This is a genomic window from Verticiella alkaliphila, assembly GCF_018904615.1.
GTDB lineage: Bacteria > Pseudomonadota > Gammaproteobacteria > Burkholderiales > Burkholderiaceae_B > Verticiella > Verticiella alkaliphila.
In genome coordinates, this window is the sequence record NZ_JADCNH010000009.1 from 55,941 (window position 1) to 112,614 (window position 56,674).

Annotated in this window: 48 protein-coding genes and 3 pseudogenes (2 of these 51 only partly in view); 24 read left to right on the forward strand and 27 right to left on the reverse strand. The window is 68.0% G+C overall.

Features of this window, described 5'->3' with window-relative positions; genetic code table 11:
- Window positions 1-108: the beginning of a LysR family transcriptional regulator gene (locus tag IMZ29_RS08605; protein ID WP_216182818.1), read on the reverse strand. The gene continues 810 nt to the left of window position 1, outside the view; only the first 108 of its 918 coding nucleotides appear in the window; it begins with the start codon at window positions 106-108; its stop codon lies beyond the left edge, outside the window.
- A 91-nt stretch (window positions 109-199) separates the two neighbouring features.
- Between IMZ29_RS08605 and IMZ29_RS08610 the strand changes: the two genes are divergently transcribed.
- Window positions 200-2,353, forward strand: a complete 2,154-nt coding sequence (locus IMZ29_RS08610) for a thiamine pyrophosphate-dependent enzyme (RefSeq protein ID WP_216182820.1) — start codon at window positions 200-202, stop codon at window positions 2,351-2,353.
- Between the two features lie 14 nt (window positions 2,354-2,367).
- Window positions 2,368-3,975 (forward strand): indolepyruvate oxidoreductase subunit beta family protein, encoded by a 1,608-nt coding sequence (locus tag IMZ29_RS08615; RefSeq protein WP_216182822.1) that lies wholly within the window; start codon window positions 2,368-2,370, stop codon window positions 3,973-3,975.
- Window positions 3,976-4,108: 133 nt separating this feature from the next.
- Here the strand turns inward: IMZ29_RS08615 and IMZ29_RS08620 are convergent, their stop codons facing one another.
- Both IMZ29_RS08620 and hrpA read right to left on the reverse strand, forming a co-directional pair.
- On the reverse strand, window positions 4,109-4,339 hold the full coding sequence (locus IMZ29_RS08620; RefSeq protein WP_216182824.1) for a hypothetical protein: 231 nt from the start codon (window positions 4,337-4,339) through the stop codon (window positions 4,109-4,111).
- 2 nt (window positions 4,340-4,341) lie between these two features.
- The gene (gene hrpA / locus IMZ29_RS08625; RefSeq protein ID WP_371820179.1) at window positions 4,342-8,241 is read right to left on the reverse strand and encodes an ATP-dependent RNA helicase HrpA; all 3,900 of its coding nucleotides are present in this window, start codon (window positions 8,239-8,241) and stop codon (window positions 4,342-4,344) included.
- Window positions 8,242-8,364: 123 nt separating this feature from the next.
- On the opposite strand from hrpA, the pseudogene argA reads away from it, so the two are divergent.
- From argA to IMZ29_RS08640, 3 genes and pseudogenes are all read left to right on the forward strand, one after another.
- Window positions 8,365-9,788, forward strand: a pseudogene (gene argA / locus IMZ29_RS08630) (amino-acid N-acetyltransferase).
- A 109-nt stretch (window positions 9,789-9,897) separates the two neighbouring features.
- Window positions 9,898-10,308 (forward strand): DUF3830 family protein, encoded by a 411-nt coding sequence (locus tag IMZ29_RS08635; protein ID WP_216182826.1) that lies wholly within the window; start codon window positions 9,898-9,900, stop codon window positions 10,306-10,308.
- An 84-nt stretch (window positions 10,309-10,392) separates the two neighbouring features.
- On the forward strand, window positions 10,393-11,016 hold the full coding sequence (locus IMZ29_RS08640; protein WP_216182828.1) for a hypothetical protein: 624 nt from the start codon (window positions 10,393-10,395) through the stop codon (window positions 11,014-11,016).
- Window positions 11,017-11,048: 32 nt separating this feature from the next.
- On the opposite strand, the gene uca is transcribed toward IMZ29_RS08640, so the two are convergent.
- The 3 genes from uca to IMZ29_RS08655 form a co-directional block, all read right to left on the reverse strand.
- Window positions 11,049-14,663 (reverse strand): urea carboxylase, encoded by a 3,615-nt coding sequence (gene uca / locus IMZ29_RS08645; protein ID WP_216182829.1) that lies wholly within the window; start codon window positions 14,661-14,663, stop codon window positions 11,049-11,051.
- A 5-nt stretch (window positions 14,664-14,668) separates the two neighbouring features.
- Window positions 14,669-16,507 carry an allophanate hydrolase gene (gene atzF, locus IMZ29_RS08650; protein ID WP_216182831.1) on the reverse strand — a complete coding sequence of 613 codons (1,839 nt, stop codon included), beginning with the start codon at window positions 16,505-16,507 and terminating at the stop codon, window positions 14,669-14,671.
- Between the two features lie 205 nt (window positions 16,508-16,712).
- Window positions 16,713-17,483, reverse strand: coding sequence for a GNAT family N-acetyltransferase (locus tag IMZ29_RS08655; protein WP_216182915.1), 771 nt, complete (start codon window positions 17,481-17,483; stop codon window positions 16,713-16,715).
- A 379-nt stretch (window positions 17,484-17,862) separates the two neighbouring features.
- On the opposite strand from IMZ29_RS08655, the gene IMZ29_RS08660 reads away from it, so the two are divergent.
- Complete coding sequence (locus IMZ29_RS08660) at window positions 17,863-18,567, forward strand: Bug family tripartite tricarboxylate transporter substrate binding protein (protein WP_253206982.1); 705 nt, start codon at window positions 17,863-17,865, stop codon at window positions 18,565-18,567.
- A 4-nt stretch (window positions 18,568-18,571) separates the two neighbouring features.
- Here the strand turns inward: IMZ29_RS08660 and IMZ29_RS08665 are convergent, their stop codons facing one another.
- From IMZ29_RS08665 to IMZ29_RS08700, 8 genes and pseudogenes are all read right to left on the reverse strand, one after another.
- Window positions 18,572-19,213: an LOG family protein gene (locus IMZ29_RS08665; protein ID WP_253206973.1), complete on the reverse strand. Its 642-nt coding sequence runs from the start codon at window positions 19,211-19,213 to the stop codon at window positions 18,572-18,574.
- Entirely contained in the window at window positions 19,210-20,145 is a 936-nt protein-coding gene (locus IMZ29_RS08670; protein WP_216182833.1) for an ABC transporter permease, read from the reverse strand. Before IMZ29_RS08670 ends, IMZ29_RS08665 begins: the two co-directional genes overlap by 4 nt.
- 162 nt (window positions 20,146-20,307) lie before the next feature.
- On the reverse strand, window positions 20,308-21,135 hold the full coding sequence (locus tag IMZ29_RS08675; protein ID WP_216182835.1) for an ABC transporter ATP-binding protein: 828 nt from the start codon (window positions 21,133-21,135) through the stop codon (window positions 20,308-20,310).
- A complete protein-coding gene (gene atzD / locus IMZ29_RS08680) occupies window positions 21,132-22,292 on the reverse strand; it encodes a cyanuric acid amidohydrolase (protein WP_216182837.1) in 1,161 nt (386 codons plus the stop codon). The genes IMZ29_RS08675 and atzD overlap by 4 nt, the downstream gene beginning before the upstream one ends.
- The gene (locus IMZ29_RS08685; protein ID WP_216182839.1) at window positions 22,289-23,743 is read right to left on the reverse strand and encodes a dihydroorotase; all 1,455 of its coding nucleotides are present in this window, start codon (window positions 23,741-23,743) and stop codon (window positions 22,289-22,291) included. The genes atzD and IMZ29_RS08685 overlap by 4 nt, the downstream gene beginning before the upstream one ends.
- A gap of 20 nt (window positions 23,744-23,763) precedes the next feature.
- Window positions 23,764-24,459: pseudogene (locus tag IMZ29_RS08690) on the reverse strand (SDR family NAD(P)-dependent oxidoreductase); the annotation flags it as partial.
- A gap of 108 nt (window positions 24,460-24,567) precedes the next feature.
- A complete protein-coding gene (locus IMZ29_RS08695; RefSeq protein ID WP_216182843.1) occupies window positions 24,568-25,608 on the reverse strand; it encodes an ABC transporter substrate-binding protein in 1,041 nt (346 codons plus the stop codon).
- On the reverse strand, window positions 25,605-26,450 hold the full coding sequence (locus tag IMZ29_RS08700; protein ID WP_216182845.1) for a cysteine hydrolase family protein: 846 nt from the start codon (window positions 26,448-26,450) through the stop codon (window positions 25,605-25,607). The genes IMZ29_RS08695 and IMZ29_RS08700 overlap by 4 nt, the downstream gene beginning before the upstream one ends.
- Before the next feature lie 145 nt (window positions 26,451-26,595).
- On the opposite strand from IMZ29_RS08700, the gene IMZ29_RS08705 reads away from it, so the two are divergent.
- The 3 genes from IMZ29_RS08705 (at window position 26,596) to IMZ29_RS08715 (ending at window position 28,319) form a co-directional block, all read left to right on the forward strand.
- On the forward strand, window positions 26,596-27,504 hold the full coding sequence (locus tag IMZ29_RS08705) for a LysR family transcriptional regulator (protein ID WP_216182847.1): 909 nt from the start codon (window positions 26,596-26,598) through the stop codon (window positions 27,502-27,504).
- Between the two features lie 114 nt (window positions 27,505-27,618).
- The gene (locus IMZ29_RS08710) at window positions 27,619-27,915 is read left to right on the forward strand and encodes a type II toxin-antitoxin system MqsR family toxin (protein WP_216182848.1); all 297 of its coding nucleotides are present in this window, start codon (window positions 27,619-27,621) and stop codon (window positions 27,913-27,915) included.
- A gap of 2 nt (window positions 27,916-27,917) precedes the next feature.
- A complete protein-coding gene (locus IMZ29_RS08715; protein ID WP_216182850.1) occupies window positions 27,918-28,319 on the forward strand; it encodes a type II toxin-antitoxin system MqsA family antitoxin in 402 nt (133 codons plus the stop codon).
- A gap of 15 nt (window positions 28,320-28,334) precedes the next feature.
- On the opposite strand, the gene IMZ29_RS08720 is transcribed toward IMZ29_RS08715, so the two are convergent.
- Window positions 28,335-29,945, reverse strand: coding sequence for an amidohydrolase family protein (locus IMZ29_RS08720; protein ID WP_371820181.1), 1,611 nt, complete (start codon window positions 29,943-29,945; stop codon window positions 28,335-28,337).
- Window positions 29,946-30,075: 130 nt separating this feature from the next.
- Window positions 30,076-30,846: pseudogene (locus tag IMZ29_RS22670) on the reverse strand (ABC transporter substrate-binding protein); the annotation flags it as partial.
- 256 nt (window positions 30,847-31,102) lie between these two features.
- Between IMZ29_RS22670 and IMZ29_RS08725 the strand changes: the two are divergent.
- Entirely contained in the window at window positions 31,103-31,375 is a 273-nt protein-coding gene (locus tag IMZ29_RS08725) for an oxidative damage protection protein (RefSeq protein WP_216182852.1), read from the forward strand.
- Between the two features lie 41 nt (window positions 31,376-31,416).
- Window positions 31,417-32,376 carry a LysR family transcriptional regulator gene (locus tag IMZ29_RS08730; protein WP_216182854.1) on the forward strand — a complete coding sequence of 320 codons (960 nt, stop codon included), beginning with the start codon at window positions 31,417-31,419 and terminating at the stop codon, window positions 32,374-32,376.
- Here the strand turns inward: IMZ29_RS08730 and IMZ29_RS08735 are convergent.
- From IMZ29_RS08735 to phoU, 3 genes are all read right to left on the reverse strand, one after another.
- A complete protein-coding gene (locus IMZ29_RS08735; RefSeq protein ID WP_216182856.1) occupies window positions 32,289-33,413 on the reverse strand; it encodes an NAD/NADP octopine/nopaline dehydrogenase family protein in 1,125 nt (374 codons plus the stop codon). The genes IMZ29_RS08730 and IMZ29_RS08735 overlap by 88 nt on opposite strands.
- Before the next feature lie 7 nt (window positions 33,414-33,420).
- Window positions 33,421-34,398, reverse strand: coding sequence for a Bug family tripartite tricarboxylate transporter substrate binding protein (locus IMZ29_RS08740; RefSeq protein WP_216182858.1), 978 nt, complete (start codon window positions 34,396-34,398; stop codon window positions 33,421-33,423).
- A gap of 154 nt (window positions 34,399-34,552) precedes the next feature.
- Entirely contained in the window at window positions 34,553-35,251 is a 699-nt protein-coding gene (gene phoU / locus IMZ29_RS08745) for a phosphate signaling complex protein PhoU (RefSeq protein ID WP_216182860.1), read from the reverse strand.
- A gap of 278 nt (window positions 35,252-35,529) precedes the next feature.
- Here phoU and IMZ29_RS08750 point away from each other — a divergent pair, with 278 nt between their 5' ends.
- From IMZ29_RS08750 to IMZ29_RS08795, 10 genes are all read left to right on the forward strand, one after another.
- Entirely contained in the window at window positions 35,530-36,561 is a 1,032-nt protein-coding gene (locus tag IMZ29_RS08750; protein ID WP_216182862.1) for an ABC transporter ATP-binding protein, read from the forward strand.
- Window positions 36,562-36,816: 255 nt separating this feature from the next.
- Window positions 36,817-37,722, forward strand: a complete 906-nt coding sequence (locus IMZ29_RS08755; RefSeq protein ID WP_216182864.1) for a glutamate/aspartate ABC transporter substrate-binding protein — start codon at window positions 36,817-36,819, stop codon at window positions 37,720-37,722.
- Between the two features lie 161 nt (window positions 37,723-37,883).
- Window positions 37,884-38,630 carry an amino acid ABC transporter permease gene (locus tag IMZ29_RS08760; RefSeq protein WP_216182866.1) on the forward strand — a complete coding sequence of 249 codons (747 nt, stop codon included), beginning with the start codon at window positions 37,884-37,886 and terminating at the stop codon, window positions 38,628-38,630.
- The gene (locus IMZ29_RS08765) at window positions 38,627-39,295 is read left to right on the forward strand and encodes an amino acid ABC transporter permease (protein ID WP_216182868.1); all 669 of its coding nucleotides are present in this window, start codon (window positions 38,627-38,629) and stop codon (window positions 39,293-39,295) included. Before IMZ29_RS08760 ends, IMZ29_RS08765 begins: the two co-directional genes overlap by 4 nt.
- The gene (locus tag IMZ29_RS08770; protein WP_216182871.1) at window positions 39,292-40,026 is read left to right on the forward strand and encodes an amino acid ABC transporter ATP-binding protein; all 735 of its coding nucleotides are present in this window, start codon (window positions 39,292-39,294) and stop codon (window positions 40,024-40,026) included. Before IMZ29_RS08765 ends, IMZ29_RS08770 begins: the two co-directional genes overlap by 4 nt.
- A 135-nt stretch (window positions 40,027-40,161) precedes the next feature.
- On the forward strand, window positions 40,162-41,199 hold the full coding sequence (locus tag IMZ29_RS08775; RefSeq protein WP_216182921.1) for an asparaginase: 1,038 nt from the start codon (window positions 40,162-40,164) through the stop codon (window positions 41,197-41,199).
- A 95-nt stretch (window positions 41,200-41,294) separates the two neighbouring features.
- Complete coding sequence (locus tag IMZ29_RS08780) at window positions 41,295-43,142, forward strand: sensor histidine kinase (RefSeq protein WP_216182873.1); 1,848 nt, start codon at window positions 41,295-41,297, stop codon at window positions 43,140-43,142.
- Window positions 43,135-44,478 (forward strand): two-component response regulator AauR, encoded by a 1,344-nt coding sequence (aauR, locus tag IMZ29_RS08785; RefSeq protein WP_216182874.1) that lies wholly within the window; start codon window positions 43,135-43,137, stop codon window positions 44,476-44,478. Before IMZ29_RS08780 ends, aauR begins: the two co-directional genes overlap by 8 nt.
- A 58-nt stretch (window positions 44,479-44,536) precedes the next feature.
- Window positions 44,537-44,830, forward strand: coding sequence for a helix-turn-helix transcriptional regulator (locus tag IMZ29_RS08790; RefSeq protein WP_216182876.1), 294 nt, complete (start codon window positions 44,537-44,539; stop codon window positions 44,828-44,830).
- A complete protein-coding gene (locus tag IMZ29_RS08795; protein ID WP_216182878.1) occupies window positions 44,830-46,164 on the forward strand; it encodes a type II toxin-antitoxin system HipA family toxin in 1,335 nt (444 codons plus the stop codon). Before IMZ29_RS08790 ends, IMZ29_RS08795 begins: the two co-directional genes overlap by 1 nt.
- Window positions 46,165-46,208: 44 nt before the next feature.
- Here the strand turns inward: IMZ29_RS08795 and rpiA are convergent, their stop codons facing one another.
- On the reverse strand, window positions 46,209-46,877 hold the full coding sequence (gene rpiA, locus IMZ29_RS08800) for a ribose-5-phosphate isomerase RpiA (protein WP_216182880.1): 669 nt from the start codon (window positions 46,875-46,877) through the stop codon (window positions 46,209-46,211).
- A gap of 108 nt (window positions 46,878-46,985) precedes the next feature.
- Here rpiA and IMZ29_RS08805 point away from each other — a divergent pair, with 108 nt between their 5' ends.
- The 3 genes from IMZ29_RS08805 to gudD all read left to right on the forward strand — a co-directional run bounded on the left by IMZ29_RS08805 (window position 46,986) and on the right by gudD (window position 50,441).
- Window positions 46,986-48,050: a LacI family DNA-binding transcriptional regulator gene (locus tag IMZ29_RS08805; protein WP_216182882.1), complete on the forward strand. Its 1,065-nt coding sequence runs from the start codon at window positions 46,986-46,988 to the stop codon at window positions 48,048-48,050.
- An 84-nt stretch (window positions 48,051-48,134) separates the two neighbouring features.
- A complete protein-coding gene (locus IMZ29_RS08810; protein ID WP_253206974.1) occupies window positions 48,135-49,094 on the forward strand; it encodes a Bug family tripartite tricarboxylate transporter substrate binding protein in 960 nt (319 codons plus the stop codon).
- 18 nt (window positions 49,095-49,112) lie between these two features.
- Window positions 49,113-50,441 (forward strand): glucarate dehydratase, encoded by a 1,329-nt coding sequence (gene gudD / locus IMZ29_RS08815; RefSeq protein WP_216182886.1) that lies wholly within the window; start codon window positions 49,113-49,115, stop codon window positions 50,439-50,441.
- A gap of 16 nt (window positions 50,442-50,457) precedes the next feature.
- Here the strand turns inward: gudD and IMZ29_RS08820 are convergent, their stop codons facing one another.
- From IMZ29_RS08820 to IMZ29_RS08850, 7 genes are all read right to left on the reverse strand, one after another.
- A complete protein-coding gene (locus IMZ29_RS08820) occupies window positions 50,458-51,852 on the reverse strand; it encodes a DNA recombination protein RmuC (protein ID WP_371820183.1) in 1,395 nt (464 codons plus the stop codon).
- Between the two features lie 146 nt (window positions 51,853-51,998).
- The gene (locus tag IMZ29_RS08825) at window positions 51,999-52,970 is read right to left on the reverse strand and encodes an NAD(P)-dependent oxidoreductase (protein ID WP_216182890.1); all 972 of its coding nucleotides are present in this window, start codon (window positions 52,968-52,970) and stop codon (window positions 51,999-52,001) included.
- A gap of 18 nt (window positions 52,971-52,988) precedes the next feature.
- Window positions 52,989-53,699, reverse strand: a complete 711-nt coding sequence (msrQ, locus tag IMZ29_RS08830; protein ID WP_216182892.1) for a protein-methionine-sulfoxide reductase heme-binding subunit MsrQ — start codon at window positions 53,697-53,699, stop codon at window positions 52,989-52,991.
- Between the two features lie 8 nt (window positions 53,700-53,707).
- Window positions 53,708-54,673, reverse strand: coding sequence for a protein-methionine-sulfoxide reductase catalytic subunit MsrP (gene msrP, locus IMZ29_RS08835; protein ID WP_216182894.1), 966 nt, complete (start codon window positions 54,671-54,673; stop codon window positions 53,708-53,710).
- 142 nt (window positions 54,674-54,815) lie between these two features.
- Complete coding sequence (locus IMZ29_RS08840; RefSeq protein ID WP_216182896.1) at window positions 54,816-55,619, reverse strand: ABC transporter permease subunit; 804 nt, start codon at window positions 55,617-55,619, stop codon at window positions 54,816-54,818.
- Window positions 55,616-56,524, reverse strand: a complete 909-nt coding sequence (locus IMZ29_RS08845; RefSeq protein WP_371820184.1) for an ABC transporter permease subunit — start codon at window positions 56,522-56,524, stop codon at window positions 55,616-55,618. The genes IMZ29_RS08840 and IMZ29_RS08845 overlap by 4 nt, the downstream gene beginning before the upstream one ends.
- 13 nt (window positions 56,525-56,537) lie before the next feature.
- Window positions 56,538-56,674, reverse strand: partial view of an ABC transporter ATP-binding protein gene (locus IMZ29_RS08850; protein ID WP_216182898.1) — the 3' end only. It continues 988 nt past the right edge of the window; only the last 137 of its 1,125 coding nucleotides appear in the window; the start codon falls outside the window, past its right edge; it ends in the stop codon at window positions 56,538-56,540.

The window sequence follows — 56,674 nt, forward strand, 5'->3', positions numbered from 1 at the left end:
CGCCGGCTGGGTCAGGCCCACGGCTTCCGCTGCCCGGCTCACGCTGCGCAGGCGATAGACCGCGTCGAACACCCGCAGCAGGTTGAGATCGATGTCGTTGATATGCATGGTCTGCATATAGCATAGACGGAATATTGCATTGCCATATATTGGCCTCGCCCGCAGACTGTCGCCCTCAAACGATAAAAAGGAGGGGACGATGGAAGTCTCGTTCAGCAAACAGGTGCAGGCGCTGCGCTACGGCGCGGGCGACGTGTTCCATGGCGAGGGCATCCTCGCCATCACCAAGGCGCTGCTGCAATCCGGCGTGGCCTACGTGGGCGGCTATCAGGGCGCGCCCGTGTCGCACCTGCTGGACGTGATGGTGCAGGCCAAGCCCTACATGGACGAACTCGGCGTGCACGTGGAGGCCTGTTCGAACGAGGCCTCGGCCGCCGCCATGCTGGGTGCCTCGATCCATTACCCCCTGCGCGGGGCCGTTACCTGGAAGTCCATAGTCGGCACCAACGTCGCGGCCGACGCACTCTCCAATCTGTCGTCCCCGGGCGTCAAGGGCGGCGCGCTGATCGTCGTCGGCGAGGATTATGGCGAAGGCGCGAGCGTGATCCAGGAGCGCACGCACGCCTTCGCGTTGAAGTCCTCCATGATCATGCTGGACCCGCGCCCGGATCTGGCCGTCATGGTGCGCATGGTCGAGGAAGGCTTTCGCCTGTCCGAGACCTCCAACATGCCGGCCATCCTGGAGCTGCGCATCCGCGCCTGTCACGTACGCGGCAGCTTCGTGTGCAAGGACAATCTGCCCCCGCCCGTCTCCACCCGCCAGCTGATCGACGAGCCCGCGGGCTTCGACTACGACCGCCTCGCGCACCCGCCCGTCACCTTCCGCCATGAGAAGCTGAAAGTCGAGGAACGCATTCCGGCGGCGCGCCGCTACATCGCCGAACACCAGCTCAACGAGCACTGGGCGGGCGACGGCGGCGACCTGGGCATCATCGTGCAGGGCGGCATCACGAACACGCTCCTGCGCACGCTGCAGCAGTTCGGCCTGGCCGACGCGTTCGGCGAGCCGACGCTGCCCACGCTGGTGCTCAACGTGACCTTTCCGCTGGTGCCGGAGGAGATCGCCGACTTCTGCCTGGGCAAGCGGGCTGTGCTCGTGGTGGAAGAAGGCCAGCCGGAATACATCGAGCAGGAGATTGCCACGCTCTTGCGCCGGCGTGACATCAACACCGCGCTGCACGGCAAGGACGTGTTGCCCGCCGTGGGCGAATGCTCGGTCGAAGGTCTAACGGGCGGCATGACCGCCTTCCTTGCGAAGTATCGTCCGCAGGCCATGCCGGAGTCCGTCGCCGCCTGGCGCGATGGCCTGGCGAGCGCACGCAAGCTCGCGGCCGACACGCTCGAAGCCCCGCTGCCGGCGCGCCCGCCGGGCTTTTGCGTGGGCTGTCCGGAACGGCCCGTGTTCGCCGCGCTCAAACTCGCGCAGCAGAACGTCGGGCCCGTGCACGTCGCGGCGGACATCGGCTGCCACGCCCTGGGCACTTTCGAGCCGTTCTCGTCCGGGCACTCGATCCTGGGCTATGGCATGAGTCTGGCGAGCCGCGCGGGCGTGTCTCCCATGATGCAACGCCGCGTGCTGTCCATCATGGGCGATGGCGGCTTCTGGCACAACGGCCTGCTCACCGGCGTGCAGTCCGCCCTCTTCAACGAAGACGACGCCGTGCTGCTCATCTTCAAGAACGGCTACACCTCGGCCACCGGCACGCAGGAGATCATCTCCACGCCGGACGAGGAGATCCGTCTGGCCGCGGACGACAAGCAGCAAAGCCTGGTGCACAAGAACCAGACCATTGAAGGGACATTGAAGGGCATGGGCGTGCAGTGGATGCGCACGGTGCACACGTATCACGTGGACCGCATGCGCCAGACGCTGCAGGAGGCCTTCACCACGAACTTCTCCGGCCTGAAGGTGATCATCGCCGAAGGCGAATGCCAGCTCGAGCGCCAGCGGCGCTTGAAGCCCTGGGTGGCGGGTCTGCTCAAGAAGGGCAAGCGCGTCGTGCGCGTGAAGTATGGCGTGGACGAGGACGTGTGCAATGGCGACCACGCCTGTATCCGGCTTTCCGGCTGCCCCACCCTCACGCTGAAGGACAACCCGGACCCGCTCAAGGTGGACCCGGTCGCCACCGTGATCGACGGCTGCGTGGGCTGCGGCCTGTGCGGCGCGAACGCCCACGCGGCCACGCTGTGCCCGTCCTTCTATCGTGCCGAAGTCATCCAGAACCCGCGCTGGCACGAACGCCTGCTGCACAGCGTGCGCCAGGCCATCGTGCGCCGCCTGCAAACCGCCTGACCGAGGACGCTGACATGAACACTTCCGTCTCCACCCTGCGTCCCACCACCCTGCTTCTGTGCGCCCTGGGCGGCGAAGGCGGCGGCGTGCTGGCCGAATGGCTCATCGACACGGCCATCGCCACGGGCTACCCCGCGCAGAGCACGTCCGTGCCGGGCGTGGCCCAGCGCACGGGCGCCACCACGTACTACGTCGAAGTCTTCCCCGTGCACCAGGACAAGCTCGCCGGCAAGCGCCCGGTGTTCAGCCTGAACCCCGTGCCCGGCACCCTGGACATGCTGGTCTCGTCCGAGTTGCTCGAAACCGCGCGCCAGGTCGGCAATGGCTTTGCCTCGCCGGATCGCACGCTGCTGATCTCATCGTCGTCGCGCGCGCTGACCACCGCCGAGCGCATGGTGATGGGCGACGGCCGCGTCGACGATGCGCGCCTGATGGACGTCATCCGCCGGCTTTCGCGCGAACACCACGTCTTCGACATGGCCCAGGTCGCCCAGCGCAGCGGCACGGTCATCAGCGCCGTGATGTTCGGCGCGATTGCCGCGAGCGGCGTGCTGCCCTTCTCGCGCGAGGCCTGTGAAGCCACGATCCGCCAGGGCGGCCGCGGCGTCGAGGCCAGCCTGCGCGGCTTCGGGCAGGCCTACGACATCGTGGCCGGCTCGCGCGCCCAGGGCAGCCTCGTCGAACACATCCTTGCCGATGACACCGATGACGTGCCACCCCCCGCCCTCTTGCCGCCCGAGGCATCCGCCTTCCCCCCGTCCACGCACGCCATGCTGGGGGCCGGCTACGCCCGCGTCTGCGATTACCAGAACACCGCCTACGGCCAGTTGTACCTGGCACGCCTCGGTCGCATCCTGGAAGCCGAGCGTGCCGCCGATCCGGCCGGCGCCCACGGTTTTGCCACCACACGCGAAGCCGCCCGCTATCTGGCCTTGTGGATGGCCTTCGACGACGTGGTGCGCGTGGCGCATCTCAAGAGCCGCGCCGGCCGTGCGCGCCGCGTGCGCGACGAAGTGCGGGCGGGCGAGGACGACATCGTGCGCGTGTATGACCACTTCAAGCCCGGCATTCCTGAGTTCGCAGGGCTGCTGCCGGCAGGACTGGCGCAGCGCCTCCTGCGCTGGGATCGCCAGCGTCAGGCCAAAGGCCGGGATCCGTGGTCCATGCCGCTCAAGATTGGCGCGCACAGCGTGCGCGGCCTGCTCGCCTTGCGCATGCTGGCTGCGACGCGCGGTCTGCGCCGATTCGGCAGCCGCTACGCGCAGGAGCAGCAGATGATCGAACGCTGGGTCGATGCCGTCGTCGCCACGACGCGTCAGCACTGGCGCACGGGCAACGAAGTGGCGCTGGTCGGCCGCCTCATCAAGGGCTACGGCACCACCAACGACCGCGCCAAGGACAACCTGCTGCATGTGCTCGAGCACCTGGTGCCGGCGCCCTTCCCCACGCCCGACGATCGCGCGCAGGCGATTGCGGACGCGCGCAATGCCGCGCTCACCGATGAGGCCGGCAAGGCGCTGGACGCCACGCTGATGCGTCACGGCGCGCCTGCACGCCCCATGAAGGAAGTGCCGGTGCGCTGGGTGAAGCGACAGCCGGCCCAGGAGAAAAAGGCGGCGTGATGCCCGACGCGCAAGGGCGCGCGTGACCAGGGGTCACCCGGTCGCGCGCGCCCTTGTGTGCACCGTCAAACGACCTGCACCCACGTGAAAACGCGGCTCGGACGAGCCGCGTTTTCACAAGGGGCGGACGCGCTCAGGCCAACCCGATAAAGCTCAGGATGGCAACGACGATGACGACCAGGCCGACGATGTAGACGATCGAGTTCATGGAGTGGGTTCCTTGTGCTTGTTGAAAAAAGGCCGAATCGTGCCAGGCGCTGGTGGCGTCGAAAGTCGATGCCACCAGCGATGGAACGGTTGGGTAGCACATAACGGGCCCGGCCCCGCACAGGTTCAATAGCGCCGCTGTGATGCGCGCTGTCACGGCTATCGCTGCAACGCCTGCCAGGCCTTGTCCAGCCGCTTGACCGACACCGGCATGGGCGTGCGCAGCTCCTGCGCAAAAAGCGCCACGCGCAGCTCCTCGAGCAGCCAGCGAAAGTCTGCCAGCGCTGCATCGGGCACACCCTTGCGGGCCGCGATCTCGCGTTGGAACTTCGTGGCAAGCGGTGCCATCTCGGCCATCAGACGGGCATCGCGCGCCGGGTCGGCACGCAGCTTGTCGATGCGCGCGATGATGCCTTTCAGGTAACGTGGGTAGTGCGCGAGCTGCGCGTGGGGCGTCTCGCGCAGAAAGCGCTTGCCCATGAGTCCGCGCAACTGCTGCTCGATGTCGGCGTGCGTGGCCGGGTGCGGCCGCGCCTGCACGAGCTTGCGCGTGACCGCATTCCACTCGGTGAGCACCGTCTGCGCGAGCCGAGACACTTCCTGAGCCAGCAGACCCAGTCGCCCACGGCCCTCTTCCGCCCGCCTGGCGAAGGCATCTGCCGTGGTGGGCAGCGGCTCCATCAGGCAGGCAGCGTCCACGGCCGCATCGATGATCTGGTCGCGCAGCTCTTCCTGCGTGCCCAGCGGCATGAAGAGCATGCTCATCTGGGTGAGACCGGGCAGGTTCTTCTCCAGGAACTTGACCTGGTCCTTCAGCGCGAGACGGAAGAGCCGCAGCAGGCCGCCCCGATGCCGGCGTGCGGCCTCGCCCGGATCATCGAAGACGTCCAGATCGCAATGCGTGCCGCGATCCACCAGCGCCGGGTAGCCGAACACGGTCTGACCGCCGCGCTTGATCTCCAGCAGCTCGGGCAGCTCGCCAAAGCTCCAGCTGGTGATGTTCTCGTGCGCGAGCGCCTTGGCAGCACCCCGATCCTTGGCCGCCACCTGCTGGAACGTGGCCTGGGCCTCGCGGCCGTGCTCGGCGCGCAGTTGGGCGAGGTTGCGGCCCATGGAGAGCATGCGGCCATGCTCGTCCACCAGCCGGAAGTTCATGAAGAGATGGGCGGGCAGCGTCTCGGGCTTGAAGTCTGCCGGCGCGACCCGGATCTGCGTCTGCTGCCGGATGTCGTCGATCAGGGTATCGATCAGGCCTCGCGTCGGCTCACGCGCCGTCTCAAAATGCCGGTCGTGAAACCCGGCCGCGTAATCGGGCAGCGGCACGCAGTGCCGGCGCAGCTTCTGCGGCAAGGATTTCAGGAGCAGGTGCACCTTTTCCTTGAGCATCCCTGGCACCAGCCATTCCGCGCGGGCCGGGTCGATCTGGTTAAGGGCGTACAACGGCACGGTGAGCGTCACCCCGTCGCGCGGCGAACCCGGCTCGAAGTGGTAGTCCAGCGTCATGGAGACGCCCTGCCACTGCATGGACTTGGGGAACACGTCCGTGGTGACGCCGGCAGCCTCATGCCGCATCAGCTCATCGCGGGAGAGGTAGAGCAGGCGGGACGCCTTTCGGGATCGGTCATCGCTGCCCTGCGCGGGCACGGCGGCCGGCTCGCCCGCTGCGGCCTCGCCGCGACGTCCGGGTCCCTGTGCGCGTTCGCTGCGCGCCTCCGTGGCCTTCGCGTACCACTTCTCCAGCGTCGCCACGCTGAACACGTCCGCCGGCACGTGGCCGTCGTAGAAGGCGTACATCAGCTCTTCGTCAACCAGAATGTCGGGCCGGCGCGTTTTGTGCTCGAGCTTCTCGATGTCCGCGATGAGCTTGCGGTTGTGCGCGACGAAGGGCAGGCGCGTGTCGAGGTCCCCGGGCACGAGCGCATCGCGGATGAAGATCTCGCGGGCGCGCACCGGATCCAGGCGCCCGTACTGCACGCGGCGGCCGGTGTAGATCGTAAGGCCGTAGAGCGTGCCGCGCTCGCTCGCCACGACGTTGCCGGTCTTCTTCTCCCAGCGCGGATCCGACCAGTTGCGTTGCAACAGATGGCCCGCCACCCGCTCGATCCACGTCGGCTCGATCTTTGCCACGCAGCGCGCATAGAGCCGCGTCGTCTCGACGAGTTCGCCTGCCACCACCCAGCGCCCGGCCTTCTTGACCAGCCGCGAGCCCGGGTGGATGAAGAAGCGGATCCCTCGCGCACCCAGGTAGTGCGGCGCATCCTCGGCCTTGGTGCCGATGTTGCCGAGCAGGCCCGAGAGCAGCGCCAGATGGATCTGCTCGACGGAGCCCGGCGCTTCGTTCACGCGCCAGCCGGCGCTGCCCACGACAGAAGCGAGCTGGCTGTGCACGTCGTGCCATTCGCGCAGGCGCAACGGCGACAGGAAGCGCTCGCGCAATTGTGCCCACAATTTTCGCTGGGACTGCTTGTGCGCGACCTGCTCGTGATACCAGGTCCAGAGCTTCAGGAACGACAGGAACTCCGAGCGCTCGTCGGCAAAGGCCGCATGCGCGGCGTCGGCGGCCTCCTGGGCCTGCATGGGCCGGTCGCGCGGATCCTGTACGGACAGCGCCGCCGCGATGATGAGGATCTCCGAGAGGCAGTGCTGATCGCGCGCGGCGAGGATCATGCGCGCGATGCGCGGATCCACCGGCAGGCGGGCCAGCTCCCGGCCCACGGGCGTGAGCGCGTTCGCGCCATCGATGGCGCCCAGCTCATGCAGCAGGTGGTAGCCGTCGGCAATCGCGCGCCCGGGCGGCGCCTCCACGAAGGGAAACTCTTCGATGTCATTGAGCCGCAGCGACTTCATCCGCAGGATGACGGACGCGAGCGACGAGCGCAGGATCTCGGGATCCGTGAATTCCGAACGCGCGAGGAAGTCGGCTTCCGAATACAGCCGGATGCACACGCCTGGCCCCAAGCGCCCGCAGCGGCCCGCGCGCTGGTTGGCCGAGGCCCGGCTGATCGGCTCGACGCGCAGCTGCTCCACCTTGTTGCGCCACGAGTACCGCTTGACTCGCGCGACGCCGGTGTCCACCACGAAGCGGATGCCCGGCACAGTGAGCGAGGTCTCGGCCACGTTGGTGGCCAACACGACGCGCCGGCCACTGCCCTTCGGGTGGAAGACGGCTTCCTGCTCGGCCTGAGACAGACGGGCGTAGAGCGGCAGGATCTCCGTGCCCGGCGGATGGTGTTTGCGCAGGGCCTCGGCGGCCTCGCGGATCTCGCGCTCGCCGGGCAGGAAGACCAGGACGTCGCCGGGGCCGTGACGCGCGCACTCGTTCACCGCATCGCAGATCGCGTCGGTCAGATCGCGCTCGTCGTCGCGCTCATTGCGTTCGCGGCCCGATTTGACAGGCTCGGCACCGTCCGGCGGCGCATCCGGCTCGATGGGGCGATAGCGCATCTCCACCGGGTACAGCCGACCCGAAACCTCGATGACAGGCGCAGGCGCGGATGCCGTCCCGAAATGCCGGGAGAAGCGCTCGGCATCGATTGTGGCCGAGGTGATGATGAGCTTCAGATCCGGCCGCCGCGGGAGCAGCTGCTTCAGATAGCCCAGGAGGAAATCGATGTTCAGGCTGCGCTCATGGGCCTCGTCGATGATGATGGTGTCGTATGCACGCAACATCGGATCGCGCTGCGATTCCGCGAGCAGGATGCCGTCGGTCATGAGCTTGACCGAGGCGCCCGGGTGGGTGCGATCATTGAACCGCACCTGGTAGCCCACTACCTCGCCAAAGGGCGTGTTCAGCTCCTGGGCCACGCGCTTGGCCACCGAGGTCGCCGCCAGGCGGCGCGGCTGCGTGTGGCCGATCATGCCGCGCTCACCGCGCCCGAGGGTGAGGCAGATCTTAGGCAACTGGGTGGTCTTGCCCGAGCCCGTCTCGCCGCTCACGATGACGACTTGGTGCGCGGCGATGGCGCGTGCAATCTCCTCGCGACGGGCGCTGACAGGCAGCTCGTCGGGGAAGGTGATGGGCGGATAGGGGTTGCGCGTGCGCGCGGGGCTCGGTTTCACGCAGAAAGAAAGAGGCAGCGTCTGGCTAACCCACCATTATAGGAAACCCCGCAGCGCGTAAAATGCGCTTCGCGCGCGCCCGCGCCGCCGGCTCGCGCCCTCACAACCCCTTGCGCCTCCGACATGACCGACACGCCTCACCCTGAAGAGCCCCCCGACGCCCCCGCAGTCGCTGCCGACACCCCTGCCACGCCCGAATCGTCCGACGCGGCTGATACCCCCGAACTCGAGCTGGCCGTCACCTCCCCTGCGCAATTCGTGCGCTGGTTCCGGGAAGTGGCACCGTATGTGCACGCCTTTGGCGGCAAGACCTTCGTCATCGCCTTTGGCGGCGAACTCGTCCAGGCGGGTGCCCTCAATAGCCTGGTGCAGGATCTGTCACTCCTGAGCGCGCTGGGTATCCGGCTCGTGCTCGTGCACGGCTCGCGCCCGCAGGTCAACGAGCAGCTGCGCCTGAAAGGCATCACTCAGCAGTTCGACCGCGGGCTTCGCGTGACCGACGCCGCCGCGCTCGAATGCGCGAAGGAAGCCGCCGGCGAGATCATGCTGGACATCGAGGCCGCCTTCAGCCAGGGGTTGCCGAATACTCCTATGTCGCACGCCCGCATTCGCGTGCTCACCGGCAACTTCGTCACCGCCCGCCCCGTGGGCGTGATCGACGGGGTGGATTACCGGCACACCGGCACCGTGCGCAAGATCGACACGGAAGCGCTGCGCTTTGCCGTCGATCACGGCTCGGTGGTGCTCATGTCGCCGCTGGGCTTCTCGCCGACGGGCGAAGCCTTCAACCTCGCCATGGAAGAGCTCGCCACGCGCGTGGCCGTGTCCCTGCGCGCGGAGAAGCTCATCTTCCTGACGGAGACGGCCGGCGTGCGCGACGACGACGGCAGCATCGACACCGAACTCGCCCGGGTGGATGCCGATCGCCTGCTGCAGCAGGACGTGCTGGACGAGGATACGGCCTACTTCCTGCAGCACGCCTCGCGGGCGGTCAAGCAGGGCGTGGCGCGTGCCCATCTGCTGCCCTTCTCGCTCGACGGCAGCATCCTGCTCGAGATCTTCACCCACGATGGCGTGGGCACGATGGTGGTCGAGGACACCCTGGATGACCTGCGACCCGCCGCCGTGGACGATGTCGGCGCCATCCTGCAGCTCATCGAGCCCCTGGAGCAGGACGGCACGCTGGTACCGCGCGGACGCCATGCGATCGAGCGTGACGTCGAGAAATTCTGGGTGGCCGAGCACGACGGCATCATCTACGGCTGCGCCTCGTTGCACATCTGGCCCGACGAGCGCATGGCCGAGATGGGTTGCTTCACCATTCATCCGGACTGGGCCGGCGAAGGCGAAGGCGAGAAGCTCCTGCGCCATATCGAGGCGCGTGCCCGCGCGAGCGCGTGCGCAAGCTCTTCGTGCTCACGACCCGCACCGCGCACTGGTTCATCAAGCGCGGCTTCGTGCAAGGCGCGATCAGCGATCTGCCGCGCGAGAAGCAGGCCGTGGTCAACCGTGCGCGCAACAGCATGGTGTTCATCAAGCGGCTGTGAGCAAGGTTGCGTTGCCCCGGCGGCAACGCAACCGTGGCGCAAAGCCACCAGACCGGGGCGGCGGACGATGGGACACTGTCGTTTTCGTCTGCCCTGCCCCGCCATCCTCATGCCTCGCATTCGCATCACGGCCGCCGGCCACACCTTCATCGCCGAAACGCATCCCGACGCGCCCGAGACGGTCGCCGCCTTCCTGCGGCTGCTGCCCTACCGCGAGCGGCTCATCCACGTGCGCTGGAGCGGTGAAGGCTGCTGGATTCCGATGGGTGAATTCGACCTGGGCGTCGAGTACGAGAACCACACCAGTCATCCGTCCGTGGGCGACGTGCTCTTCTACCCGGGCGGCTACAGCGAGACGGAGATCATCCTCGCCTACGGTGCCTGCTCGTTCTCGAGCAAGATGGGCCAGCTCGCCGGCAACCACTTCCTCACCATCGTCGAGGGCAAGGAGCACCTGCGCGCGCTCGGCACGAAGGTGTTGTGGGAAGGTGCACAGGACGTCTGCTTCGAAGCGATCTGAGGCCGGTTGCCCTGAGCGCGGGCAACCCCGACAATAGGCCCCGCCTGACCTGGCGCCGCCGGGGGCGAACCGCCGTGACTGTCGATGTCCATTGAAGATGAAATCGGGGCTGTGAGCCTGCGCGTGGAGGCGCCGGCGCTGTCCTCGCAAGCCTACATGGATCTGCAGCAACAGATCTGGTCCGTGCTCAAGCCGCGCTCGCGCGGGCGCTTCTGGCGCAACATGCTGCTGGCCGTGGTGATCGGTATCGGACTGGGTCTCGTGCCCGCCTGGCTCGGCATGCAAGCTGAACTCTGGATCGCGTTCACGCGCCTGGGCTTCGAGGCCTACCTGGAAGACTCCAGCTTCCTCCTGCTCATGCTCCTGACCGCGCTCGTCCCCGCCGCGCTCGCCTGGGGCTGGTACGTCTTTCGTCAGGTGCAGGCCTTGCACGTCATCCATGCAAGTTCGGGGGAGCTCTTCGCCGCGCACGAGGTGCTGTTCGGCGAGCAGGCCCTGCTCTGGCGCAACGCGCACCGCACCACCGTCATCCGCTGGGCATCCTTCACCGCCCTGCGCCGGGGCCACCAGCAGTGGCTGCTGATGGCCGATCACGCGAGCGCGCTCTGGTTTCCGGACGAGGCCGTGGCCGCGGGGCCGGGCGAAGCGGAACTGCTGGCCCAGATCGAGCGCTACACCGGCCTGAAGCCGAGCCAGAAGACGCGTTGAAAGACGGCGGGCGCATGGCCCGCCCCTTTCCATCACACCAGATGCAGCAGCCGGTCGCCCACGTTGACCGGCGTGCCCACCCGGCAGCGCACGCTACCCACCGTGCCCGCGCGCGGTGCGCATACCGAGAGCTCCATCTTCATCGCCTCGACGACCACGATGGGCTGACCGGCAGCCACCGCCTCGCCGGGCTGCACGAGCACCTTCCAGACGTTGCCGCACATCTCGGCCACGACCGGATCGCCATCGGCGTCCTCGTCCTCGGCGTCGACGGCCTCTGCCACCGCAGAGACATTGGCCTCGCTGGCCTGCCAGTGCGCCACTTCCGTCGTGAAGGCCGCCTGCTGCGCGGTCTTGAAGGCGGCGATGTCCTCGGCGTTGGCCTCCAGGAAATCCAGGTAGGCGCCGAAATCGAAGGTCTCCTCCTCGATGCGCACCGTCGCCCGGCCCTCGCGAAAGTCCGCACGCAGGACGTCCAGCTCGTCCTCGGTCACAGGGTAGAACCGCACCTGGTCGAAGAAGCGCAGCAGCCAAGGCTCGCCCGGCGTGAAGACGGGGTTCACGGTATGGCTGTTCCAGATCGGCACGGTGCGGCCAACGAGCTGGTAGCCCCCAGGCGAATCCATGCCGTAGATGCACATGTACACCCCGCCGATGCCCACGGTGCCCTCGGCCGTGAAGGTGCGGGCCGGGTTGTACTTGGACGTGAGCAGGCGGTGGCGCGGATCCAGCGGCACCGCGCAGGGCGCGCCCAGATAGACGTCGCCCAGGCCCATGACGAGATAGCTCGCGGCGTACACCACGTCGCGCACGGCCTCGCGGCTGGGCAGGCCATTGATGCGCTGGATGAAGTCCACATTGTTGGGCAACCAGGGCGCCTCGGCGCGCACCGTCTCGCGGTAGCGCTGCACGGCGCCCAGCGTGGCGGAATCCTCGAAGGCCATGGGCAGGTACATGACCCGCGTCGGGATCTTCAGCCCGCGCACGTCAGGCAGCGCGGATTCGATCTCCAGCAGACGCGCCACGAGCGCCGCCTGCGTGATGCGCCGCCCGTCGTAGCGCACCTGCAGGGAGCGCACGCCCGGCGAGAGCTCCTCCACACCCGGGATGGCGGCCGCAGTCACGGCCTGCATGATCAGGTGCACGCGCAGGCGCAAGGCGATGTCCAGCACGTTCTCGCCATATTCCAGCAGCAGATAGCCGTCGCCCGCCTGCCGATAGGCGAGCGCCGGATGGTGGCCTTCGGCGGGTCGCGAGGCCACCAGGGTAGCGGATTCGCCGTCTACCGGGTCGAGCGACGGGGCCGGCAGGATGGGCGCACTGACGGGCGCGAGCGAAGCAATCGCGGCGTCCTGCGCTTGCTGGGCGGCCAGGGCCTGCTCCCAGGCGATCGGCGCGAAGCGGATCCGGTCGCCCGGGCGGAACTGGCCGACCTTCCAGAGCTCGGCCTTGGCGATCGTCACCGGGCAGACGAAGCCGCCCAGGCTGGGGCCATCGCAGGTCAGGATCACTGGCGAATCGCCCGTGAAGTTGATCGCGCCGATGGCGTACTCGCAGTCGTGCACGTTGGACGGGTGCAGTCCCGCCTCGCCGCCGTCCGAGCGCGTCCAGGTCGGCTTGGGCCCGACCAGGCGCACGCCGAGGCGGTTGGAGTTGTAGTGCACTTCCCATTCGGCCGCGAGGAACTCGCGGATCGCGTCCTCCGTGAAGAAATCCGGCGCGCCATGCGGGCCATACAGCACGCCCACGTGCCAGGTCTGGCCGTAGGTGGGGATGAGGGCGGGATCGACCGCGGCCGGCTCGGCCACGGGCGCAGGCGTCGTGCACGCCGGCAACGCGGGATTCGAGATGGCCAGCATGTCGCCATGGCGCAGCGTGCGCCCGCCATGCCCGCCGAACTGTCCGAGCACGAACGTGGCCCGGCTGCCCAGGTACTCCGGGACGTCTAGGCCCTCGCGCACCGCCAGGTACGTGCGGCAGCCCGCCGTCGCCTTGCCCACGTCCAGCACCTGACCGGCGCGCACGGTCACAGGCGCCCATAGCGCCACCGGCTCGCCATCCAGCAACGCGGGCGTCTGCGCGCCGGTGAGTGCGATCACCGCATCACTGTGAAAACGCAGGCGCGGACCGACCAGCGTGCATTCCAGCCCGGCCGCCGACGCATCGTTGCCCACGATGCGGTTGGCCAGACGGAACGCGTAGTCGTCCATCGGGCCCGAGGGCGGCACGCCGATGTGCCAGTAGCCCATGCGCCCCGGGGCGTCCTGCACCGTGGTGTACGTGCCGGGTTCGAGCACCTCGATGGCGCGCGGCTGGTAGGCAAAGCTGTCCAGCAGGCGCGTGAACATCGTGCCTTCGACGAAGGCCGGCGCCTGCACCACGGCGCGCAGGTAATCCAGGTTGGTCGCGATGCCGTGCAGGCGCGTCGCCGCCAGCGCCTGCGCGAGCTTCTCGCGCGCGGCTTCGCGCGTGGGCGCATGCACGATCAGCTTGGCGAGCAGCGGGTCGTAGAAGGCGGAGACCGTGGTGCCCGTGCGCACCCAGCCGTCGATGCGCACGTCCTGCGGAAAGTGCACTTCGCTGAGCGTGCCGGGCGAGGGCTGGAAGTTGCGTACCGGATCCTCGGCGTACAGGCGCACCTCCATGGCCGCACCCTGGGGTGGGGCTTCCAGGGCGGCCCAATCCAGCGGTGCACCCGCCGCCACGCGCAGCATGCATTCGATGAGATCCACGCCCTTGACCATCTCGGTGACGGGATGCTCGACCTGCAGGCGCGTATTCACTTCGAGGAAGTAGAAGGCGTCGGCCTGGGCGTCGTAGATGAACTCGACCGTACCCGCCGAGCGGTAGTCGACCGATTCGCCCAGCTTGACTGCGGCGGCCAGCATGGCCTGGCGCGTGGCCTCGGGCAGGTGCGGCGCGGGCGTTTCTTCGATCACCTTCTGATTGCGGCGCTGGATGGAACAATCCCGCTCGCCCAGCGCGGCAACGCGGCCCGTGCCGTCGCCGAAAATCTGGACTTCCACGTGACGCGCGCGATCGATGCAGCGCTCGATGAAGGCCCCGCCGTCCTTGAAGAACTGCTCGCCCAGGCGTTGCACGCCCTCGAACGCGGCGCGCAGCGCAGCCGCATCGGCGCAGCGCGACAGGCCAATCCCGCCCCCGCCGGCCGTGCTCTTGACCATCACCGGGTATCCAATGCGCTCAGCCTCGGCCAGCGCCTCGTCCACACTGGCGAGCAGCCCCGTGCCGGGCGTCATGGGCACACCGGCCTCGGCAGCCAGCTCGCGGGCGCGATGCTTCAGGCCGAACTCACGGATCTGCAACGCCGTCGGCCCGATGAAGGCGATGCCAGCGGCTTCGCAGGCATCGGCAAACTCGGCGCTCTCCGACAGGAAGCCATAGCCGGGGTAGATGGCCTGCGCGCCCGTTTCACGGGCCGCGGCAAGGATGCGCTCGATGACGAGATAGCTCTCGTTGGGCTTCTCGCCCCCCAGAGCAACGGCGGTGTCCGCCAGGCGCACGTGCGCCGCATCGCGATCCGGATCGGCATACACCGCCACGCTGCGGATGCCCAGACGCTTCAGGGTGCGGATCGCCCGCACGGCGATCTCGCCGCGATTGGCGATGAGGACGGTATCGAACATCAGACTCACTCCTTGCCGGCCGGGCGCGTGGCGCCCAGGTTCTCGAGAAAGGCGCGCCAGCCGCCGAACTCGGTGATGTCCCGCGCACCCGTCAGGCCGCGCGGCTCGCAGATGAAACCCTTGACCTCGCGGCCATCCTCCAGCGTGAGCGTGCCGATCCCCAGGGGCGCGGGAATCTCCGCGACGAAGCCACCGAAGGCGGATTCGGCGATGTCCCACAACTCCACGACGATGGGTTGGCCGCTGTCGCCCCGCACGAGACCCGGCTTGGGCGGCGCCGTGTTGGCCAGTGCATACAAGCGATAATCCGCCGCCGTGCGCGTGCGCTCGACGAAGGCCGCGCCACGGGAGGTCAATTGATGGTTCAAAGGCATGCCGGTCAGGTGAGCCCCCACCACCGCCACGCGCACCACGCCCGGCGCCGGCGGTGCGGGCAGCAGGCTATCTGCCTGGCTCGGGAATGCAGCGCCCGTGGCACCGAGCGGCAAGGCCTGCGCCGCCTGCCAGCGCTGGCCGATGGCGGCGATGGCTTCGTCATGCCAGGCCGGGGCGATGAGCGTGATGCCCACCGGCAGGCCATCGTCACGAAAGCCCGCCGGCAGCGCCAGGGCGCAGAGATCCGCGAGATTCGTGAAGTTGGTGTAGATGCCCAGACGCGCGTTCAGGCGCACGGGATCGGCCTCGACCTCGGCAATGGTGTAGATCGATGGGGTGCTCGGCACCATCAAGGCATCGACGCCCGCCAGCGCGGCCTGGATGCGGGCCGCGAGCGCGGCACGGGCATACTCCGCACGGAAGGTGTCGACGGCGGAATAGGCCGTGGCGCCTTCGACGATGCGTCGCACCACGGGGTGCAGGGAGTCCGGATCGCGCGCGAGTTGCTCGGCGACGGCCGCCAGACGCTCGGCCACCCAGGGCCCTTCATAGAGCAAGGCAGCCAGCTCGGCGAACGGCGCGAAGTCGATCTCGACGACGTCGGCCCCGAGGTCGATCCAGGCGTGCCGGGCTCTCTCGAAGGCCGCCTGGGCCTGCGCATCGCCAAAGAATTCGCACTGCGCAGGCACCGCCAGGCGCAGCGCCGGCGACGGTGCGACCGGTGCATCCGGCGGGCATGCCCGCGAATACGGATCGGCCGCATCGGTGCCGCTGGCCACCCGCGCCACCCGGGCGGCATCATCCACGGTCAGGGCAAAGATCGACACGCAATCCAGCGTGCGGCAGGCAGGTACGACACCCGCTGTCGAGAACCGGCCTTTCGTGGGCTTCAAGCCCACGATGTTGTTGAAGGCGGCCGGCACGCGCCCGGAGCCGGCGGTGTCTGTTCCGAGCGAGAACGGCACCAGGCCGCGCGCCACGGCCGACGCAGAGCCCGAACTCGAGCCGCCGCTCACATAGGCCGGATCAAAGGTATTCGGGACCGCTCCGTAGGGCGAGCGCACCCCCACCAGGCCGGTGGCGAACTGATCCAGATTGGTCTTGCCCACCACGATCGCGCCGGCCGCCCGCAGGCGTGCCACGATGCCGGCATCGGCCTCGGCCACATAGGCAAAGCCCGGGCACGCCGCCGTGGTCGGCCAGCCGGCCACGTCGATGTTGTCCTTGACCGCGAAGGGCACGCCGTAGAGCGGCAGACGCGACAGATCGCCGCCCACGGCCGCGCGACGCTCGGCCAGCGCCGCGAGCTGGCGATCCAGACGTTCGCGATCCAGCCGCGCGATCCAGGCGACGTCACCCGGGTCGATCTCGAGAAAAGGCGCGAGCAATCGCGCCGGTTCGGCTCCCGCCGCGTAGGCGTCACGCCAGGCGGCCAGGCTCGGGCCGGATGAAGTCGATAGATGCAGCACTTGGATCCCCGCTTGTATACAACATGAGGATCCATTGCACGATCAATGCCAAATCACGCGGATTCAACAACGGCGCGGCTGTGCGGGCACCCGACGCCATGGCGGCCGATGCGCACGCACGGCAAGCGCGCGTGGCCGCACCGTCGGCGTGCGTGCCTCGCCTGCTGGCGGTGCACGGCAAGGGCCGTGACGGTGCGGGCGGAAGTCACCGCCGTTCGCAGGCCTGCCGCAGCGCGCCCAGCGACTGCACCTGCCGGCCTTGGGCATCGAAGTTGTCCGGCGCCAGCCAGGCCTGGAACGCCGCCTTGAGCGCCGGCCATTCCGCATCGATGATCGAGAACCACGCCGTGTCCCGGGAGCGCTGCTTGTAGATCGTCGCCTGCCGGAAGAGGCCCTCGAACGTGAAGCCCAGCCGCTGCGCAGCCTGGCGCGACGGCGCGTTGAGGCTGTCGCACTTCCACTCGTACCGGCGATAGCCCAGTTCGTCGAACACATACTGCATCAGGAGAAACTGCGCCTCGGTCGCGGCAGGCTTGCGCTGCATCCGGGGCGAGTAGGCAACCCATCCCACCTCGATCGCGCCGTTCGCAGGATCGGCCCGCATGAGAGCGACGGTGCCGACCGGCGCGTTCCGGTCGGCATCCACGACGGCATAGTGCTTCGGATCCGCGCTGCGAGCGGCGCTCTGCGCATGCTGGAGGTAAGCCCGCGCCTCGGCGAAGGGCCCGGCTGGCAGGTAGGTCCAGTCGCGTCCATCCGGCGCGCTCGCATACGCCTCGTACAGCGCCTGCGCGTGGCGCTCGGCGTCGAGCGGTTCCAGTCGACAGAAGCGGCCCATCAGCACACGGTCGGCAGGCAGGGCACGTGCGGTCCAGCCAACCATCGGCCTGCCAATCGGCTGGCCGTAGGCGTTCAGATGCCCAGATTCTGCGCCATCTGAGTTAAAACGAACTTCAAGTTCATTTTTATTGATCATATCCAATGATATTTGCAGTCCACACGAGAATTTGGCGCCCGGAGTAGTAATATCCGAATCGATCGTCCATGAAAACAGCGCATCAGCGCCATATCGACGGAGACAACATGACAACCCCCACACGTATTCTGGCCGCATTCGGCCTCTGTGCGGCCTTGGTCGCGCCCTGGGCCCACGCAGCCTACCCTGAAGAAGGCCGTGCCATCCGCATTGTCATCGGCTTCACGGCCGGCGGCGCCACGGATGGCCAGGTCCGGGCCGTGGCACAACGGCTCTCTGGGGTGTTGAAGACCCCGGTCATCGTGGAGAATCGCCCCGGCGCGAGCACCATGTCGCGACGACCACGGTCATCCGCGCGCAACCCGATGGCTACACACTGCTGTACAGCCCGTCCTCCACGGTGGCCCAGAATCCGCATACGCTGCTGCAGGCAGACTACGACCCGTTCAAGGATCTCACGCCCATCACGCTCGCCGCGCGCGGGCCGCTGGTGCTGGTGGCCCACGAGAGCACCGGCGCGAAGACGGTGGCTCAGCTGGTCGACTACGTGAAGGCCAATCCGGGCAAGTTGAGCTATGCCTCCTTCGGCACCGGCACGTCCTCGCACATCATCGGCGAGATGTTCGCGCGCAAGAACGGGCTGGACATCACGCACGTGCCGTACAAGGGCGGCGCGGACGCCGCGCGCGATCTGCTCTCGGGCCGGGTCACCTACATGTTCGATGCGGCGCCCAATGCCATCACCGCGCAGCAGACGGGGCGTGCCAACCTGCTCGCCGTGCCCTCGGCCGAGCGCAGCACCACCCTGCCGGATGTCCCGACGCTGACCGAAGCGGGCGTGGAAGGCCTGGCCCTGCCCAGCTGGATGGCCTTCTACGGCCCCCCCGGCCTGCCGCAGGACGTGGTGCAGACGCTGAACCGCGCGATCGGCGAATCCCTGCAGGCAGAGGAAGTGGCCAAATTCTTCCAGATGGGGGCGTACACAGTGTCGCCCTCCACCCCCGAGGCGCTGACGCAGATCACGCGCGAGACCTACGACCTCTGGGGCAAGGTGATCCAGGACGCGGGCATCGAGAAGCAGTGAGGGCTCAGGAACCCGGCTGACCGATCCATTTGTCCACGACCGGCGGCTGCCAGGCGGCCAGCCGGTCGATCAGGACTTCGGGATCTGACTCGATCACGGCCATCTGCGCGTGTTCCACGCGCATGAAACCTTCCTGTACCGCGTGGGCCAGCAGCGCGCGCATCGGGTCATAGAAGCCCCGCACGTTGAGCGCGCCGCAGGCCTTGGCGCGGCGTTCGCCCGCGTGGTCGTTGAGCTGTGTGAGCGTGGCCGCCTCGAACCACTCCTCCAGCGTGCCGAGCCCGCCGGGCAACGCCACGAAGGCGTCCGCAAGCGCAGCCATGCGCGCCTTGCGCTCGCGCATGTGGGGCACCACTTCGTGGCGTGACAGGCCCGCATGCAGATGGCCGCGCCCGAAGAGGCGCTCGTTGATGATGCCCACCACCTCACCGCCTGCCGCGAGCGCGGCATCAGCCACGATGCCCATGAGGCCCTTGGTCGTGCCGCCATAGACCAGCGTGATGCCGCGGCGGGCCAGGGCGTCGCCGAAGGCCCGCGCGGCCTCGGCGTACTCGGGCGACACCCCGAAGTTCGAGCCGCAGAAGACGGCGATGGCACGCAGCCCCACGGGTGCGGCGGGGTTGGCGACGGGAGAGGTCTCGGTCATGCGGCAGCTTCCTTCTTGCGTTGCGCCCAGCCAGTCAGGCGCATTTCCGCGAACGAGCATATCGCATACAGCACCACGCCCATCACCGCGAGGATGATGAGGCCAGCGAACACCAGGGTGACGTCGAAATTGCCGCTCGCGATCATCATGACGTTGCCGATGCCCAGGTTGGCCGCCACGGACTCGGACAGCACGGTACCCACGAAGGCGAGCGTGATGGCGACCTTCAACGAAGCGAAGAGATACGGCAGCGCGCGCGGCAGGCTCACGTTCCAGAGGATGTCCCGCTTCTTGGCGCCCAGCACGCGCAGCACGTCCTCCAGCTCCGGCTCGGTGTTGGCCAGACCCGTGGCGACGTTCACGACGACCGGGAAGATGCTGATGACCATCGAGGTGAGGATGGCCGGCACCGTGCCGGCGCCGAACCACACGACGAAGATCGGCACCACCGCCACCTTCGGTATGCTGGAGAAACCCACGAGCAACGGGTACGCCACGTCATAGGCGAGCCGGGACGAGCCGACGATGACGCCCAGGAGGATGCCCACCAGCACGCCCAGCGCAAAGCCGGCTGTCGTGGTGTAGAGCGTCTGCACGGCATGCGGCCAAAGCAGCGGTCCGCGCTCGATGAGCGTGGCGGCGATCTGCGAGGGCCGCGGCAGGATGAGATCCGACACGCCGGTGGCCAGGCAGGCGAGCTCCCAGATGGCGAAGAAGGCGACGAGCACGCCGACGGACAGCAGGCGCTGCCGCGACTTGGGCGAGAGCTTGCGCGCCGGCGGCTCGGGGGGCGCCGGCGGCAGCGGTGCTGCCCGACGCACAGGTTCGGCAACGGGCGCGGCCTCGGGCGGCGCGGCGCTTGGCACGGCTTGCAGCGCAGGCCCGGACCGGGTCGGTTCGTCGGCAGGCAGGCGGGAGACAGAAGCAGTCATGCAGAGATCTCCGGCATGGCGGGCCATGAGGGCCCGCCTGCGAAAAAAGAAGTGCTGCGTCGACGCCAGCGGGCATCGCGCAGACAGACAGCCCGACAGCACGCGCTGTCGAGCGGGCACGGGCAGCGCAGACGCCGTCGTGGCGCACCAACGTCCCGGCGCTCATGCAGCGTTGCTGACCGTCAACGCCGCGCCGCCGTCGACGCGCGCCTCGGCGATGCGCCGACGCATGGCCTGCACGAGCGCGGCGAACTCGGGGTCGTAGCTCATCTCCACGGTGCGTGGGCGCGCGAAGGGCACTTCGCGGTCCTCCAGGATGCGGCCCGGGCGCGCGGTCATGACGCAGATGCGGTTGGCGAGGTAGGCCGCCTCGCGCAGGTCATGGGTCACGAGCAGCACGGTGGGCCGGGTCTCGATCCAGAGCGTCTGCAGGATCTCCCAGAGCTCTTCGCGCGTGAACGAATCCAGTGCGCCGAACGGTTCGTCGAGCAACAGCAGCCGCGGCTCGTGGATCAGGGCCCGGCACAGCGAGGCGCGCTGCAGCATGCCGCCGGAGAGCTCCCAGGGCCGCTTGTCGCCAAAGCCTGCCAGCCCGACCTTGGCGAGCATGGCGTCGGCACGATCCGCAAACTCGCCCTTCTTCTTGCGGCGGTACTCGCTGCGGAACGGCTCGACGATCTTCAACGGCATCATCACGTTCTCGCGGATCGTGAGCCAGGGCATCATCGTCGGATTCTGGAAAGCCAGGCCGATGCCGACCTTGTTCGCGCGTACCTCGCGCCCTGCGAGAAAGACGCCACCGGAGCTCGCCTGCAGGAGCCCAGAGACGAGTTTCAGGATCGTGGACTTGCCGCAGCCCGAGGGCCCCACGAGCGCGATGAAGTCGCCCTCGTCGATGCGCAGGTTGGTCTGATCGAGCGCCAACGTGCCGGACTGGTTTGCGCCGTAGCGCACGATGACGTCGGACAGTTCGATGAAAGGCTGGCTCATGACGACACCTCACGCGAAGAAGACGATGCCACCCGGAGAATGGCGGCCACGGGGCCGCCGCCAGGAGGGCCCTGGTGCTCGGCGCCGCCCGATACGTACAGCGCTGTTCGCCCGGTTACGCTGGCCAACACGGCCCCCACGGCGGCGCGAGCGTGTCGCGTGGCGTTGATGTCCGAGTCGTTGAGCATGGTGTGGCGCGCCTCGCGTACGGTGCCGCGCGGATCGGCCTCTGCCTTGGCAAGCAGATTGACCAGGCGCTCGGCCAGCACAGGGGCATCGCGATCCGGATCCAGGCCGAAGCGCTCGCGCAGCAGCGTGCGCACCGAAGCCGCGTCCACCGCGTCCTGCATCACCGTGTGGCCAATGAGGTAAGGCGAACTCGCGCCTTCGGCTTCGCCCAGCACGATGATCACGTTGTTGAGCAACTCGATGCCGCTCGAGGCGGAGGCGCGCGCCGACCAGGCGGTGCCGTCCGTCAACACGCGCGCATCGAGATCGCCTTCGTCGGTGAGCTCGCCCAGCGCCAGCGCAATGCCCAGGGCCGATGCGCCGCGCGAGTAGCCCATGGATTCGTAAGTATCCCGGGTGACCGGGACTTGGTCTCGGGCCAGGGCCTCGTTCACCCGCGCCGTGGTGAGCAGCGGGCACTTCACCTGCACGAAGTGCACGTCGGTGGCATCGCGGATACCGGCGTCATCCATCGCCGCGCGCACCGCATCCGCAGTCGCCGCGATCTGCGCACGCCGGCCGATGGCTTCCGGGGCGAAGTCCGGCGTCTGCGCCACGCCCAGCACCAGGCGCTTGCCCAGCCCTGTCGCCAGCGCGGCGGCACGCCGCGTGAAGACGGTGAAGTGCGGCGAGAGTACGCCTTCCGTGCCGCCCGACATCACCAGGGCCACGCGCGCTTCGGCCTCGGCCGGCGTGCAGCCCAGGTGAGGCGCGAGAAAGTTCGCCCACACCGTGCTCGCATATTCGCGGGTGTAGTCGTTCACGCAGCCGTTGCCCTCGGTCTTGCCCATCACGGCCACGATGTCGGCGGGCTTCACGCGGCCCTCGTCGATCAGGGCCTGGACGCCGGAGAGATCACCCGGGCCCTGGCAGGCCACGGTGAACACATCGACGCACTGCGCTGCGCCGATGGGAGCGAGCGTGCTCATGATGGGCTCCGGGTGATGTCGGCCTCGCGCGCGGCGGCGCCCGGTTCGGTGACGGCCGTGATGAAAGTCTCCGGATGGCGCACCTGGGCTTCTGGCATGGCCTGGATGCCCTTGATCGTCTTGCCCCAGCCGGCGGCATCCTCGACCAGCTCGCCATCGCGCATCACGAAGCGGCCGCGCACCAGCGTGTGCAGCGGATAGCCTTGCACGGCACGGTTGTGCCAGGGCGAGATCTTGCTGATCGAACGCAGGCGGTTCTCCGACAGCGTGCCCGTGCGGTCCATGTCGACGATCACGATGTCGGCATGCGCGCCGGGCGTGATGACGCCCTTCACTCCGGCCAGACCCCAGGCCTTGGCCGGCGCTTCCGCGCTCCAGCGCACGTAGTCCATGAGGCTGGCGCGGCCGCGATTGACTTCGGTGAGCATCAAGGCCATCTGGGTCTCGACGCCGGGAAAGCCGCAATCGCATTCCCAGATGCTCTCGCGGGTCTTCTCCTCGGGTGCATGGGGGGCGTGGTCCGTCGCGATCATGTCGATCACGCCTTCGCGCAGCGCATCCCAGAGCGGCTGGTTGTGGCGCGCCTCGCGCACGGGCGGGTTCACGCGCAGGATGCCGCCCAGGCGCAGCATGTCGTTGGTGTTGAGCAGCAGGTACTGCGGGCAGGTCTCGGCCGTGATGTCCACGCCGCGTGCCTTGGCGTCGCGCAGCACGTAGAGCGAATCGGCAGCACTGTGGTGGGCGATGTGCACGCGCGCGCCCGTCCATTCGGCCAGTGTGGCCACGCGGCCGATCGCCTCGATCTCGGCCACGGCCGGCCGCGCAGCCAGGTGCGCCAGCGGATCGATGCGCCCGGCATCGCGCAGGCGCTTCTGGCGGCGCGCCATGATGGACGAGTTCTCGGCATGCACCACCGTGCGCACGCCCAAGGGGGCAAGCTTCTCGAAGCCTTCGAGCAGCGCGCCATCCGTAGGCGCCGGCAGGTTGCCGAAGGTGTTGCCCACGAAGGCCTTGAAGCTCGTGGCGCCTGCGTCCAGCAGGTCTTCCAGGTGATCTACCGACTCGTCGCCGAACAAGGCGTGGATGCCGAAGTCCACATAGGACGACTCGGCCGCGCGCAGCTTCATCTGCAGCGCTTCGATCGTGCCCGTGGGCGGGCTGGTGTTGGGCATGTCGAACACCGTGGTCACCCCACCGCAGGCCGCCGCGGCCGAGCCGCTCTTCCACGTCTCCTTGTGCGGATAGCCGGGATCGCGAAAGTGCACGTGGCTGTCGATGGCGCCCGGCAGCACGTAGAGACCGGTGGCGTCCACCGTCTCGCGCGCGGGCGGCATGGTGTCGTCCTGGCCCACGGCCACGACGATGCCGCCGTCGATGGCCACCGAGGCCGAAATGATGCGTTGGGACGAGACGACCTTGCCGCCTCGGATGACCATGTCTACGGTTTTCATTGGCTTGTCTCCGGATGGCGTCAAAGGGCGGCCCAGCCGCCATCCACGGGCAGATCGACGCCCGTGATCTGGCGCGAGACGTCGCTCGCGAGGAAGAGGCAGGCGTTGGCCACGTCCACGTCCGTGGACACGCGCCGCAGCGCATAGTCGGCCGCGTGACGCGTCATGGCTTCGTCCAGCGAGATGCCCTGCGTGCGGGCCATGTTGGCGCACACCTTCTCGCGAAAGCGCGGGCCATCGACCATGCCGGGGGCCACGCAATTGACGTTGATGTTGTGCGGGCCGGCTTCGAGCGCGAAGCTCTTGGTGATGCCGCGCAGGCCCCACTTGGAGGCCGAGTACGCCATGCGGCCGGCGCGACCGCGCATGCCGAAGGTGCCGCCCACGTTGACGACCTTGCCGCCGCCCTGGGCGATCATGCCGGGCAACACGGCGCGCATGGTGTTGAAGCAGCCCGTCATGTTGAGCTGCACGATCTCGTTGAACTCGTCCGTGGTGGTCTCCCAGCCCGTCTTGCCGATGGGGCCGGAGCCCCCGGCCACGTTGACGAGGACGTCCACCCGGCCGAAGGTGGCAATGGCCTCGCGGGCCAGCGCCTCGGCCTGCGCCGAGTCGGTCATGTCGCAGGCCACGACGAGCGTGCCCACGCCCAGCTCCCGGGCTTCGGCGGCCACCGGTTCGATGGCCGCCACATCGCGCCCGGCGAGCACCAGGCGGGCGCCTCGCGGGCGAAGGCCAGCGTCACGGCGCGGCCCATGCCCTTGGCAGGACCGGTGATGACGACGACCTTGTCTTGCAGTTGCAGATCCATGCTCACCTCCCGATCACAGCTTGCTCGCGCGATCGGCGCGGGCGGGCAGGAAGCTGCTGTCGAACACGTCCTTCACCGCCGGCGTGCGCGGCAGATTGCCGGCCTGCACGTCCACGGCGATGGTGCGGGCCAGGCGCTCGGGATCCACGTCACCAAAGCCGATCGTGGCGATCTCCGGGTGGTTCATCTCCACCTTGAGCGTGGCAAGCAGGCGCTCCTTTTCCACCGTGCGGTTGAGCAGCGGTTCACGCTTCATGACGAAGTCCATGGCCGCCTCGGGATCGGCCACGGTCTCGTTGAGTGCCTTGTTCACCGCCCGCAGGAAGCCACGCACAGCCTCCGGGTTCTTCTGCACGAAGTCGCGCGAGAACACGATGGCGTTGGAGTACAGATCCAGGCCATGATCACCGTAGTTGATGAAGCGCAGATCCTTGGCCGGATCCAGGCCCACCAGGCGAGCGGAGAACCAGATGGTGTTGATGTAGCCGAAGACGCCATCGACCTGGTTGCGCAGCAGCATCTGCTCGCGCAGGTTGGGCGCCATGTTCGAGGTCTTGACCTGGGCAGGGTCCACGCCGGCTGCCTTGGCGAAGGCCGGGAAGAGCTTGAGCGCGCCATCGTTGGCCGGGCCGCCCACGGTCTTGCCGGCGAGATCGCCCGGCGTCTTGATGGGGCTGTCGCTCTTCACGGCGATGGTGAAGGGCGGCGTGTTGTACATCATGTAGACGCCCACGGGCGCGCTCTCCGGGCGGCGCGCGGCCAGTTCGACGAGCGCGTTGATGTCGCCGAAGCCGGCGTCATAGGAGCCGCTCGCCACCTTGATGACCGATGCCGCAGAGCCTTCGCCCTGGTCGATCGTGACGTTCAGGCCCTCGTCCTTGAAGTAGCCCTTGTCCTGGGCAATGAAGAACCAGGCCTGCGGGCCCTGGAACTTCCAGTTCAGGACAAACTTGATGTCGGTGGCGGCCACGGCGCTGGACATGGCGCCCAGGGAGCAACCCACGGCCACGCCAAGCGCGGCGCCACGGGCGAGAAGGCGGGAAAGGAAGGTCATGCGGACTCCTTGAGGAACGAGGGATGGGCCGGCGCGGGAGCGGCGGCCAGGGCGGGCAGCAGCGCAGTGCTGCCGATGACGAACCCGTGCAGCTGCTGCACGAGGAAATGGATGGCGCGGGTGACGTACTCGGGCGACGGTGTGCCACACGCATCGGCGAGCAACAGGCAGTCGTAGCCCAGGAAGCCGGCGTCCTGCAGCGTGGAGAACACGCAGCGGTCGGTATTGATGCCCGCGAAGACGAGCGTGGTGATCCCGCGCTGGCGCAGCACGCTGTCGAGCTCGCTGTCGGGAAAGCCACTCAGGCGATGCTTGTGCACGACGAGATCGCCGGCGTCCATGGGAAGCTCGTCGATCACCGCTGCGCCCCAATCACCCTCAACGAGCGCGCGGCTGTCGCGTGCCGGCAGTGGCTCGCCATAACCGATGTCCTCGGCCGAGCGCTTGCCCTTGAAGCGGATCGTCGGGCTCAGGTTGGCGAGATCCGGACGGATACCCCAGTTGACCCAGACGACGGGTGCGCCGCTGGCACGCCAGGCGGGCAGGACGTCCTGCAGCACCGGGATCGGCGCGCGCATCGGGCTCACGTCGATGCCCTTGGCGCCAAACCAGCCATCGCAATGGCAGAAGTCGTTCTGCATGTCGATGACGACGAGCGCAGTGCGCGCAAGGTCCAAGCTCAGGTCATCGGGATCGGCATGCACCAGGATCGGGCGCGGTGGCGGTGCATGGCGCACCAGGCTGATGCCTTGCGACGTGCGCTGCCACGACGGCAACGCGCCCGCGGCGCCAGGCGCAGCGGCGGCAACGGTGGGATCGGCGGGGATGTGGGCGGCATTCATACCCACAATTCATGCAGGACGCATGCCAGTTGGTGTCTGCGAAGCCTGCCTTTTCACGGGGCTTGCGTTGCCGTTCAGGCAACGGCGGCAGTTGGCACCGATCGTGCATCTGCACAGCGGACATCCGCTACCCGGCCCCTCTCGCATGAACCATCTGCGCTTTCTCCGCTACGTCGACGAAGTCGCCCGTGTGGGCTCCGTGCGGCAAGCCGCCGAACGCCTGCACGTCGCGCCCTCGGCCGTCATCCGCCGCATCCAGGATCTGGAAGAGGAGATCGGCACCACGCTCTTCGAGCGTCTGCCGCGCGGCATGCGGCTCACCGCCGCGGGTGAGCTCTTCGTGGCCTACATCCGCGGACGCAACGCCGAGCTCGACCGAGTGCGCTCCGAGATCGAGGAGCTCGAAGGCATGCGCCGCGGCCGCGTGCGCATCGTCGGCAGCCAGGCGCTGGCCCCGGTGTTCCTGCCCGCATCTATCGCGAGCTTTCGCGAACGCCACCCGCTCGTGGCCTTTCAGACGGACATCGCCGATCGCGTGCACGCCATGCAGGCCCTGCGCGAGTTCGAGAGCGACCTCGCGCTGGTCTTCAATCCCGCGCCCGAATCCGACATCGACATCATGGGTGAATACGAGCAGCGTCTCGTGGCGCTGATGCACCACACGCATCCCCTGGCGAGCCGCCCCACCCTGCGCCTGCGCGACTGCGCGCCCTACCCGCTCGCCCTGCCCAACCGCGACACCGGCGGGCGCCAGCTGCTCGAACGCTTCCTCTCGCGCAGCTCGGTGCGCTTTTCCCCCGCCATCGAGAGCAACTCCTTCGAGTTCCTGCGCAGCTACCTGCGCCGTGAGCAGGCCGTGTCGTTCCAGATATCGGTGGGCGCGGTCACGGACGGTGGCGAGTTGGTCGCGCGCCCCTTGGACGAGCGCGGCTTCCCGCGTGGCAGCCTCGTGCTCGCGCGCCTGCGCGGGCGCAAGCTGCCGGTGGTGGCGCATGCCTTTGCCGAACATCTGACGCGCTGGCTGGAGGACCCGCAGGCGCTGGCGACGACGTAGCCGATCCAATACGCCTACGTGCTCGCACCCATTCTCAGTCTCCATTCGAATAGGCAGCATGCGCCTGCACCCGCTAGACGGGGTTGCAGATAAAAACCTACTAGGTTAATTTGAATGGAAAAATGGACGCCGCACTGCAAGCTGTCCAACGTCAAACGGCTGATCACAGAAGGCCACGTGCGAGCAACGATGTCAGCACTGCGAGGCGCAGTCGAGTTCGGCATGGATTTCGACGGCATGCTCAAGGTCGTCAACGCACTCACTGCGCAGGACTTTCACAAGAGCATGACGACGTACTCGGACCATCGGATATGGCAGGACGTTTACCGCCCAGTGACGGCGTTCGGGCAGTGCTATCTGAAGCTGACCGTCATCGATGACGTGCTGATCGTATCGTTCAAGGAGCTGTGACGATGACATGCCCTACCTGTGGTTCTACCGGCTTGGTCCAGGACGTTCGGGATCTACCTTACACCTACAAGCACGAGACCACCGTGATACCCGCGGTGGCAGGCGACTTTTGTGCGGCGTGTGGCGACAGTGTCCTGGACGCTGCCGAATCATCCCGCGTGAGCACGGCGATGCTCGCCTTCCATCGGGAAGTCAACGCCCGCCTCATCGATCCCGGTTTCATCATCAGCGTGCGCAAGAAGCTCGCGCTGGATCAGCGCGAAGCCGCCGAGATCTTCGGTGGCGGCGTCAACGCGTTCTCGCGCTACGAGAATGGCAAGACCCGACCACCACTGGCACTGATCAAGCTGCTCAGGGTGCTAGACCGTCACCCTGAGTTACTGGACGAAGTGCGCGCGACCTGAGTCTCAGCAACAGTCTTAGCAACACCCGCGATGCCGCCCCTCCCCGTACCACTGCCCCAACGCCTGCCCGAGCGCCGGCAGCACGGCGCGCCAGGCATGGGTCTCGGGTGAGCGGGCCAGGGCCGCGCGGGCCTGGGCGATGAGTTCGGCGCGCAGCGCGGCCTCATCCACGCTGACCACCTTGCCGCCCTGCACGAGCGTGCGGCCACCGGCGATGACGGTGTCGATGTAGCGGCCGTTGGCGCGAGCCAGCAGCAGGTGCAGCGGGTCGACGTCATCGAACAAGGCATCGTCGTCGAGCGCGGACCAGTCCAGCACGAGGCAATCGGCGCGGGATCCGGGCTTCAGGGAGATGGGCACGTCGGCGGCCGGGCCGCTGACCGCCCGCCGGCCATGGCGCGCGGCCATGTCCCAGAGCTGCGCCGGCGTCATGGTCACGTCCAGGCCGGTGCCCTGGTGCAAGGCATAGCCCAGCCGCATCTCGCGCAAGGCGTCGTCGTCTTCGTCGAAGGCCATGCCATCCAGGCCCATGGCCACCCGGCAGCCCTGGCGCAGCATCTCGGCCACCGGCGCAATGCCGGAGCGCAGGCCCAGGTTGGAACTGGTGTTCACGGAGATCGTCACCCCGCGCTCGGCGAGCAGCGCGAGTTCGTCGGGGCGACACCACGCACAATGGGCCAACGTGAGCCGCGGCGACAGCAGGCCCAGTCTGTCCAGGTGGCGCACGATGCCGCCGGGCATCGCGGCATCGGCCCAGTCGCGTTGGTACTTGGTCTCCAGCAGATGCATGTGCACCGGCCGATCATGGTCCGCCGAGGCCTGGGCGATGGCTTCGAGCAACGGATCGCTGCACCACTGCACCGCGGAGGGGCCGTACTGCACCGTCACGGCGCTGCCCGCGCACGCTTGGGCGACGGCCTCGACGCGCGCCAGCTGGTCTTTGGGCGACTCGGGCTTGACGGCCAGGCGTGCCCGGACCACGTCGCGCAACTCGGCCGGCAGCGCGGCGAGCACGTCCTCATCCGGCGCGTAGGCGATGCCCTGACGATCGCGCATCGCCACGGCAAAGCCGATGCGCACGCCCACGTCGGCGGCTGCGCGCGCCACGGCCTGGGCTTCTTCCACATACGGCATGCCGCCCTGCACGCGGGTGTAGTGCACCATCACGTCGGTGACCCCCTGGCGCGCGGCCCGCGCCAGCGAGCTCGCGGCACACAGATAGGGATCCAGCGCCGGCATGGCGCCCAGGTGCGGCAGCCACGTCTCCAGCGGCAACCCGTAGCTGCCCAGCGTGGCATTGCGGAACGTGCGAGCGTGGTCGTGGGCATTGGCCAATGTGGGCAGCACGAGACGGCGCGGGCCCGCGGGCGGCTCGGCGCACGGCGCCAGCCCCGCAATACGCTCGCCGTCGACCGTGAGCCGATGGTTGGCGAGCGCCGGCACGCGACCGGGCTCGGACAGGACCCACGCTGCGTCGATCACCGCCCCGCTCATGGAGCCACCATCGCGCATCACGCGCCGGCAGGAACTGCCGGTCAAAGACCGCATTCGCCGCGGGCTGGTTGGGCAGCTTGAACACCTCGGCCACTTGCGCGATGGCAGCGCCCATGCGCTCGTCGTCCACATCGCCCAGGCCGATGCGGCGGGATTCGTCAGTCATGATGATGTTCTCCAGGGTGTAAGCCAGGCGCCGCTTCTCCAACGCACGGTCGATCAGAGGCTCACGCTTGGCCAACGCGTCCATGGCCGCGTCCGGATCCCGGATCGCATCGGCCACGCCGCGGTGGATCGCCCGCACGAGGCCGGTAACGGCGGCGGGGCGCTCCTGCAGCAGGCGCTGCGAGACCATGACGCCGTTGCCGTAGAGCCGCACGCCATGGTCGGCGTAATGGAACCAGCGAATGCCCTGATCCGGATCGCGGCGCTGAGCGATCAGGTTCACGTAACTCGTCACCGAGAATACCGCGGATGCGTCGACCTCACCGCGCAGGAGCATCTGCTCCTGCAGGTTCGGCGCCATGTTCACCCACTGGATCGTGCCAGCGTCGATCTGGTTCAGGCGCGCCAGCGTGTCGAACATGCGCATCGCAGCACCACCCGCGGGCGAGCCCAGCTTCTTGCCCTGCAGGTCCTGCAGCGAGCGGATGGGGCTGTCGGCCGTCGTCATGATGGCGAAAGGCGCCCGGTTGTAGACCATGTAGACCATGCGCGGTGCGGTCTCGGGCCGCGTCGCGGCGTTCTGGATGATGGCGTTCACGTCACCAAAGCCGGCGTCGTAGGTGCCTGCCATGATCTTCGTGACGGTGTTGGCCGAGCCGTCGCCCTGATCGATGCTGACCTTCAGGTTTTCCTCGGCGAAGTAGCCGCGATCCTCGGCGAGGTAGTACCAGGCGTGCACACCCTGCAGCTTCCAGTCGAGGACGAAACGGATCGGCGTGACGGGCTCGGCGGCATGGGCTGCGCCCGACAATGACAGGCCAAGGCAGGCGGCACCGACGAGACCGCGGCGCAGGATCGAAGACAGCATGGACGTTCTCCAGGTTGGCGCGGCCCCTGCCGCGCGCTGGAGACGTCATGCACCATCCATGCCGAAAATGCGTCTTGGGCTGCGCCGCAAGCCTGCTCTTTGCAGCACGCTGCGTTGCCGCGCCGGCACCTTGACACGCCGGCGCCAGTCGCCACGGCGTTGTGCGAGTCGGCGTGCGGGCGCCGTCGCTGCGCGCAGGGATCGCCACGCGCCCGGGCGTTACAATCGGCCCATCAATCAATCGTTGGAGAATCGCATGGCCCGCATGGTCCAGTGTGTCAAACTCAAGCGCGAAGCCGAAGGACTGGACTTCGCCCCCTATCCTGGCGAACTTGGCAAGCGTATTTGGCAGAGCATCTCGAAGGAAGCCTGGCAGGAATGGATCGGCGTGCAGACCCGCCTGGTCAACGAGAACCGCCTGAACCTGGCCGATGCCCGGGCGCGCAAGTACCTGTCGCAGCAGATGGAACGCCACCTTTTCGAGGACGGCTCGGTCGAAGCCCAGGGCTACGTCCCGCCCTCGGCCTGACGCACGGCGGGCCGTCGCCTCGTCACGCCGGGCCCGCCTGCATGGTCCCCTCCGTCCATCGGCTCACCGCCGGCCTGCGCCTGCGGCAGCTCGAACTGCTCAGCACGCTGGCCGACACGCGCAACATGCGCGCTGCCGCGCAGCGCCTGCACCTCACCACTGCGGCCGTCAGCAAGAGCTTGCGCGAGACGGAATCCCTGTTCGACGCCGAGCTCTTCCATCGCACGCCCGGTGGCCTGGTGCCCACCGCCGCCGGCGAGATCGTGGTGCAGCGTGCCCGCGTGCTGCTCAACGAGCTGGCCGGGCTTGCCGACGAACTCGCGCAGCGCGGACAGGGAGATCGCCTGGCCCTGGGCTCGCCGCCTTTCCTGGCATGGACCTTGGTGCCGCGGCTGCTCGACGCCATGGTGCAAGGCGGCGAGGCCCCGCCGGTGCGTCTGGTGGAAGGCCGCCTGGCAGAGATCGGCCGCCAGCTGGAGGCCGGCGACATCGATGTGCTCATCACGATGAACACACCGTCGGAACTGGGCGGTCTGAAGCTGGATGGCTTCGTCATCGAGCCGGTCAGCACGGAGCAATGGATCGTGGGTTGCGCGCCCGGGCATGAGCGCGCGCTTGGCGTGGCAGGCGACGGCGTCCACCGGTGGCGCGAATTGCAGGCCGCGCGCTGGATCCTGCCGCCAAGGCCCACCAATGCCCGGATGATGATCGAGCAGCTGCTGCTGGAGCAGGGACTGGCTCCTGTGACCCCGCACATCGAATCGCTCAACGCGATCACCAATCTGCAGTTGGCTGAGCGCGGCCTGGGGCTTGCGCTGATCGCCCGCAGCGCGGCTCGCGACGCGCTCGCCGCGGGCCGCCTGCGCGAGCTGGCGGTGGAGGCGTTGCCGCCTCCGGTGCCCATCGTGCTGGTCTATCGACTCAGGGAGGGCGAGCGTGGCGCACTCGCCGCACTGCGGGCGGCCGCGCAGCGGCTGCGCAACCCCGTCACGTCGGACTGATTCAGGCCGAGCGCGCTGACGAGGAAGTTCGTCCCGCGAAAGGTCTGCCCGTACACCGTCTCCAGCAGATCCAGACAATTCGACAGCATGGGCGTGGGTACGCCCGCCACGCGGGCAAGCTGCTCCTGGAACACCAACCCGAAGGGCGCGTCCTCCAGGACGTAGCGATGCGCAAGCCTGGCCGGGCCCAGCGGGCTCATGCCCTGCGCGTGGATCTGCGCGGCCATGTCCTCCAGCGCTCCCTCCTCCAGGTGATACGAGCGCGCGTAGTGCTCCACCAGGGTCGGCAGGGTGAGATCGAACGCCCGCGCCACGGCCAGACGCTCGGCGTCGAGTCGCTCGGCCAGCCGCGCCACCACCGGCGTGAAGCAGGCGAAGAGCGACCACGCTTCACCCCGGTCCATGCGTGTGAGATTCGGGATCACCTCGGCCGCGTGCGCGATGGGATTGATGTTCGCGAGCGTGGGCGCGAGCAGGCTCTCGGCGGCGACGAATCGGTCGCCTAGCAAGGCTTCGCATTGGTCCTGCGCGAAGGCGATGCCGGGCGCGGGCAGCGTGGCCATGTCGATGCGATGACGCAGCGGATTCACGTGCAGGGTGCCGTCCGTGAGGAAGTGCGCCGTCGTGAGCGTGGTGCCCCAGCCGGCCACCTGCACCTGCCGGTCGTCGTCGCGCAACGTCTCGGCCAGCCACAGCGGGCTGAGCGAGAGCGAGCCAGACACGACGAGGGTCTGGCCATCGCGCCACACGGGCATCAACGTACCGAGCACCTCGGCGTAGGCGTCGCCCGGCAGGCAGACGAGGATGAGGTCGGCGTCCGCCAGGCCCGCCGGATCGGCCAGCACCGGCACATCGAACGCCCCCGAGACCGCACCTGTGCACACGAGGCGCGCGATGCCCTCGTTCACGGCAAGGCGCGAGCAGCGTGGGGACCAGAGCACGACGTCGTGCCCGCGGTGCATGAGGTGCACCGCACTGGCGCAGCCCAGGGGGCCTGCGCCCACGATGGCGACCTTCGTCGGGGCTTGCGAAGACATGCGCGCGTCACTCAAGGCTGAGCTTCCGTTCTTGGATGATGCGGCCCCACAGCGCGTGCTCGGCAGTGGCGCGCTCGGCGAGTTCGGCGGGCGTGCTGGCGATGATCTCGATGCTCTGTGCCTCCAGGCGGCCTTTGAGCGGATCCTGGCGCAAGGCCTTCGTGGCGGCTGCGCTCAGCTTGTCGATGATCGGCTGCGGGGTGCCGGTGGGGGCGAAGAGCGCGAAGTAGGTGCGCGATTCGAACGCCGGCAGGCCTGCCTCGGCGAAGGTGGGCACCTCGGGCAGCAGACTAGCACGGGCCTCACCCGAGCTTGCGAGCGCACGGATGCGGTTGCCGTTGACGAACGGCACGGCCACCCCCAGATCGAGGAACGCCATGTCGACCTCGCCCGCCGCCACGGCCGTGGTGGCCGGGCCGCCGCCCTTGTACGCCACGTGTGTGGCCTGCATGCCGGTGATCTCCTGGAAGAGTTCGCCAGCCAGGTGACTGCTGGAACCCACGCCGCCCGAGGCCATGTTCAGCCGTCCGGGCTTGGCCTTGCCGGCCTCGATGAGATCCTGCAGGGTCTTGATGCCGCTGTTGGGCGAGACCGCCAGGATCAGCGGACTGGACGTGAGCAGCGACACGGGCACCAGATCCTTCTGGTGTGAGTAGACGAGCTGGTCGTAGAGATGGTCTGCGATCGCATAGGTGCTGTTCGTCGCGAGCAGGATCCGATAACCGTCCGGGGTCGCCTTGGCCACCTGGGCGTGCCCGATGGTGCCGTTGGCGCCCGGGCGGTTCTCGACGATGATCTGCTGGCCGAGCTCACTGCCCATCTGTTCGGCGAGTTGGCGCGCCAGATTGTCGACGGCACCGCCGGGCGACCAGCCGATGACGAGGGTGATGGGGCGTTGGGGATAATCCGACTGCGCGTGTGCAGCGGGCACGACAGCGCTGACGGCCAGGGCGGCCGCGAGGCAGATACCGGTAAGACGGGTCATGGCGAACCTGCGTGTGGGGAGGAATGCACGCAGTGTAGGAACGGCCGGCGGGCCTGACGAGCGAAGCTTCGTCGAGGGGCGTCAACCTGCGGTTGACGCGAGCCGCGGCCCGGGCGGCGCGCGCCCGTGAGACGCGCACCAGGTGCCCGATGGATCAGTTCTCGAGCGCTTCCTTTTCGACGTTGTCGACACCCGTGTGGCGCACGTCCTTGCCCTTGATCATGTAGATCACGAGTTCGGACATGTTCTTCGCGTGATCGCCGATGCGCTCGAGCGCCTTGGCGATGAAGAGCAGCTCGATGGAGCGCGTGATGGTGCGCGGATCTTCGATCATGTAGGTGATGAGGTGGCGGATCGCCCCCTGCCACTCCACGTCCACGCTCTTGTCCTGGCGCACCACGTTGGCGGCGACCTTGGCATCCGAGCGCGCGAAGGCGTCCAGCGTCTGGCGCATCATGGTGGTCACGTAGCCCGCCATGTGCCAGAGCTCGACGGCCGGCATGTTGCGGCGACCCGCTTCGTGGATCATCTTGGCCATGCGCGCGATCTTCTCGGCCTCGTCGCCGGCGCGCTCCATGTCGGTGATCATCTTGGTCAGGGTGATCATCAGGCGCAGATCCACGGCGGCGGGCTGACGCAGCGCGAGAATGCGGCCAATGGCCTCGTCCACTTCGGTCTCGTAGCGGTTGACCTCGCTTTCCCGGGCGATCACCCGTTCGAGCAGCTCGAGATCGCCATTGGCAAGACCATCGATGGCACCGGTGATCTGGGATTCGACGAGCCCTCCCATCTGGAGGAACTTCGAGCGGACGTTCTCCAGCTCGGCATCGAATTGCTTGTATGTGTGTTCCATGGTGCCTACTCCTGTACGGCGGGCCCCGGCCCGCAGCGCCTGGGCGCGCGCTCGCGCCGCTCGGCGAGTATAAGATCCCGGCGTGACGGGAATGTGTCAGTGGCACGCCCTGAGCTCACCAACACGCCGGCGCCCGGCGTTCATTCTACCGTTGGCACCGGGTTCGGGCGCGGCTTGCACCGGATATGGCCCTTGGGGTTCAATCGACCCTGGCGCCGCGGCGCCCTTCCCCCTCTCCCGATCTGCTGGCGCCCCCGCGTCAAGGAAGCCTTTCGTCGATGCTGGATATCCAATCGCTCACGCTGGCCTACGGCAGCCAGCCCGTCGTCCAGGACTTCTCCCTGCGCCTGGCCGACGGCGAAATCGGCTGCCTTCTCGGCGCCTCGGGCTGCGGCAAGACGACCGTGCTGCGCGCCATCGCCGGCTTCGAGGCGCCGCGGGCGGGAGAGATCCACCTGGCCGGCGAACGCGTGGCGGCGGTCGGGGTCATGCAGCCGCCCGAGGCGCGGCGGGTCGGTGTGGTCTTTCAGGACTACGCCCTCTTTCCCCATCTGACGGTGGCCGAGAACGTCGGCTTCGGCCTGCCACGCAGTGGTCAGCGCCGCGAGCGCATCCGCGACATGCTGGCGCTGGTGGGCCTGGCGGACGCCGGCGAGCGTTACCCGCACGAGCTCTCGGGCGGCCAGCAGCAGCGCGTGGCACTGGCGCGCGCGCTCGCCCCGGCCCCGCGTCTGATGCTGATGGACGAGCCCTTCTCCAACCTGGACGTGACGCTGCGCGAGCGGCTGGCTGAAGAGGTGCGCGCGATCCTCAAGCAGGCGGGCGCGACAGCCGTCCTGGTCACGCACGACCAGCGCGAGGCCTTCGCCGTGGCCGACCGCGTCGGGGTCATGGCGCACGGGCGCCTGCGCCAGTGGGACACCCCCTATGCCCTCTATCACCGCCCTGCCGACCGATTCGTCGCGAGCTTCATCGGGGAAGGCGTCATGCTGCCGGCCACCCCGCTGGCGGATTCGCGGCTTGCCAGCGAGCTTGGGCCGTTCGCCCCGCTCGCGGCCGTGGCCGACGCCGGGCGCGGGCTCGACGTGCTGATCCGTCCGGATGCCCTCGCCCTGCATGCGCGCGAGGGCCTGCAGGCCCGCGTCGTGCATCGGGCCTTTCGCGGCGCAGACTTTCTCTACACGCTGGAGCTGCCGTCGGGCGAACGCGTGCTGGCGCTCGCGCCAAGCCGCCAGCCCTATGCTGTGGGCGAACTCGTCGGGGTGAGCCTGACCGCCGACCAGGCCGCCGTGTTCCAGCGCGCGGCCTGAGCGCGAACGGAAATCCGACGGCGCCGACAGGCTGCCGTCGGATTTCCGAACGCGCGAGGCCATGCGCGCTATATGACCTCAGGGCAAAAGCTTAGATTTCAAGCGCTTACGGAATTGTTTCCAGGTTCGACGGCTTGGCATGGATTCTGCCTTTCTATTTTCAGGCAGGGAGACAGCCCTTCCGCATCGCACGCAGCCACCTGACGCCCGATCGGCGCAAGGGGTTGCCTGACAACCACAAGAGGAACCCGTTCCATGCGTATCGCACCCCGTGTTCTGGCCATCGCCGTCGCCGCCGCCCTGACGACCCCGGTCGTTGCCGCCGAGCTGACCGGCACGCTCAAGAAGATCAAGGATTCCGGCACCATCACCCTGGGCCACCGTGACTCCTCCATCCCGTTCTCCTACCTGGGCGACAACTCGCGCCAGCCGATCGGCTACTCGCACGACCTGCAATTGAAGGTCGTCGAGGCGGTCAAGCAGGAACTGGGCATGGACAAGCTGAACGTCCGCTACAACATGGTCACCTCGCAGACCCGGATTCCCCTGGTGCAGAACGGCACCGTGGACATCGAGTGCGGCTCGACCACCAACAACCTCGAACGTCAGAAGCAGGTCGACTTCTCCGTGGGCATCTTCGAAGTGGGCACGCGTCTGCTCACCCGCAAGAGCTCGGGCATCAACGACTTCGCAGACCTGAAGGGCAAGAACGTCGTGACGACCGCCGGCACGACGTCCGAGCGTCTGATCAAGGCCATGAACGCCGAGAAGCAGCTGGGCATGAACGTGATCTCCGCCAAGGACCACGGCGAATCGTTCCTGATGCTCGAGTCGAACCGCGCCGTCGCCTTCATGATGGACGACGCCCTGCTCGCCGGCGAAATGGCCAAGGCCAAGAAGCCCGATGACTGGCACGTGGTCGGCACGCCGCAATCCTTCGAGATCTACGGCTGCATGGTGCGCAAGGACGACCCGGCCTTCAAGGCCGTGGTGGACAAGGCCATCAGCGCCACGTTCGCCTCGGGCGAGATCAACCAGATCTACGCAAAGTGGTTCCAGCAGCCGGTGCCCCCCAACGGCCTGAACCTGAACTTCCCGATGAGCGACGAACTGAAGAAGCTCATCGCCAACCCGACCGACAAGTCGGCCGAACAGATCTGATCCCGTCGCGCGCGCGGTGCGTCCTGCACCGTGCGCTGATGCGTGCCGGCGGGCTCGCCCGCCGGCCTCCCCCACCGCACGTCCGAATCTTGCCCTGCCGCAACCCTGCGTGATCAGGCTGCTCGCCGTGCCTCGTCATCCTGCTCCGAGGAGCCTCCCGCATGAACTACAACTGGGACTGGGGAATATTCTTCAAGTCCACCGGGATCGGCAGCGAAACCTACCTCGACTGGTTCATCGCCGGTCTGGGCTGGACTGTCGGCATCGCGTTGACTGCCTGGATCATCGCCCTCGTACTCGGCTCGTTGCTGGGCGTCATGCGCACCCTGCCGAACCGTCTGCTGTCGGGTATTGCCACGGTGTACGTGGAAATCTTCCGCAATGTGCCGCTGCTCGTGCAGCTTTTCATCTGGTACTTCCTCGTGCCAGACCTTCTGCCTGAGTCCCTGGAGCTGTGGTTCAAGCAGGATCTCGCGCCCGCGACCTCGGCCTTCCTGAGCGTGGTGGTCTGTCTGGGCCTCTTCACGGCCGCGCGGGTGTGCGAGCAGGTGCGCACCGGCATCCAGGCGCTGCCCGTGGGCCAGGGCTCTGCCGGCAAGGCGCTGGGCTTCAGCCTGCCGCAGGTCTACCGCCATGTGCTGCTGCCCCAGGCGTTTCGCATCATCATCCCGCCACTCACCAACGAATTTCTGAACGTCTTCAAGAACTCCTCGGTGGCCTCGCTGATCGGCCTGATGGAGCTGCTCGCGCAGACCAAGCAGACGGCTGAGTTCTCGGCGCACCTCTTCGAGGCGTTCACCCTCGCCACGCTGATCTACTTCACGCTGAACATGAGTCTCGTGTTGCTGATGCGTTTCATCGAGCGCAAGGTGGCCGTGCCTGGCCTGATTTCCGCCGGAGGCAAATGATGGACTTCAGCCAGATCATCCCGGCCCTGCCCCTGCTGTGGGACGACCTGAAACTCACGCTGCAACTGCTGGTGCTCGGCGTGCTGGGCGGCGTCGTGCTGGGCACCCTGCTCGCGCTCATGCGTCTGTCCAAGAGCAAGCTGCTCTCGAACATCGCTGCCACCTACGTGAACTACTTCCGCTCGATCCCGCTGCTGCTGGTGATCACGTGGTTCTATTTCGCGGCGCCCTTCGTGCTGCGCGCCATCACCGGGCAGGACACGCCGGTCGGTGCGTTCGCCTCGTGCCTCGTGGCCTTCATCATGTTCGAGGCGGCATACTTCTGCGAGATCGTGCGTGCCGGCATCCAGGCGATCCCCAAGGGTCAGATGGGCGCTGCCCAGGCCCTGGGCATGACCTACAGCGAGACGATGCGGCTCATCATCCTGCCGCAGGCGTTCCGTAAAATGACGCCCCTGCTCCTGCAGCAGAGCATCATCCTCTTTCAGGACACGTCGCTCGTCTACACGGTGGGTCTCATGGACCTGCTCAACAGCGCCCGTTCGCGCGGCGACATCCTCGGCCGTCCGCACGAGTTTCTCATCGCCGCCGGTCTCGTCTACTTCGTGATCAGCTTCATCGCCTCGCGTGGCGTGAAGCGACTGCAAAAAAGGTTAGCCACATGATCTCCATCAAGAACGTCAGCAAGTGGTATGGCGACTTCCAGGTCCTCACCGACTGCAATACCGAGGTGAAGAAGGGCGAAGTGGTGGTCGTGTGCGGTCCGTCGGGCTCGGGCAAGTCCACGCTCATCAAGTGCGTCAACGCGCTGGAGCCCTTCCAGAAGGGTGACATCGTGGTCGATGGCACCTCGATCGCCAATCCCAAGACCAACCTGCCCAAGCTGCGCTCGCGCGTGGGCATGGTGTTCCAGCATTTCGAACTCTTCCCCCACCTGACGATCACGCAGAACCTCACCATCGCGCAGACGCAGGTGCTGGGTCGCAGCAAGCAGGAAGCCCATGCCAAGGGCATGGCGCTGCTCGAGCGGGTGGGCCTCACGGCCCATGCGAACAAGCATCCGGGCCAGCTCTCGGGCGGTCAGCAGCAGCGCGTGGCGATCGCCCGGGCGCTGGCGATGGACCCGGTCGTGATGCTGTTCGACGAGCCGACCTCGGCGCTCGATCCGGAGATGGTCAACGAAGTGCTGGACGTGATGGTCCAGCTCGCCCACGAAGGCATGACCATGATGTGCGTGACCCATGAGATGGGCTTTGCGCGCAAGGTGGCCGACCGCGTGATCTTCATGGACGCGGGCCACATCGTCGAGGATTGCCAGAAGGAGGCGTTCTTCGGCGACATCAACGCGCGCTCCGAGCGGGCGCAGCAATTCCTCGCGAAGATCCTGCAGCACTGATTCCGGCGCCGGCCCGGTTTGGCCGGCATGGCTGTTCCCTCCCCGAAGTCCATTTGATAGAGACTGGAGTCGACCATGAAGCATCTGAGGAATTGGCTGGCGCCCGCGGGCGTGGCGCTGTCGCTGTTGCTGCCGATGGGGGCCTACGCGCAGACGGCGCAGACGACGGACGCGGCCAGGAAGCCGGCCAACGTCGTCGTGCTCGCCACGGGTGGCACGATCGCAGGCGCAGGCGCGAGCGCGTCGAACAGCGCCACCTACCAGGCGGCCAAGGTGCCGGTGGACAAGCTCATCGCCGGCCTGCCCGAACTGACCAGCGTGGCCAATGTGCGTGGCGAGCAGGTCTTCCAGATCGCCTCGGAGAGCTTTACCAACGCGAACCTCCTGCAACTGGGCAAGCGCGTGGCCGAACTCGCCGCGAGCAACGACGTCGACGGCATCGTGATCACGCACGGCACCGACACGCTCGAGGAAACCGCCTACTTCCTCAACCTCACCGTGCACAGCGAGAAGCCCGTGGTGGTGGTCGGTTCGATGCGCCCGGGCACGGCGCTCTCGGCCGATGGCGCGCTCAACCTCGTGAACGCAGTGACCGTGGCGGGTGACCCCACGGCGCGCGGCCAGGGCGTTCTCGCCGTCATGAACGACGAGATCCACAGCGGTCGCGACGTCACCAAGGCCGTGAACATCCGCACCGACGCCTTCCGCAGCCCGTGGGGCCCGCTCGGCATGGTCGTCGAAGGCAAGAGCTACTGGTTCCGCGCGCCCGTCAAGCGTCACACCGTGAACTCGGAATTCGACATCACCCAGATCAGCGAACTGCCGCGCGTGGACATCGCCTACGGTTACGGCAACGTGAGCGACGTCGCGTACAAGGCGTTCGCGGACGCTGGCGCCAAGGCACTGATCCACGCGGGCACGGGCAATGGCTCGGTGGCGGCGGACGTGGTGCCCGGCCTGCGCGCGTTGCGCGAGAAGGGTCTGTTCATCATCCGCTCCTCGCGCGTGAACCAGGGCGGCTTCGTCCTGCGCAACGCCGAGCAGCCCGACGACAAGTACGACTGGGTGGTCGCCCACGACCTCAACCCGCAGAAGGCGCGCATCCTCGCCATGCTCGCGCTCACCAAGACCCAGGACACGCGCGAACTGCAGCGCATCTTCTGGGAATACTGATGGGCTGGCGTGCGCACCATCCGGCGCGCACGCTTTCACGGGCGGCTATCATGCCAAGGTCATTTCTCCCGTTCTGGCGCCGCGCCGCCCGTGCCATGCCGTCCCCCCGCTCGCTCCGCCGCCTGCTGCCCGCCCTGCCGATCCTCCTGTGCGTTCTGGCCTGCGGGTATGCGGCCTACCACCTGAGCAACCAGGCCGGCATCCGTGCCTTGGCCGACAACGGCGAGCGCCAGCTCGAACTCCACGCCCGCGCCGTACAGGGCGAGATCAGCACCCATACCTACCTGCCCAGCCTGCTCGAACTCGAAGCCAGCGTGACGCGGCTCCTGCTCATCCCGACGGACTACCGCCGCCAACGGGTGAACGAGTACCTGGAGGGGCTGAACAGCCGCAGCGGCAGCCGCGCGATCTACGTGATGGACACCTCGGGCCGGGTGCTCGCGGCAAGCAACTGGCGCGATGCCGACAGCTTTCAGGGCGAGGACTTGTCGTTCCGCGCCTACTTCCAGGATGCCATGCAGGGGCGTCCGGGACGCTTCTACGGCATCGGCAGCACCACGGGCGAGGCGGGCTACTACCTCGCCCACGGCCTGCGCAACGATGGCGAGATCATCGGCGTGGCCGTCGTCAAGATCCGGCTCGACACCCTGGAGCAGCGCTGGGAGCGCGCCCGTCTCGAAGCCTTCGTGAGCGATGCCAACGGCATCATCATCCTGTCGAGTGATCCCGCACGCCGCCTGAAGGCCGTGCGGCCGCTCGACGACGACCAGCGCGCCCGGCTCGCGGGCAGCCTGCAGTATCACTGGACCCGGCTCGATGAGCTCACCCCGCTTGCACGCGAGCCCTTCGGCGCGGGCGAACTCCTGACCCTGCCTGCTGCCGATGCGAATGCGCCGCCCATACGTTATCTCGCACAGACCTTGCCACTCGTCGATCCGCCCTGGGAATTCACCCTGCTCTCGCCGCTGCAGGACGTGCAGCGCGAGGCCTGGCGCAATGGCCTGCTCGCCGCCGTCGCGTTCGCACTCGTCGCCTTCCTGCTGATCGCCTGGAACGAGCGCCGCAAGGTGGTGTCCACGCGTCTGGCCGCGCGCGAGGCGCTGGAGGAAGCCAACAGCCAGCTCGAGCGCAAGATCGCGGACCGTACGGCCCACCTGCGCGCGAGCAACGACTTGCTGCGCGCCCAGATCCGCGAGCGCCGCCAGGCCGAGGAGACCCTGCGCAAAGCGCAGGACGATCTCGTGCAGGCCGGCAAGCTCGCCGTGATCGGCCAGATGTCCACGAGCATCGCCCACGAACTCAATCAGCCGCTCGCGGCCGTGCGCACGCTCGCGGGCAACAGTGTGCGCTTCCTGCAACGCGGCAATCTCGAGGTGACCGCGAGCAATCTGCATACGATCAACAGTCTCATCGATCACATGGGCCGGATCACGGCGAGCCTGCGCGCCTTCGCTCGGCGCTCGGACGACACGGGCCGTGCGCAACTGGGCAAAGCCGTGGATGCCGCCATCTTCCTGCTGCACTCGCGCCTGGAGACCACGCCAGTGACGCTCGTGCGCGAGGTCGACGACGTGCCTGTCGGCATCGACCAGACGCGGCTCGAGCAGATCCTCGTGAACCTCATCGTCAACGCGCTGGACGCGATGGCCCCGCAGCGTGACCGCAGGCTCTGGCTGCATGGCGAGACCGACGGCAAGCGCTACTGCCTCACGGTGCGCGACAACGGCCCGGGCGTGCCGCCCGAGGCGCGCGTGCATCTCTTCGAGCCGTTCTTCACCACCAAGCCTGGCGAGCAGGGCCTGGGGCTGGGCCTCACGCTGTCGGCCAGCCTGGCGGCGGCCGCGGGCGGCAATCTCGCCGTGCAGCACCCGACGGAGGGCGGCACGGCCTTTGTCCTCACCCTGCCCCTGCTCGATCTCCCTGGAAACCCTGCCGATGTCTGAGTCATTGACCGTCCTGATCGTCGAGGACGATGCCCACGTTCTGCTCGGGTGCGAGCAGGCACTCGGTCTGGAGGACATCGCCTGCATTGGTGTGGGCAGCGCCGAGGAAGCCCTGGCGCGTGTAGGCGAGGATTTCGCCGGCATCGTGATCACGGACATCCGCCTGCCCGGCATCGATGGCCTGCAATTGCTTGATCAGTTGAAGGCGCGCGACGCCACGCTGCCGGTCGTCCTCATCACCGGCCACGGCGACATCTCGATGGCCGTGGCCGCCATGCGCGGCGGCGCCTATGACTTCATCGAGAAGCCCTTCTCCCCGGAGCGTCTGGTGGAAGTGGTGCGCCGCGCGCTCGAGCAGCGTGCGCTCGCCCGCGAGGTATCGGATCTGCGCCGTCAGCTCGCCGGCCGCCAGGCGCTCGAAGAGCGTCTGATCGGGCGCTCTGCGGCCATGCGGCAGCTGCGCGAACTCATCGCCAACGTGGCCGATACGTCCGCCAACGTGCTCATCGAGGGCGAGACCGGCACCGGCAAGGAGCTAGTGGCCCGCTGCCTGCACGACTTCAGCCGGCGCCAGGCGCGGCCCTACGTCGCGCTCAATTGCGGCGGACTGCCCGAGAATCTCTTCGAAAGCGAGATCTTTGGGCACGAGGCACACGCGTTCACCGGGGCCGCCAAGCGTCGCATCGGCAAGATCGAGCATGCCAACGGCGGCAGCCTCTTTCTCGACGAGATCGAGAGCATGCCGCTCAACCTGCAGATCAAGTTGTTGCGGGTGCTGCAGGAGCAGACGCTGGAGCGCCTGGGCTCGAACGAGCCGATCGCCGTGGACTGCCGTGTCATTGCCGCGACCAAGGCAGACCTGGACGAGATGGGGCGGCACGGGCAATTCCGCAGTGATCTGTACTACCGGCTGAACGTGGTCACGCTGGAGCTGCCGCCCCTGCGCGAACGACGCGAGGACATTCCGCTGCTCTTCGAGCACTTCCTCCAGCTCGCTGCACTGCGCTTCGATCGCCCGGCGCCTGGGCTGGATCGCCAGACGCTTGCCGCGCTGACGGCGCACGACTGGCCTGGCAATGTCCGCGAACTGCGCAACGTGGCCGAGCGACTGTCCCTGGGCATGCCAGTGTTTCGCAAAGCGGCGCTGGCCGACACCGCCACCGGCCCGAGTTTCAACGAGTCGGTGGATGCCTTCGAGCGCACGTTGCTCGCCGACGCCCTGGAGCGACATGGCGGCAATCTCACGCAGGCCGCACAGGCACTGGGCATGGCCAAGACCACCCTGTTCGACAAGGTGAAGAAGCACGGACTGGCCCGCGCCGCGGACGCCAGTTGACGCAGAGGGCGCCTCGCAGTATGTTGGCCATAACGCACTTTTCAATGAAAAGTTGTTTATGGACAACACAATCGAAGCACAACTGCGCCGCACACGGCGCGCGCGCGGGATGACGCAGGCCGCCCTGGCTGCTGAGGCGGGGCTCTCACGGTTTGCCGTCACGCGGGCCGAGACGCGGGCCGACGATACCCGGCTCTCCACCCTGGAGGCCATGGCCCGGGCCCTAGGACTCGACATCCTGCTCGTGCCCAGCGCGCTGCGCGGCGACATCGACGCCCTCGTGCGCGCGGGCGGCCGCGTCCTTGCCCAACCCGAGGGCGTGGATGCGCCCGCATCCATCGTCGACCTCTGATGGCGACGTACCGCCCTGCTCTGCGCGACGAGGCCGGCACGCACCTGCGCTTCGTGCGCGTCCTGCTGCACGACCCGCAACGGGCCGAGCCGGTCCTCGTCGGGCACCTGTCGCGGTACGGCGACATCCACCGGATGTCCTTCGATCCCGCCTATGTCGCGGATGTCCATCGGCCCGTCCTGTCGTTGCGGTTCCAGGGGGCTGACGAAGCCGCCACGCAGGCCATCCTGCAGGCCGTGCGCGACGAGCGGCTGGTCGCCCTGGGCCGGCTGCCCGCCTGGTTCGAGAATCTCCTGCCCGAGGGCCACAACCGCGCGCGCCTCGCCCGCGAGCGCGGTTGCAGCGAGGACGACGAATTCGAGTTGCTCGCGGCGGCAGGCCACGATCTCATGGGCGCGCTGGAAGTGACCCCGGTGCCCGCGGGCGAACTGCCGGACCCCGTGCGCGCCTGGCACGTCACGCTGGGGCTGGATACGCTCGAGCCGGGCTTCGTCGAAGAGCCGGTCGAGGACGGCGCGTCACTGCCGGGGGTCGTCACCAAGTTCTCGGCCATCCGGGACGGGCGGCGCTACGTCGTGCACCACCGCGGTGGCGCGGGCGACGTGATCCTCAAGCTGCCGAGCACCGCCCACCCTGACCTGGTCGACAACGAAGCCAGCTGCTATCGGCTCGCGAACGCGGTAGGGATGACCTGCGCGCAGGCGCGGATCGTGCCCCGCGCCGACGTCGCGCTCCCCGAGGACGTACCGTTTGAACATTGCCTGGCCGTGACGCGCTTTGATCGGGTCGGCGGGCGCCGGGTGCACATGGAAGAATTCGCCCAGGTGCTGGGACTGCGCCCGGCGCAGAAGTACGGCGGGCGCGATGCGCTTGGCTACTATGCGCGCATGCTGCGCGTGCTCGATCGCCTGTCCGGCCAGCCGGTGGCCGACGTCGCCGAGTGCGTGCGGCGCTTCACCGCCTTCATCCTCATGGGCAATACGGATGCTCATCTGAAGAATTGGGCGCTGGCGTACCTGGACGGGCGCACGCCCTCGCTCGCGCCCGCCTACGACCTCGTGTGCGTGGCGGCCTTTCTGGATCCGGCACGCCCGGGCCTGTATGCGGTCAATCGCGCCGTGGACGAGCGGCTGCGCGCCATGACACTGGCGGACATCGAGGCGGGACTGATCCGGGCAGCGGGCCTGCGCAACGTCAACGCGCTGCGCCGCGTGGTGCGCGAAACCATCGCGCGCGCACAGTCAGAGTGGCCCGCGCTGCTTGCCGAGGCGCCGCCGAACCTGGCGGCGACGGTCACGGCGCGCCTGGCGGGCGGCGTGGCCTTGACGGCCTGACGTCAATGGTCTGACGTCAGCAGCCCGACGTCAGCGACCGGCGGTCAGAGGCGGCGGATGCCGTTCTGGGTGGCGAGCAGGGCCACGTCGGCACCCGCAATGGCGAAGAGGCCGCAGGTCACCACGCCCGCCATGTCGTTGATCTGGCTTTCCAGGCCGGTGGCGTCGGTGATGGCAAGACCGTGCACGTCGAGGATGACGTTGCCGTTGTCCGTCACGAAACCCTCGCGCAACACCGGCCGCCCGCCCAGCGCCGCAAGGCGGCGTGCCACGGCTTCGCGGGCCATGGGGATCACTTCGACCGGCAGCGGGAAGGCACCGAGGCGCTCGACGAGCTTGGATTCGTCCGCGATGCAGATGAAACGCTCGGCCACGGACGCCACGATCTTCTCGCGGGTGAGCGCCCCGCCGCCGCCCTTGATCATGTGCAGTCGGGCATCGATCTCGTCGGCGCCATCCACGTAGAGCGGCATGGTCTGGACCTCGTTCAGGTCGAACACCGGCAGGCCATGGCTTGCGAGCCGTTGCGCGCTGCGTTCCGAGCTCGCCACCGTGCCGCGCAGACGCCCCTTGAAGGCGGCCAGACCATCGATGAAGAGATCCGCCGTGGACCCGGTACCCACGCCGATGATGACGTCCGGCGCGGCGACCTCGGCCACGAGTTCGAGGGCGGCGTCAGCGGCCTGACGCTTGAGTTGATCCTGGGTGAGCATGGGCAGAGTCCGGAAGAAGGCCGGCCGATTCTAGCACCGGGCCTGCAGGCCGCTGATCCGCCGCAGCGGTGGCGCGCTAACATCGCGGCTACTTCCGCGATCGATGCCATGTCCGACGATTCTGCCCGCCTGCCCGCCCCTGCCAACGCGCCTCGCGCCCGCCGCGCAGGTGCCGGCGTGACGGTCCACGACGTGGCGCGTGTCGCCCAGGTCTCCGCGATCACCGTGTCGCGCGCCGTCAACGCGCCAGAACGGCTGCTGCCGGAGACGCTCGCGCGGGTGCGCGCGGCGATTGCCGAGACAGGCTATGTGCCGAACCTGCTCGCCAAGCAGCTCAACGCCAACCGCAGCGCCCACCTCGTCGCGGCACTGGTGCCCACCCTGACGGGCACCGTCTTCTCGGGCATGATCCAGTCGCTCACCGACACGCTGGACGCACGCGGCTACCAGCTCCTGCTCGGGCAGAGCGGTTACGCGCATCCCCGCGAGGATGAACTTCTCGATGCACTCATCGGCCGACGCCCAGACGGCATCGTGCTGACGGGCGTGCACCACTCGGATCTGGCGCGGCGGCGCCTGCGCGCGGCCGGCATTCCCGTGGTGGAGACATGGGATCTCACCGATGACCCCATCGACATGGTGGTCGGGTTCTCGCACGCCGATGTCGGGCGGCGCGTGTGCGAAGCGCTTCACGCCCGGGGCTACCGACGACTCGCCCTGATCACCGCCACCGATACGCGGGCCGAGCAGCGTTGCGCAGCCTTCATCACGCGGGCGACCGAGTTGGGCCTGCCTGTGCCGCAGCAGGTGTCCGTCGAGGCCCCGCCCACGCGGCTGGGCCACGGCCGCGAGGCCCTTGCCCGGCTCTGGGCACAAGCCCAACCACCGGACGCCGTGTTCTGCAGCTCCGACATCATGGCGCTGGGCGTGCTCATCGAGGCCGGCGCGCGCGGCATCGACGTGCCTCGCCAATTGGGCGTGGTGGGCTTCGGCGATCTCGAGTTCGCTGCGAGTGCGCCGCCCGCCCTGTCATCCGTGCGCGTGGATGGTCCTGCCATCGGTGCCACCGCGGCAACGCTCCTGCTGGCCTGCGCGCGTGGCGAGGCGCCTGCGCCCCGACGGGTGGATGTCGGCTTCACGGTCATCGAGCGCGCCAGCACAATATCAGGGTAATTCCCAGGGTTGTCCGACTTCCCAGCCGGACCATCGCTCGTTATCATGCCCACAGATGACAACGTTAACATGCGGAGACTGATCATGTTCAAGCACGTCGTAGGCGCTGCCCTCTTCGCGGTCGCCACGCTGGCGCAGGCCGCCGATTATCCGAATCGCCCCGTCACGATGGTCGTCCCCTTTCCGCCCGGCGGCTCCACGGACAGCATCGCCCGCATCGTCGGCGCTGAACTCAGCAACCGCCTGGGCCAAGCCTTCCCCATCGAGAACAAGCCGGGCGCCACGGGCAGCATCGGGGCGAGCCAGGTGGCACGTGCTGCGCCCGATGGCTACACGCTCTTTGTCTCGTCGCTGGCCCCGTTCGTGGTCAACCAGCACTTGCAGGCCTCGCTGCCCTACAACCCGGACACCGATTTCGACTACATCACGGTGGCCGTGCAGGCGCCCAATGTGCTCGTGACGAATGCGGGCTCCGGTGCGGCGAGCGTGAAGGACGTGATCGATGCCACGCGCAAGAACCCGGATACCGCCACCTTCGCCTCCTCGGGCAACGGGTCGTCAGACCACCTGACCGCCGAGCTCTTCTGGCAGCGTACGGGCGCCAAGGGCGTGCACGTGCCCTATCGCGGCGGCGCGCCGGCCATCGCCGATCTTCTGGGTGGTCAGGTGCAGTACTCCTTCCAGAACATCAATGCCGTCATCAGCCACGTGAAGGCCGGCAAGCTCAAGGCCCTGGCCGTGACGAGCGCGCAGCGCTCCCCGTTGCTGCCGGACGTGCCCACCATGGCCGAGGCCGGCGTGCAGGGCGTCGTGGTGAACTCCTGGCAGGCGATCGCCGCACCCAAGGGATTGCCCGCCGACGTCCTGAAGACACTGAATACCCAGATCGTCCAGATCCTGAACGAACCGTCGGTCAAGCCCAAGCTGCTCGATCAGGGCTTCGAGATCGTCGGCAACACGCCCGAGGCGTTCCGTGACTTCCAGAAGGCCGAATCGGCGCGCTGGAAGGACGTCGTCCAGACTGGCAACATCACCCTGAACTGAACCGAGGCTCGTCCCCGCATGTCCGACTCCCCCCGCATCACCCGCCTGCGCGTCGTCCCCGTCGCCGGTCACGACAGCATGCTGCTGAACCTGAGCGGCGCGCATGGCCCCTTCTTCACGCGCAACATCGTCATCCTCACTGACAGCGCGGGCCGTACGGGCCTGGGCGAGGTGCCCGGCGGCGAGCCGATCCGGCGCACGCTGGAAGCTGCGCGATCGCTGGTCGAAGGTCAGCCGGTGGCGGCTTACCGTCAGATCCTGCAGAAGGTGCGCACGCAGTTCGCTGACCAGGATGCGGGCGGGCGCGGATTGCAGACCTTCGACCTTCGCACCACGGTGCACGCCATCACAGCCCTGGAATCCGCCAGCCTGGATCTCCTCGGCCAGCACCTGGGCGTCTCCATCGCCGAGCTCCTTGGCGAAGGGCAGCAGCGTGACAGCGTCGAGATGCTGGGGTATCTCTTCTTCGTCGGGGATCGCGAAGCCACCGACCTGCCCTACCTGACAGACCGGGACGCCAGCGACGACTGGCTGCGCCTGCGCCATGAAAAGGCCATGACGCCCGAGGCCATCGTGGCGCTAGCCCGCGCCGCCCAGGCCCGCTATGGCTTCAATGACTTCAAGCTCAAGGGCGGAGTACTGGCGGGCGAGGCCGAGATCGAGGCGATCCGCGCGCTGGCGGAGGCCTTTCCCGAGGCGCGCGTGACGCTGGACCCGAACGGCGGCTGGCTGCTGAAGGACGCAGTGCGGCTGTGCCGCGACCTGCGCGGTGTGCTCGCCTATGCGGAAGATCCGTGTGGCGCCGAGGGCCGCTTCTCCGGGCGCGAGGTGATGGCCGAATTCCGGCGCGCCACGGGCCTGCCGACGGCCACCAACATGATCGCCACGGATTGGCGGGAGATGGGGCATGCCATCCAGCTGCAGTCGGTGGACATTCCGCTGGCCGATCCGCACTTCTGGACGATGGCGGGCTCGGTGCGCGTGGCGCAGATGTGCCACGACTGGGGCCTCACCTGGGGCTCGCACTCGAACAACCACTTCGACATCTCGCTGGCGATGTTCACGCAGGTGGGTGCAGCCGCGCCCGGCCAGATCACGGCGCTCGACACCCACTGGATCTGGCAGGACGGCCAGCACCTCACCCGGGAACCGCTCAAGATTCGCGACGGCCGCATCGCCGTGCCCGAGCGGCCCGGGCTGGGCGTGGCGCTTGACGAGGATGCGCTCGAAGCCGCGCACCAGTGCTATCTGAAGCACGGGCTGGGCTCTCGCGACGACGCCGTGGCGATGCAGTACCTCGTGCCCAACTGGACGTTCGATCCGAAACGACCCTGCTTGGTTCGCTGAGCGCGGGGCCAGGCGCTCAGCCCTGACGGTCAGGCGGCACCGCGCCTGCGTCGGGCGCTGAACCATCGGCCTCGTCGGTGCCCTCCCGGCCCAACAAGGCACTGGTCTCGGGTTCCGGCAAGGCCTCGACCGAGCGCAGATTGCGCAGCATCACCCGGGTGCGTGTCTCTGTCTGTCCGAGGCGGTTGCTGGCCGAATCCAGCGCCTTCTTCACGCCTGCCAGCGTCTCGCCGAACTTGTGGAACTCGGTCTTCACGGCGCGCAGCACCTGCCATACCTCGGAAGAACGGCGCTCGATCGCCAGCGTGCGAAAGCCCATCTGCAAGCTGTTGAGCATGGCGGCCAGATTGCTTGGCCCCGCCACGTTCACGCGCAGGGCGAGCAGCCGGTCCATGAGCCCTTGGCGGCGCAGCACCTCGGCATACAAGCCTTCCGTCGGCAGAAAGAGAATGGCGAAATCCGTGGTGTGCGGCGGCGACACGTACTTGGTCGTGATCCGGCGCGCCTCGTTCTCCACGGCGCGCTCGAAGGCCGTGCCCGCCACCCGGATGGCGTCTTCGTCGGCACGTTCGTGGGCATCCATGAGCCGCTCGAAATCCTCGCGCGGAAACTTCGCGTCGATGGGCAGCCAAACCGGGCCTTCCTCGCGCTGCCCCGGCAGGCGGATGGCGAATTCGACGATCTCGCTGCTGCCCGGCACCGGCTTCACGTTGCGCCCGTACTGGTCGGGCGTCATGGTGTCCTCGATCAGGCGGGCGAGCTGCACCTCGCCCCAGGTGCCACGGCTCTTCACGTTCACGAGCACACGCTGCAGGCCGCCGACGCCGGCCGCGAGCTGACGCATGTCCCCCAGGCCCTGATGGACTGCTTCCAGACGCTCGGACACCAAGCGGAAGGATTCGCCCAGCCGCTTTTCGAGCGTCTCGTGCAGCTTCTCGTCCACCACGCGCCGCATCTCGTCGAGCTTGGTCGCATTGTCGGCCTGCATGCCATCCAGGCGCTCCTGCAGCGTGCGGCGAATGGCCTCCAGACGACGCTCGTTGGCTTCAGACAGTTGGCTGAGCTGCTGCCCCATGCCATCGGCAAAGCGCTGTAGCGACTGCGCGCCCTCCTGCCGCGAGGCCGCGGCATCCTGGGCAAGCCGCGTGCGCAGGTTCTCCAGATTGCGCGAGAGCTCGTCACGCAGCGCGCGGGCGTTGTCATCGAGCTCTCCGCGCAAGGCACGATGCGCGTCGCCCATCTCCAGGCGCAGGTGTCGATCCAGCTTTTCCTGGGCGTCGAGGAGGCGATCCAGCCGGGGATCGTGGCCGGGCTGGCGCCACAGCGCGATCCCGCAGGCCACGAGCGCCAGCAAGACAGCAACGAGCGCGGCATAGGGCCACCACACCGCGACGTCGGCAAGAAGAGGCACGGCAGGAACTCCAGGCAAAGCGGCATTGTAGGAGGCCGTCGCCCGGGCCGCTCACGAGCGCGCTTCGCGGGCGGCCTCTGGCGGAATGCCTGCGCAGGCGTCAGGCGCCTGTCAGGGCCGCGCCGAGGCCGGCAACCCGCCGCGCGTCATCGCCCGGCCTGCACCACGTGCTGCAGCGACTCGCCCGCCACGAATCGGGCGAGGTTCGCCGCGGCCCCCTCGGCCAGGCGCGCCGTGCTGGCCTGGCTGCCCGCGCCGCCCAGATGCGGCGTGATGATGAGGTTGGGCGCCTGCCACAGCGGGTGGCCGTCGGGCAGCGGCTCGGGCTCGGTCACGTCCAGGCCGGCACCGCCCACCTGACCGCTTGCCAGGGCCTCGGCAAGCGCCTCGGGATCGAGCACGCCGCCACGTGCGACGTTGATGATGAGCGCGCCGGGCTTGCAACGCGCCAGACGCTCACGATTCATGAAGTGGCGGGTTTCCGGCGTGAGCGCCAGGGCGAGCACGATCACGTCGGCCTGCGCGAGCAGCGTGTCCACATCGTCCAGCCCATGACATGCGGCCAGGACCGCATCGTCCTTGGGCCGGCGCGAGGCGGCTACCACCCGCATGCCGAAGGCGGCTGCGCGCGGCAGCAAGGCGCGGCCGATCTCGCCGTAGCCGATGATGCCGAGCGTGGCGCCTTCGAGCGAGCCCGTTCGGGCGCCGATCTGACGCCGCCACTGCCCATCTGCCTGGGCCGCGAGACAGTCCGGCAGACGCCGCACCAGGGCCAGCGCCAGCATCATCACGTGCTCGGCCACGGTGGGGGCTACGCCCCCCTCGGCGTACGTGACCGTCAGCGACGGCGGAAAACCGACCGCCTCGAAGCCTTCCCGCCCAGCGGACAGAAAGTGCAGCCAGCGCACCGTGCCACCCGGCCCGGCGATGCCATCCAGGACGCGGCGCGCGTCGGCCGCCGAGGCGTCCATCGTGACGAGACCCTGGGCGCCGGGCAAGGCGGCCAGGGTCTCGTCCAGGGTGTCGACGACGGTGACTTCCGCGCCCGGCACTGCCTGCAGATGCGCGGCCACGGCCGCCTTCAAATGGGGCAGACGCGCCCAGTACACAACACGCATGGGTCAAGCTCCTTGGGTTCAGCGACCACGACGCCGCTGCCAGAGACGCCAGCCCAGCAGCGCGATCAACACGCCACCATACACGATCACCTGCACATAGTCGTTCTTGCCGGCCTTGTGCAGCAAGAGGTGCAGCAAGGCGAGCACACCGATCACATAGATCAGGCGGTGCAGGCGCTGCCAGTTCACCCCCAAGCGACGAATCCAGCCCCGCGTGGACGTGATCGCCAAAGGCACCAACAACACGAAGGCCGCCATGCCCAGCGCGATGAAGGGCCGCCGCGCGACGTCGGCGGCGATCGCGGCCACATCGAACCACTGGTCGAACCAGACATAGGTGAGCAAGTGCAGACACACGTAGAAGAACGTGAAGAGCCCGCACATACGCCGCAACTGCCCGAGGGCAGGCTGGCGGGTGATGACGCGCAACGGCGTGATGGCGAGCGTGACGAGCAGACACACGAACGTCCAGGTGCCAGCCGAGCGCGTCAGGAACTCGATCGGGTTGACGCCCAGGCCGCCGGTGAAGCCCAGCACCAGCCAGCGCGCAAGCGGGTACAGGCCAAGGAGGAACAACAGGATCTTGGCGGTGCGCACAGACACGCCCGCAATGCGCAAGGCCGGCGGACGGCGCCGGGCGGCCGGCGCCGTGGCAGGCGCGCCGCGCGGCGTCGAGGTGTCAGCCGACACGGCTGGCGCTGCCAAGGAGTCTCGGGAATCCACAGCCATGGTTGCGCTCAGTAGTTCGCGCGCAGGTCCAGGCCCTGATAGAGCGAGGCGACCTCGTCGTAGCCGTTGAACATCAGCGTCTTGCGCTTGGGCGTGAAAAAGCCGTCCTCGCCGATGCGCCGCTCGGTGGCCTGGCTCCAGCGCGGGTGATCCACGTTCGGGTTCACGTTGGCAAAGAACCCATACTCGCGCGCGGCGGCCTTGATCCACGCGGTCTTGGGCTGCTGCTCCACGAAGCGGATCGCCACCAGGGACTTGGCGGACTTGAAGCCATACTTCCAGGGCACGGCCAGCCGCAGCGGCGCCCCGTTCTGGTTGGGCAGCACGTGGCCATACAGGCCGAACACCAGCATCGTGAGCGGGTGCATGGCCTCATCCAGGCGCAGGCCCTCCACGTACGGCCAATCCAGCACGTTGCCACGTACGCCGCGCATCGTGTCGGTCTGCACCGCCGTGACGAACTCCACGTACTTCGCGTTGCCCGTGGGCTCCACCTGTTTGATGAGCGCATTGAGCGAGTAGCCCACCCACGGGATCACCATGGACCAGCCTTCCACGCAGCGCAAGCGGTACAGGCGCTCCTCCATCGGCGCGAGCTTGCGCAGCGCGTCAATGTCGAAGGTCTGGGGCTTGCCCACCTCCCCTTCCACCTGCACGGTCCAGGGTTCGGTGCGCAGGGCGCTCGCATAGCGCGCCGGATCCGACTTGTCGGTGCCGAACTCGTAGTAGTTGTTGTAGGAGGTGACGTCCTCGTAAGACGTCGGCTTGTCCGTTGCCTGGAAGGCAGGATTCGGCGTGCCGGGCAACGCCGCCCCGGTGGGCGCGGCGGCGAAGGCCTGGCGTGCGCTCCAGCCGGTGGCCCCGGCCGCGGCCAGCGCGGCCCCGCCCTGCAACATCAGGCGGCGCCGCTGCTGGTAGACCGCCTGGGTGGTGATCTCGGAGGGCAGGATGTCGGACGGCTTGCGAATCAACATGACGAATCTCCTGGTGACGCCGGCGCGCCGGCGTGCCGCGGGCGCGGCGTCTCTCAGGGGATACGCACCGTGACCGCCACTGGATGCACGATACGCCGATCCGGCGCGTGACGCAGCGTAACCGCCGCGTCACGCCGCCCCGTCAGGCTCGGGCGTTGCGCCGCTGCACCCAGTGGGCCACCAGCATGCCCACGGCCACCACGGCGATGAGCAAGGTGGCGAGCGCGTTGACCTCGGGCCGCAAGCCCAGCCGCACGCGCGAGAAGATCTCCACCGGCAGCGTCGTTGATCCCGGACCGGACAGGAACGAGGCGATCACCACGTCGTCCAGGGAGAGGGTGAAAGCGAGCAGCCAGGCGGCGAGCAGCGCCGGAACGATGAGCGGCAGCGTGATCTTGAAGAACACCGTGAGCGGCGAGGCGCCCAGATCCATCGCGGCCTCCTCCAGGCTGCGGTCCAGATCGCGCACGCGCGACTGGATGATGACGACGACGTAGGCCACGCACAGCATCGTGTGCCCGGCCCAGATCGTGAGCGCGCCCCGACCCGCCGGCCAGCCAAAGAGTGCGTCCATCTCCACGAAGAGGAGCAGCATGGAGATGCCCAGCACCACCTCAGGCAGGACGAGCGGCGCGCTCACCATGGCCACGTAGAGCGAGAAGCCCTTGAAGCGGCCCATGCGCGCAAGCACGTAGCCCGCCCAGGTGCCGATGATGACCGCGGTGGTGGCGGTGAAGGCGGCGATCTTGAGCGAGAGCAGTGCGGCCGAGAGCAGCGCGCGGTCGTTCCAGAGCGAGGAATACCACTTCAACGAGAAGCCCGACCAGACGGTGACGAGCGTGGACTCGTTGAACGAATACACCACCAGGCTGATGATGGGCACATAGAGAAAGCCGAACCCGAGGATCAGGGTGAGCCAGTAGAGCGTGCGGTTCTGGCGCATCATCGCTTCTGCTCCTCGAGCACGCGCACCTGGCTGTGCTGGAAGAAGGCGAGCGGCACGAGCAGCAGCAACACCATGACGCAAGCCACGGCGGCGGCCATCGGCCAATCGGAGTTGTTGGCGAATTCGGTCCAGAGCACGCGCCCGATCATGAGCGTGTCGGCACCACCCAGCAACTCAGGGATCACGTACTCTCCCACGGTCGGGATGAAGACAAGCATGGCGCCGGCGATGATGCCGGCGCGCGAGAGTGGCAACGTGATGGTGACGAACGCTTTCCAGGGCTTGGCGCCCAGGTCGTAGGCGGCTTCGAGCAGGCGGCCGTCGAGCTTCACCAGGTGCGCGTAGAGCGGCAGGATGAAGAACGGCAGGTAAGCGTAGACCAGGCCGATGTAGACGGCGATGTCGGTGCGGTAGATCTCGAGCGGCGCGTCGGTCATGCCCAGCCACATCAGCAGGTTGTTGAGCAAGCCGTCGTTGCGCAGGATGCCGATCCAGGCATAGACGCGCAGCAGCAGCGAAGTCCAGAACGGCAGGATCACCGCGAAGAGCAGCAGCGTGCGCGTGCGCGGATCCGAGCGCGCGATGCAGTAGGCGAGCGGATAGCCGATCAGAATGCACAGCACGGTTGTGACCGCCGCCATCTTGAGCGAACTCAGATAGGTGGCGATGTACAGGTTGTCCGTGAAAAGCAGGATATAGCCGCGCAGCTGCAGCGCGATGGTCAACACCTCGTCCTGGAACTCGAGCAGCGGGGTGTAAGGCGGGATCCCGAACTGCAGGCCCGAGAAGCTGATCTTCAGGACCAGCAGGAAGGGCAGCAGAAAGAAGAAGATCAGCCAGACGTAGGGCGGCAGGATGGCGAGCGCACGGGCGCTCGGCCGCCAGCGGCGCAGGGCAGCGGGCATGTCGGCAGGCTCCTCAGGCAGACAGCACGGTCACGCCGTCGGCGGACCAGCTCGCGAACACGGACTCGCCCACGGCAGCCCCATCGCCCTCAGCCAGCACGCGGCTCGGCACGCTCGCCTCGATCAGTGCGCCCGATGCGAGACGCACCT

Excerpts from the sequence above, each read along its gene's own strand:
- IMZ29_RS08715 (WP_216182850.1), top strand. The coding sequence starts at position 27,918 with ATGACATGCCCTACCTGTGGTTCTACCGGCTTGGTCCAGGACGTTCGG.
- IMZ29_RS08730 (WP_216182854.1), top strand. The coding sequence starts at position 31,417 with ATGGTCCCCTCCGTCCATCGGCTCACCGCCGGCCTGCGCCTGCGGCAG.
- rpiA (WP_216182880.1), bottom strand. The coding sequence starts at position 46,877 with ATGCTCACCCAGGATCAACTCAAGCGTCAGGCCGCTGACGCCGCCCTC.
- IMZ29_RS08720 (WP_371820181.1), bottom strand. The coding sequence starts at position 29,945 with ATGTGGACGACGAGCGCATGGGCGCTGCCATCGCGCAAGTGGCCGAGG.
- IMZ29_RS08635 (WP_216182826.1), top strand. The coding sequence starts at position 9,898 with ATGCCTCGCATTCGCATCACGGCCGCCGGCCACACCTTCATCGCCGAA.
- IMZ29_RS08740 (WP_216182858.1), bottom strand. The coding sequence starts at position 34,398 with ATGACCCGTCTTACCGGTATCTGCCTCGCGGCCGCCCTGGCCGTCAGC.
- IMZ29_RS08790 (WP_216182876.1), top strand. The coding sequence starts at position 44,537 with ATGGACAACACAATCGAAGCACAACTGCGCCGCACACGGCGCGCGCGC.
- IMZ29_RS08655 (WP_216182915.1), bottom strand. The coding sequence starts at position 17,483 with ATGATCAATAAAAATGAACTTGAAGTTCGTTTTAACTCAGATGGCGCA.
- IMZ29_RS08760 (WP_216182866.1), top strand. The coding sequence starts at position 37,884 with ATGAACTACAACTGGGACTGGGGAATATTCTTCAAGTCCACCGGGATC.
- IMZ29_RS08845 (WP_371820184.1), bottom strand. The coding sequence starts at position 56,524 with ATGCCCGCTGCCCTGCGCCGCTGGCGGCCGAGCGCCCGTGCGCTCGCC.
- atzD (WP_216182837.1), bottom strand. The coding sequence starts at position 22,292 with ATGAGCACGCTCGCTCCCATCGGCGCAGCGCAGTGCGTCGATGTGTTC.
- IMZ29_RS08755 (WP_216182864.1), top strand. The coding sequence starts at position 36,817 with ATGCGTATCGCACCCCGTGTTCTGGCCATCGCCGTCGCCGCCGCCCTG.
- IMZ29_RS08775 (WP_216182921.1), top strand. The coding sequence starts at position 40,162 with ATGGGGGCCTACGCGCAGACGGCGCAGACGACGGACGCGGCCAGGAAG.
- IMZ29_RS08710 (WP_216182848.1), top strand. The coding sequence starts at position 27,619 with ATGGAAAAATGGACGCCGCACTGCAAGCTGTCCAACGTCAAACGGCTG.
- msrQ (WP_216182892.1), bottom strand. The coding sequence starts at position 53,699 with ATGGCTGTGGATTCCCGAGACTCCTTGGCAGCGCCAGCCGTGTCGGCT.
- IMZ29_RS08825 (WP_216182890.1), bottom strand. The coding sequence starts at position 52,970 with ATGCGTGTTGTGTACTGGGCGCGTCTGCCCCATTTGAAGGCGGCCGTG.
- IMZ29_RS08770 (WP_216182871.1), top strand. The coding sequence starts at position 39,292 with ATGATCTCCATCAAGAACGTCAGCAAGTGGTATGGCGACTTCCAGGTC.
- gudD (WP_216182886.1), top strand. The coding sequence starts at position 49,113 with ATGTCCGACTCCCCCCGCATCACCCGCCTGCGCGTCGTCCCCGTCGCC.
- IMZ29_RS08780 (WP_216182873.1), top strand. The coding sequence starts at position 41,295 with ATGCCGTCCCCCCGCTCGCTCCGCCGCCTGCTGCCCGCCCTGCCGATC.
- msrP (WP_216182894.1), bottom strand. The coding sequence starts at position 54,673 with ATGTTGATTCGCAAGCCGTCCGACATCCTGCCCTCCGAGATCACCACC.
- phoU (WP_216182860.1), bottom strand. The coding sequence starts at position 35,251 with ATGGAACACACATACAAGCAATTCGATGCCGAGCTGGAGAACGTCCGC.
- IMZ29_RS08705 (WP_216182847.1), top strand. The coding sequence starts at position 26,596 with ATGAACCATCTGCGCTTTCTCCGCTACGTCGACGAAGTCGCCCGTGTG.
- IMZ29_RS08735 (WP_216182856.1), bottom strand. The coding sequence starts at position 33,413 with ATGTCTTCGCAAGCCCCGACGAAGGTCGCCATCGTGGGCGCAGGCCCC.
- IMZ29_RS08685 (WP_216182839.1), bottom strand. The coding sequence starts at position 23,743 with ATGAAAACCGTAGACATGGTCATCCGAGGCGGCAAGGTCGTCTCGTCC.
- aauR (WP_216182874.1), top strand. The coding sequence starts at position 43,135 with ATGTCTGAGTCATTGACCGTCCTGATCGTCGAGGACGATGCCCACGTT.
- IMZ29_RS08700 (WP_216182845.1), bottom strand. The coding sequence starts at position 26,450 with ATGAATGCCGCCCACATCCCCGCCGATCCCACCGTTGCCGCCGCTGCG.
- IMZ29_RS08670 (WP_216182833.1), bottom strand. The coding sequence starts at position 20,145 with ATGACTGCTTCTGTCTCCCGCCTGCCTGCCGACGAACCGACCCGGTCC.
- IMZ29_RS08810 (WP_253206974.1), top strand. The coding sequence starts at position 48,135 with ATGTTCAAGCACGTCGTAGGCGCTGCCCTCTTCGCGGTCGCCACGCTG.
- IMZ29_RS08695 (WP_216182843.1), bottom strand. The coding sequence starts at position 25,608 with ATGACCTTCCTTTCCCGCCTTCTCGCCCGTGGCGCCGCGCTTGGCGTG.
- IMZ29_RS08795 (WP_216182878.1), top strand. The coding sequence starts at position 44,830 with ATGGCGACGTACCGCCCTGCTCTGCGCGACGAGGCCGGCACGCACCTG.
- IMZ29_RS08750 (WP_216182862.1), top strand. The coding sequence starts at position 35,530 with ATGCTGGATATCCAATCGCTCACGCTGGCCTACGGCAGCCAGCCCGTC.
- IMZ29_RS08615 (WP_216182822.1), top strand. The coding sequence starts at position 2,368 with ATGAACACTTCCGTCTCCACCCTGCGTCCCACCACCCTGCTTCTGTGC.
- uca (WP_216182829.1), bottom strand. The coding sequence starts at position 14,663 with ATGTTCGATACCGTCCTCATCGCCAATCGCGGCGAGATCGCCGTGCGG.
- IMZ29_RS08640 (WP_216182828.1), top strand. The coding sequence starts at position 10,393 with ATGTCCATTGAAGATGAAATCGGGGCTGTGAGCCTGCGCGTGGAGGCG.
- IMZ29_RS08665 (WP_253206973.1), bottom strand. The coding sequence starts at position 19,213 with ATGACCGAGACCTCTCCCGTCGCCAACCCCGCCGCACCCGTGGGGCTG.
- IMZ29_RS08725 (WP_216182852.1), top strand. The coding sequence starts at position 31,103 with ATGGCCCGCATGGTCCAGTGTGTCAAACTCAAGCGCGAAGCCGAAGGA.
- IMZ29_RS08610 (WP_216182820.1), top strand. The coding sequence starts at position 200 with ATGGAAGTCTCGTTCAGCAAACAGGTGCAGGCGCTGCGCTACGGCGCG.
- IMZ29_RS08805 (WP_216182882.1), top strand. The coding sequence starts at position 46,986 with ATGTCCGACGATTCTGCCCGCCTGCCCGCCCCTGCCAACGCGCCTCGC.
- IMZ29_RS08840 (WP_216182896.1), bottom strand. The coding sequence starts at position 55,619 with ATGATGCGCCAGAACCGCACGCTCTACTGGCTCACCCTGATCCTCGGG.
- IMZ29_RS08765 (WP_216182868.1), top strand. The coding sequence starts at position 38,627 with ATGATGGACTTCAGCCAGATCATCCCGGCCCTGCCCCTGCTGTGGGAC.
- IMZ29_RS08675 (WP_216182835.1), bottom strand. The coding sequence starts at position 21,135 with ATGAGCCAGCCTTTCATCGAACTGTCCGACGTCATCGTGCGCTACGGC.